Here is a 56893-nt window from a genome sequence, read left to right on the forward strand (position 1 = left end):
GCCATGTTGACCATCGGGAACGGGTTGAGGACGACGTCCTCCCCCGTCAGGCCCATCGCGTCGACGCTGGTCAGGCCCATCGGCTCCCAGTCGTTCGCGCAGCGCGGCACGCCCTTCGGGGTGGCCTCGGTCCCCGAGGTCCAGCAGATCGTGACGGCGTCGTTCGGGTCGAGGTCGACCTCGAGGCGGTCCAGCGGAGCGCGGTCCACCGGCGCGGCGAGCGCGGCCGTGAGGTCGACGTGGTCGGCCACGGCTCGCGGGCCGAAGGTCAGCACGGTGTGCACCGAGGGCAGCGCGGCGAGCGCGGCCAGCCGCTCGTCGAGCGGTGTCCCCTGGAACTCCGCGGCGCCGACGAAGGCGGTCGCGCCTGCCAGCTCGCACATCTGGGTCAGCTCGTACTCGCGGTACTGCATCGGGAAGGGCGTCGCGATCGCGCCGATCGACGAGAGCGCCACGTAGGAGACCGCGAGGTCGGCGCAGTTGGGCAGCTGCAGGCCGACGACGTCGCCCGGGCCCACGCCAGCCGCGAGCAGCAGCGAGGCGAGGTCGCGGGCACGCTCCTGCACCTGGCGCCACGTGTACCGCTGCGGGCCCAGGCCCATCAGCGAGGTGAGGTTCGGTGCGTCGACGAGGGCCGTACGATCAGGGGCCTGCGCGACGTGCTCGCTCACGCGCTCGGGCCACGTGGGAACACCCCAGACCCCCAGTGCCTCGTACTCGGCCACGCGTGCGGGCGGGTGCAGCCTCATGGTTCTCCTCCGGGATCGTCTGCTCTGTTACTACATCTAACATAGTTACCTGTCAACGACGAGGAGCGGAATCCGGCGGTGCTTGACTCGGCACTCGGCAGGTCCCACGCTGGTTACCGACAAGAAACTATGACGTCGAAAGGCTCGGGGAATGACTGCCGCGGAGACCGACGAGAACGGTGCGTCGCCCCTCGGCCGCGCCCTGATCCTGCTGGGCGACATGTGGACCCTGCGGATCGTCATGTGGGTGTTCAACGGCAAGCGCCGCTTCCAGGACCTGCGCAACGCGCTCGCGATCTCGGACCCCGTGCTGTCGCGCCGGCTGAGCTCGCTCGTGGACGACGGCATCCTCACGGCCCGCGAGTACCAGACCAATCCCCCGCGGCGCGAGTACGTGCTCACCGACGCCGGCCTCGACCTGTGGCAGGTCCTCGTCGCGATGTGGGTGTGGGACCGCCGCTGGGCGGGCCACCTGCACCGCGACGCGCAGACACGCCTGCGCCACCTCGACTGCGGTCACCTGACGCGCCCCGTCTTCGGCTGCGGCGCGTGCGGCGCCATCGGCGTCGGTGCACGCGACGTGACCGGCTCGGTCGACGACCGCCTGCTGCTCGACAGCGTGCAGCGCCGCTCGCGCCGCTCCCCCACCATGACCACGCCGATCGACGCGTCGGGCGTGCTCGGCGACCGCTGGTCGACCTTCCTGCTCTCCGACGCGTTCACCGGCACCCGCCGGTTCAACGACTTCCAGGAGAACCTGGGCATCTCCCCGGTCACGCTGACCCAGCGCCTGCACCTGTTCGTCGAGGCCGGCCTGATGTCGCGCGAGGAGGTCGCCGGCGGCAAGCGCCAGGAGTACCGCCTGACCTCCAAGGCCCTCGACTTCTTCGACGTCACCACCACGATCAACGGCTGGGCGCAGCGCTGGCTCACGCAGGACGGCCGCTCGGGCCTCAACCTCACGCACGTCCCGTGCGAGTCCGACCTCGTCCCGCAGTTCACCTGCAACGCGTGCAACGCCGTGCTGACGCGCACGAACATCCGGTTCGAGGGACCGATCGCCGAGCTGTGACCCGGTGACCGGGCCGCCCCTCTGGCTTCCGGTGCTCTACTTCCCCGTGCTCTACCTCCCCGTGAAGTGCGCGGGACGGCGCTCGAGGAAGGCCGCGACGCCCTCCGCGTGGTCCTGCGACAGCTGACACTCGGTGAGCGCCTCGATGTGGTGCTCGAGGTGCTCGTCGCGGGTGCGCGAGGTCGACCAGTTCAGCAGCGACTTGGCGCGGGCGATCGCGAACGGCGAGCCCGTGGAGACCTTCGCGGCGAGCTCGCGCGCGGCGGTCAGGAGGTCCTCGGGCTCGACGACGTCCATGACGAAGCCGATCCGTCGCGCCTCCTCGGCGTCGATGAACTCACCGGAGAACACCAGGCGCTTGGCCTGCTGCGGTCCCACGAGGTCGGGCAGCAGCCAGGTGCCGGCGCCGGTGTCGGGGATCAGTCCGCGCTGGACGAAGATCCACGAGAACCTGGCCCGCGTGGACGCGATGCGGAAGTCGGCCTGCGTGGACAGCTCGACGCCGAGGCCCGCCGCCGGGCCGTCGACGGCGACGATGACCGGCGTCGTGGCCTCCCAGAAGTACCAGTGCCGTCCGTCGGTGTGCCCGTCGCGGTCGTGCGCGCTCGTGCCCTCCTCGACCGGACGCAGCTCGGTCAGGTCGGTGCCGGCGCAGAACTGACCCGGGACGCCGGTCAGGATGATCGCCCGCACCGCCGGGTCGGCGTCCGCCTCCAGCGTGTGGTCGCGGATCGCGTCGTACATCGCGTAGTTCAGCGCGTTGCGCTTCTCCGGGCGGTCGATCGTGATGGTCGCGACGCCGTCCTCGACCTCGTAGTGGACGTGCGGGCTGGTCATGACTGCTCCTGGGGGCTCGGGGCGACGAACCGGAAGGTCACGCCGCACAGCTCGACCGCGTCGCCGACGCGCGCGGGATCCGCGGCGACCACGTCCACGGACCGGAGTCCACGGGGTCCGCCGTCGGCGGGGAGGATGGCCAGGGTCTCGCCGCGGGCCATGCGCACGACGCCGTCCTGCGGGGCCTCGCGGACCAGCAGCTGGGCCCACGTCGACGCGAGCCCGTCCGGGTCGTCGGCCACGAGGGACGCGGCGACGATGTCACGGGCCACGTCGGGCGAGCACTGCTCGAAGACCGCCGGGGCGAAGTGCCAGCTCTCGGGCGGGCTCACCTGGTCGATCTCGGCGAGGGTGCCGAGGTGCTTCGGGTGCCACTGCGTGAGCGGGGCGCCGTGGTAGTCCTCGTTCATGATCGGCCCGAAGCCCAGGCCGGCGGCGCGGTCGACCAGAGCCGGCACGTCGTCGACCTGCACGACCACCATGTAGCCGCCCGGTCCGTTCTTCTCCAGCATCCGGCCGTGCGGCGACGCGGGGTCCAGCGGCGAGACGATCTCGACGAACGTGTCGGCGAAGCTGAAGATGACGTGCTCGAAGCCGAGCTTCGCCATCTCCTCGTCGAGGCTCACGCCGCCGGTGAAGCCGAACAGCTCGCGCGCCTGCGCGGAGGCGGCGGCGAGATCGTCGGTGATCAGCACGACCTGGCGGATCCGGGGCAGGGACATCATCGACCTCCAGTCGAGTCGGACGCGCGCAGCTGCTCGCGCAGCTCGCGCTTGAGCACCTTCCCCACGGGGTTGCGGGGCAGGGCGGGGACCACTTCCAGCCGCTCGGGCCACTTGAACTTGGCGACGTCGGCGGCCTTGACGATCCCGACGACCTCGTCGAGACCGACCGGCTCGTCGGCCGAGGACGGGACCACGAACAGGCACAGCCGCTCCCCCAGGTCGGGGTCGGGCATGGCGACCGCGGCGGCCTCGGCCACGCGGGGGTCGGCCGTGACGATCGCTTCGATCTCGGCGGCCGAGATCTTGTAGCCGCCACGGACGATGAGGTCCTTCGCGCGATCGACGTGGACCAGCAGGTCCTCGTTCTCGGCGCTGATCTCGAAGACGTCGCCGGTGCAGAACCAGCCGTCCTCGTCGAAGCCCTCGCGGCCGCGGCCGAGGTAGCCCGAGAAGATCGCCGGGCCCTTGAGGCGCAGCTCGCCGGGACGGCCCGGCGCGTCGATCTCGGTGCCGTCGGACAGGTCGACGAGGCGCGCGGACATCGCCGACGCGACGCGCGTGCGGTACGCCAGGCCGGGGCGGCCGTAGCGCGGGAACAGCCGGCCGCGCTGCGCGGGATCGGGCACCGTCTCGGGCTCGGCGAACAGCATGCCGCCCTCGTTCGAGCCGAACAGGTTGAGCACCTCGACCCCGCGGCCGCTCTCCCACGCGTCGATCATCCAGCCGGCCAACGGGGCGGACCCGGACGACACGGCGCGCAGCGACGACAGGTCGCGGTCGGGGCCGCGGCCCGAGACGACGGCGTTGAGCACCGGCGGCGGCGCGCACGTGTAGGTGACGCGGTGGCGCTCGATCTGCTCGCAGAACCGCTCGAGGTCGAACGGGTGGTGCTGCACGAGCGTGCAGCCGTTCAGCAGCCACGGCACGAACATGCCGGCCAGGCCGCCGCCGTTGACCATGGGGAACGGGTTGAGCAGGACGTCGTCGGCGGTCAGCCGCGGCGACTCGGTGCACGCCGTGCCGAGCACCTCCCACTCGCCGTAGGCGCGGGGCACGCCCTTGGGGAAGCCCTCGGTGCCCGAGGTCCACACGATCGTGACGGGGTCGGCCGAGCCCAGGTCGAGGCTCGCGACGTACGCGTCGGCGGCCGCGACCTGGTCGTCGGTGGCGTCGAGTGCGGCGAGCCGGGGGTCGGAGGCGGGATCGCCGAACGCGGCGACGGCGCGCAGGCCCGGGACCCGCTCACGGAAGTCGGCGGCCTCGGCGGCGAGATCGCGGCCCAGGGCCGACGTCGTGGTGACGAAGACGCCGAGCCCCGCCATCTCGCTCATGCGGACCAGCTCGTGGCTGCGGTACTGGATGGGGAAGGGGCACGCGACCGCCCCGAGGCGGGCGATGGCGACGAGCGTCAGCGGCAGCTCGACCACGTTCGGCAGCTGGACTCCCACCACGTCGCCGCGCCGCACGCCGAGGCCGTGCAGGGCGGCGCTGACGCGGCGAACCTCGTCCGCGGTCTCGCGCCACGTGAGCGACCGGACCGGCCCGCCCATGACCGTGGCGCGGTCGAGCGGGTCGACGAGGGCGAGCCCGTCGGGCCGGGCCGCGACGGCCGCGTCGAACAGTCCCGACCAGGTGCGCCCGGTCCACCAGCCGCCGGCCGTGAAGGCGGCGCGCTGCTCCTCGTCGAACAGTTCCATGGCCGTGATCCTAGACGAGTCCCACAGAAACTACTAGATAGGAAGTCACGATAAATCGCCTATGCACTGGACTTCTAGGCGTCGTTTGGATGTAAGGTCAATTGCGAAAGCCACGTATCGGGAGGAGGGAACGATGACGGACCAGCCCGACATCGTCGTCGTGACGCGCGATCGGCCCGGCACCGCCACGGTCACCCTCAACCGTCCCGCGCGCCGCAACGCCTGGACCGTTCCGCTGCAACGGGCCTACTTCCGCGCCCTCGAGGACCTGGTCGCGGCCCCCGACGTGCGGGCGATCGTGGTGACCGGAGCGGGCGGTACGTTCTGCCCCGGGGCCGACACCGAGGCCCTCCAGACCTACAGCGACACCGGCACGACCAACCCCGCGATGGCGACGATCGAGCAGCCCGAGTGGTTCCCGCTGCTCGTCCCGAAGCCGATCGTCGCCGCGATCTCCGGGATGTGCGCCGGCGTCGGGCTGGCCCAGGCCCTCCTGTGCGACCTGCGGATCGCCGCGCCGGACACGCGACTCACCACGGCCTTCGCGAAGCGCGCCCTGCCGCCCATGCACGGCATGGGACCCCTGCTGGCCCGCGCCGCCGGCGACGCGGCCGCGGCCGACCTCCTCCTCACCGCCCGCACGTTCGACGGCACCGAGGCCCTGCGCCTCGGCGTGGTGAACGCGACCGACCCCGACCCGCTCGCTCGGGCGCTCGACCTGGCCGAGCAGCTCGCCGCGACCTGCGCGCCGTCCTCCCTGGCCACCATCAAGCACCGCCTCGTCGCACCCTGGCTCGACCGGGTGCGCGACGACGTCGAGAGCGTGGACGCCACGCTCGACGCCGTGCTGTCCTCGCCCGACTTCCGTGAGGGCCTGGCCAGCCTGCTGGAGCGGCGACCCCCACGATTCCCCCCTCTGACCCGGGACTGGTTCCCCGCAACGCGAGAAGAGTGACCCCCATGTCCGACACCGTGCTCGACCGCCTCCGCCTGCCCGTGGTGGCGGCGCCCATGTTCCTGATCTCCGGTCCCGACCTCGTGGTCGCGGCCTGCGAGGCCGGGGTCGTGGGCTCCTTCCCCAGCCCGAACTGCCGCACGGCGGCCGAGCTCGACACGTGGATGGGCACGATCCGCGACCGTCTCGCCGGCTCGCCCGGCGCCGCGCCGTGGGCGCTCAACCTCGTGACGCACCGCAGCAACGCGCGCCTGCCCGAGGACCTCGCCCTCGTCGCCGAGCACCAGCCCGACATCGTCATCACGGCGCTGGGCTCGCCGATGCCGGTCATGGAGGTCGTGAAGTCCTACGGCGGCCTCGTCATCGCCGACGTCGTGTCCATGAAGCTCGCGCGCAAGGCGATCGCGGCCGGCGTCGACGGACTGGCGTGCGTCTCGGCCGGCGCGGGCGGCCACACGGGCCACCTCTCGCCGTTCGCGTTCATCTCCGCCGTGCGCGAGGAGTTCGACGGCATCGTCACGGTCGGCGGCGGCATCACCGACGGCGCCGGCGTGGCCGGAGCCGTCGCCGCGGGCGCCGACCTCGTCTACATGGGCACGCGGTTCCTCGCGACCAGCGAGAGCCTCGCCCAGGACGAGTACAAGCAGATGGTCGTCGACCACGGCCCGGACGACCTCGTGGTCACCGCGGGCGTCACCGGCACCCCCGCCTCGTGGCTGCGGCCGAGCCTCGTCGCGAACGGCTACGACCCGGACGCGATGACCGGCCCCGCCGAGCGCGACTACGACTCCACCGGTGGCGCGGGTCGCCGCTGGAAGGACCTGTGGGCCGCGGGCCAGGGCCTGCAGACCATCCACGCGGTCGAGCCGACCGCCACGGTGGTCGACCGTCTCGAGCAGGAGTACCGCGCCGCGAGCGAGCGCTTCACCCGCCTCGCCCTCGCGACCCGCTGAGCCCGCCTCCCGCCCCTCCACTCCTGGAGCGGGATGCACCGTTCCACCCCCGAGAACGGTGCATCCCGTTCCCAAAGTGGAGTGGGTGTCGGGACGGTGAGGCCCGAGCCAGGACAGACGGAAGCCCGCCACCCTCTCGCAAGGTGGCGGGCTTCCTGGGTCCAGTCTGGCTCAGAGCCCCACGGCCGTCGCGGCGGACTCCTCCGTGCGCCAGCGGCGCAGCTCCTCACCGGCGCACCACGTGGAGTGGGTGCCGCTCGAGATGCGCTCGGGCAGCTTGAGCTTGCACACCGGACCGTCCGAGAGCCGTGCGGCGTCGAAGACCACGGCGTACGACGCGTCGTCGTTCATGTCCGAGATCAGGGTCACCAGGTAGCCGTCGTCCTCCGAGGACGAGCCCACGCGGGGCGCCATCGCGGTCTCGCTGCCGTAGACGCCGTCGCCGAAGGCGAACGTCTCCTCGGCACCCGTCCACGAGTCGTGCTTGACCAGGCCGTTGAACAGGAACCAGCCCGGCTTGTTCGTCGCCGAGTACGAGTAGCGGTGCTTCACGCCGCCGAACGAGCCGTTGATCATGCCGAACTCGGAGACGGTGTCGGTGAGCCGCTCCTCCTTCGTCTGTCCCGTCTTGAGGTTGAAGCGCCAGCGGTGCAGTCGGGTCTCCATCCGGTCCTGCGCGAGGAAGCGGAAGGCCCGCTCCCACTGCGTGCCGGTGCCGTTGTCGGCGGGCTCGGGATCGGTCTGGAAGTAGCCCTCCAGGACGACCTCGTCGCCCTCCTCGAACGCGTTCGTGAAGTGCAGGACGTAGGTCGACTCGGCCTCGAACCACTGGATGTCCGAGGTCTGCCCACGGCGCGGGATGACGGCGAAGCGCGCGGGCATGTCGCGGTGCCAGCGGGCCACGTGCGCGTTCTGCTTGAGCGCCTCGGGGTCCCAGAACAGCGGCATGTCGTTGAGGATCGCGTAGTTCTCGGTGAACGCCATGTCGTGCGGCAGGCGCGGGCCGGGCAGCGGGATGTCGACGTAGTGGACGAGGTCGTTGTTCTCGTCGACGACGCCGTACTTCATGTACGGCGCCTCCTTGCTGTAGTTGAAGAACATCATCTCGCCGGTGCGGTCGTCGACCTTCGGGTGCGCCGAGACGCCCCAGTCGAACGGGAAGTGCCCGTTCCAGCTCTCCTTGCCCAGCGTCTGGGCGGAGAACGGGTCGACCCGGTACAGGTCGCCGCACTGGTAGAAGCTGGTCAGCGCGACTCCGCGGTGGACGATCACGTCGGTGCTCGACGCGTCCTTCATCTGGCGGCGGGCACCCCAGCCGTCCTCGCGCAGCGCGATCTGCGGGCGCTCGGCCAGGCCGGCCCACAGCGCGTGCCCGGCCTCCTGCTCGGCGAGGTAGCCGTCGGTGCGGATCATCCGGTTGCGGTAGAAGGCCTTGCCGTCGCGGAAGCCCACCACGTGGATCATGCCGTCGCCGTCGAACGGGTGGTAGTTCTTCAGCGACGCGTGCACCGGGTTCTCGGTGTTGCGCAGGTAGACGCCGTCGAGGTCGGCGGGGACCTCGCCCTCGACGACCTCGAGGTCGTCGGCGACCCACTCGTTCGTCTGCGGGCGCCAGGGTCCGGTGCGGTAGGGGTGGTCGTCGTCCTCGGGCAGCGTGGAGAGCAGCTTGCCCACGAGTTCCAGATCCATGAAGAGTCCTCTCAGTCCTGCGTGGCTCAGCTGGCCGTCACGACGAAGCTGACGGTGGTGGCGGTGCTGCCGCCGAAGTTGAGCGTGCCCACGGTGTCGGCACCCTCGACCTGGTAGTCGCCGGCCGTTCCGGAGACCTGCTTGGTCGCGTCGAGCACCATGCGGATGCCCGACGCGCCCACGGGGTGGCCGCCGCCGATGAGACCGCCACTGGGGTTGATCGGCAGTCGTCCGCCGATCTCGATGTCGCCGTTCTCGATCGCCTTCCAGGACTCGCCCGGCTCGGTCAGGCCGATGTGGTCGATCGCGATGTACTCGCTCGGGGTGAAGCAGTCGTGGGTCTCGAGCGCGTCGAGGTCGTCCAGTCCGATCTGGGCGCGGTCGAACGCGTCGTGCACGGCGCGGCGCAGGTGCGGCATGACGTAGGGCTGGTCGGCGGCGCGGTCGAGCTTCTGCTGCAGGCCCAGGCCCACGGTCTGGTGACCCCAGCCGGCCATCCGCGCCAGCGGGCGCAGGTCGGGGTGGCGCACGAGGAACGCGTCGGAGACGAGCACGATGCCCGAGCCGCCGTCGGTGATCTGGCTGCAGTCGAAGCGGCGCACGCGGCCGTCGACCGGCGGGTTGAGCGCGGGGTCGCCGGCCGGACCGAGGTCGGGCACGTCCCAGCCGCGCGTCTGTGCGTTGGGGTTGAGCTTGGCGTTCGCGAAGTTGATCTCGGCGATGCGGCTCAGGTGCTGCTGGTCGATGCCGTAGCGGCGGTCGTACTCGTCGGCGACCTTGCTGAACATGTAGGGCCACATGAAGGTGGCGTCGTCGCCCTCGTGGCCGGCCCAGGCGGCGGCACCGAGGTGATGGGCGGCCTGGTCGCCGCTGACCGTCTTCTCCAGCTCGACGCCGACGACGAGCGCCGAGTCGTAGTTGCCGGCGCGCAGGTCGGCCATCGCGGCCAGGACGGCGATGCTGCCCGAGGCGCAGGCGGCCTCGTGACGCGAGGAGGGGACGCCCCACAGGCCGTCGTTGACCGTGGCCGGCATCGCGCCGAGCTGGCCCTGTCCGGCGAACAGCTGGCCGAAGGCGTTGCCCACGTGAACGACGCCGATCTCCTCGGCGTCGACGCCCGAGGCGGCCAGGGTGCCGTCGACGACCTCGGTCGCGAGATCGGCGAAGTCCTTGCCCTCGCGGGTCAGGTTGCGGGCGAAGTCGGTCTGGTACCCACCGAGGATCCAGACGTTCGACGGCTTGGACATGATCCACCTCTTCTTCCACGCGCGCTCACGCGTCGTTCACGATACTACACTTATCAGAGTTGCTGGGGAAGCGGGAAGAATCCCGTCTCGGAGGTCAGTTCGGCGCGACCGTCCCGTAATCGGCGCGCCACGGCGTCGCGATCGGCCGGATCATGACGCCCGGCTCTGCCGCCACGACGTGCGGCACCGCATTGATCACCTGGCCGGCGACGGCGTACTGCTCGGCGCCCATGCGACTGCGGTCGTCGGGGTGCTTCTCCACCTCCATCGCGATCCTCACGCCGGGATGGCCCGTGACGGTCACGCGCCACAGCGGCGGCTCGGGCTCGGGCAGGAACGCGGTCTCCACGAACCAGTGGATCGACATCGTGATCCGTCGCTCGCCGGCGACGATCCCGTGCCAGCGCCAGTTCGTGTGCCCGACGGTCCCCTGCGGGATCACGCCGGCGGCGATCTCGAGGTCGGACTGGGCCGGGTGGCAGACGTGGTCGCTGACGATCTCGTCCAGCTCCAGGCCGAGGTGGTGGGCCATCGCCCCGACGACCTCCTCGAACATCCCGTTGAGCGAGCCGACGGGCCCCCACGAGGGGTCGTTCGGGTCGTGCGCACCCAGCTCGGCGCCGAAGCCGAGCGAGCCGAAGAGGTACTCGGGGTCCTGCACCAGGCGCGCGTCGGCCATCTCGACGACCTCGACGTGGTCCACCGACGCGCACACGCCCGTGGCCAGGACCGCGACCTGCTCGCCGATGAAGCCCGGATTCAGGCCGACGCCCATGAGCGTCGCGCCGCCGCGCTCGGCGGCCTTGCGCAGCCGGTCGAGCCGCTCGCCGGCGTGGACGAGCGGGTCGGCGTAGCCGTTGATGCTCAGCACGCTCTTGCCCGACTCGAGCAGGGCGACGATGTCGTCGTCGTGCGAGCCGTAGGGCCCGATCCGGCCGGCGTGGACCACGACGTCGGCGTCGAGCGCGAGGATCTCGTCGACGTCGGAGGTCGCCAGCACGCCGGTCGCGTCACGGCGGGCGAGGTCGCCCACGTCGCGCCCGGCCTTCGCCTCGCCGTAGACGTACGTGCCCACGACGTCGATGCCCGGGTGGTCGAGCATCGTCCGCAGGATCGCCGTGCCCATCGCGCCGGTCGCCCACTGCACCACTCGGTAGGTCATGCCAGGCCCTCCACGACGAGGGCCATCGAGACGCCGAGGGCGGCGGGGATGACGAGCAGCGCGTACCCGCCGCCGCGGCGCTCGAGCAGGTCGAGCGCGTTGGCCAGCAGGATGCCGCCGCTCGCGGCGAGCGGGTGGCCCACCGAGACGGCGCCGCCCTGGACGTTGACCCGCTCGGGGTCGATGCCCAGCTCGCGGGTCAGCAGCAGGGGGGTGACCGAGAAGGACTCGTTGAACTCCGCGACCGCGACGTCCTCGACGCCGATGCCGGCACGCTCGAGGGCGAGGCGCGCGGCGGCCACGGTGCCGTCGAGGCCGGGCGAGCGCACGGCCGTGTGCGCCCACGAGGCGATGCGGCCACGGGGCGCGCGACCCAGCACGTCCTGCGCGGCGGCCGAGCCGATCACCGCGGCGGAGGCGCCGTCGCACAGCTGCGGCGCGGTGCCGACGGTGTGCAGGCCCTCGGCGGGGCGGGTGAAGCCGGGGAACCGGTCCTCGACGCGCGACCACAGCGGGTCCTCGCCGAACAGCGGCGCGAGCGCACCGAGGGACTCGGCGGTGATGTCGCTCCGCGCGCCCTCGTCGGCCTTGAGGATCGTCTCGCCGTCCACAGTGACGGGGACGATCGAGTCCCACGAGGCCGCGGCCGAGCGCTGGTGCGAGCGGACCGCCCACGCGTCGAGTTCGGCGCGGGAGAAGCCGTGCTGCGCGGCGGTGAGGTCGGCCGAGACCCCGATCGTGACGAAGCCGGTGGTCGCGCCGACGCCGGGATCGAACGCGAAGGCGGGCCGGTCGCTCATCATCGGCACGCGCGACATCGACTCGGCGCCACCGGCCACGACGACGTCGAGCATCCCCGACCGGACCTGCGCCGAGGCCGTCGCGAGCGCGTCGAGGCCCGAGCAGCACATCCGCGAGACGACGCCGGCGGGCGTGGAGTCGGGCCAGCCGGCCGCCATCACGGCGACGCGGGCGAGGTCGGCCGCCTGCTCGCCGTGGGCCGTGCTGACGCCGAGGACGACGTCCTGGACCGCGTCGGCGGGCACGCCACGGGACTCGATCTCGCGCAGCAGCTGGGCCGCCAGCTCGTGGGCGGGCACCTCGGCGAGCGTTCCGCCGTCGCGACGCACGCGGCCACGCGGCGTCCTCACCGCCTCGTAGACGAAGGCCTCGGTCATCGCACCCACCTGTCCCTGATCGTGCCGCCCGGCGCGAGCACGCTCGGGACGTTACTCCATTAACCAGAGTGACTCAAGCCACGAAGGTGCGCCATCTCGTCCGAGCGCGCCTAGGATGCCCGGGTGACCATCCGTGGCTACTCCCCCGCCGAGCCCGAGTGGACCGGTGCGCCCAACGCCCTGTCCCGCGGCTTCGGCGTGCTCGGGGACGAGTGGACCCTCTTCCTGCTGCGCTTCGCCCTCCTGGGCTGTCGCCGGTACACCGAGTTCTCGAGCCGGATGCCGATCTCGCACGCCGTGCTGAGCGGTCGCCTCGACGCGCTGGTCCGCGCCGGGCTGATGGAGCGGCACGAGTACCAGCAGCGCCCACCGCGGGCCGAGTACGTGCTGACCGACTCCGGCCGCGCGACGTGGCCGATCCTCGCGGCGATCTGGGGCTGGGAGCGCACGTGGGTCGACCAGCACTCCTACGAGACCCCGCCGATGCGGCACATCACGTGCGGGAACGAGATCACCCCCGTCCTGGCCTGCCGCGAGTGCCACCAGCCCGTCACGGTCCAGGACCTCGACACGGCGTGGGGGCCCTCGGGCGGCTGGCGCAGCTCGGTCCCCGAGGTCGCCACGCGGCGCCGCTCCTCCACCCGCGGCACCGCCGTGGGGCACACGTTCTACCCCGACACGATGGCGATCTTCGGCAACCGCTGGTCGTGGGCGCTGATGGGTGCGGCGCTGCTCGGCGTCCGCCGCTTCGGCGAGTTCGAGTCGGCCCTCGGCCTGCCGCCGTCGCTGCTCTCGGGCCGGCTCAGCACGCTGCGCGAGCACGGCATCCTCGAGCAGGTCACGGGCGACTCCGCCGAGCGTCCCGAGTACCGCCTGACGAAGAAGGGCCTGGCGTTCTTCCCCGTCATCGCCATGACGATCGGCTGGGCCGAGCGCTGGTTCGACACCGGCGAGGGCCCGGCACTCGTGCAGACCCACCGCGCGTGCGGCTCGGTCTTCCACGGCGTCCTCGTGTGCGACCACTGCGGCGAGGACCTCCGCGGCACCAGCATCGACCTGGCCGAGGTCGCCGCCGGGGAGTGACTCCCCGGCGGCGCCCAACCTCACTTCAACGTGACGCCCAGCAGCTTCGGCTTGCCCAGGAGGTTGCTCTCGAAGCCCTCGACGTTCTCGCCGAGACCCGTGAGGGAGTGCTGGAACACGATCGGGATGATCGGCATGTCCTCGACGACCGCCTCGGAGGCCTTGTCGAGCGCCTTCTTGCGGTCCTCCTGCGTCGTGGCCACGGCGTCCTCGGCGAGCGCCTCCTCGATGCCGGGCGTCGACTGCTTCGAGGTGTTGAAGTACGCCTCCTTCGTGAACATCAGCCGGTACGTCAGCGCCGGGTCGGGGCGCCCCGTCCACGCCGCGAAGAACGCCGGCGTCTTCACGTCGTTGAAGTAGTCGCTGTTGGCCTGGTTGACCTCGCGCGGGACCAGGTTGGCGGTCACGCCGATCTCGGACCACTGCTGCTTGAGGATCTCCCCGACGCGGGTCGAGGTCGAGTCGGCGTAGAGCAGCATGTCGAACGACAGTCCCTCGGCGCCGGCCTCGGCGATCAGCTTCTTCGCCTCGTCCACGTCGTAGTCGAGCTGCGCCTTCTCCGAGGGCTCGGCCCAGTAGCCGTCGGGCAGGAAGCCGCGCGGCTTGGTGCCGAGGCCGAAGTACGCGCTCTTGAGCAGCTGGTCACGGTCCATCGCCAGGCTCAGGGCACGGCGCACGCGCGGGTCGCCGAGCTCCTCGGAGGCGCGGTTCGTGTAGATCATCCAGGTCCACATCCGCGGCTGCTCGTGCAGCGTGAGCTTGTCGTCGCCCTGGATCGACTCGGCGTCCGCCGGCACGATGTCCCAGGCGATGTCCTGCTGGCCGGAGCGCAGCGAGGTCGCGCGGGTCTTGGGCTCGGGCATCACCCGGATGACGACCTTGTCGACGCGCTCCACGTCCTCGTCCCAGTAGTCGTCGAACTTCTCGTAGGTCATCGACGTGCCGCGCTTCCAGTCGACGAACTTCCAGCCGCCCGCGCCCACGGGGTTCGTGCTGAGGTCGCCGCCGGCGGCCTCGGCGGCCTGGGGCGAGACCATCATCCCGGCGCGATCGGCCAGCGTCATGACGAGCGCCGAGTTCGGCTGGGTCAGGTTGAGCTTCACCGTCAGGTCGTCGACGACCTCCACGGACTCGATCGACTCGACGTCGGCGGCGATGTTCGAGCCCTCGGCCGCGGCCCGCTCCAGGTTGTACTTGACCGCCTCGGCGTCCAGCGGCGCTCCGTCGTGGAAGGTCACGCCCTCGCGCAGCTTGAGGACCAGCGCGGTCGGCGTCTCGTACTCCCACGACTCGGCCAGCCCGGGCTGCGGCTGCAGGTCCTTGTCGAACGAGACGAGGGTGTCGTAGAGCGGGTAGAGCATCTGGTGGTCGCCGCCGGAGTTGCCGCGGATCGGGTCCATCGAGGAGATGTCCGCCTGGGTCGCGACGCGCAGCGTCCCGCCGTCTCCCCCGTCCGATCCTCCGCCTCCACAGGCACTGACCGCGACGAGCATGGCGGCCGCCAGGCCCACCCTGATCCGGGACGACATCCTCATGAGCTGGCTCCTTCTGATCGCGCGTTCAGGCTGTGTGCCGACGACCCTAGAGACGAAAATCACATTGAGCAAGGGCAGATTTCGCGATCGGACTGCTCCCGCCTCCTCCTGCCAGCCCTCAGGACTGAACGATCGTTCACTGCGTTTGCCCGGTGATTCCAAGGGACGGCCCAGCGGTTGACCGGACGTGACCTACGTCATATCGTCGAGATGAAACTTGCGTCAAGTTCAAGTGCGCAGCACGACGAGAGGTGCATGTCCCGTGACCATGTCGGAGCAGTTCCACCGGGAGATCGACGACTACCTGGACGCCCTGCGGCAGCGCCGGCGCGAGGCCTGGCCGGAGGTCGGCGAGCCGACCATCGACTACCCGTTCGGCGAGTCGACCGTCACGCACTACCTGCGCTCCTGGGCCGCGAGCCAGCCCGACCACGCGGCGATCGTCCACCACGGCCGCACCGTCACCTACGCCGAGCTGGACGCGGCCAGCGACCGGGTCGCCGCGTACCTCGTCCACCGCGGCTTCGCACCCGGCGACCGGGCCGCCGTGATGATGCCGAACTGCCCGCAGTTCATCATCGCCTTCTTCGCGATCCTGAAGTCCGGCGGCGTCCACGTGCCCGTCAACCCGATGTTCCGGCGCGAGGAGATCAACTACGAGCTGCTCGACTCCGGGGCCACGGTCGCGTTCGTCCTCGACGAGGTCGCCGACGAGTTCCGGACCGGCGCCGAGGGCAGCGCCGTCGGCGAGACCATCGCCTCGGCGCACACCGACTTCCTCCCCGACGGCGCCGCGCTCCCCCGCGGCATGGCCGCGGACGTGCCGGTCGCCGAGGGCACCACGCGGTTCACCACGATCCTCGAGCGGGACGACCTGCCGGTGCCCACCGATCCCGACGATCCGCACGCGCTCGCCGCGCTGAACTACACGGGCGGCACCACCGGCATGCCGAAGGGCTGCGAGCACACCCAGTTCGACATGCTCTACACCGCGATGAGCGGCGGGCAGCTCGGGTTCGGCGGTGGCCCCGACACCGTGAGCCTGGTCTTCGTCCCCGTGTTCTGGATCGCCGGCGAGGACGCCTTCCTGGTCTCGCTGATGACCGGTGGCACGTGCGTCCTGCACTACCGGTGGGACGCCGACGAGGTGCTGCGGTCGATCCACGAGCACCGCGTCACCGCGATGGCGGGAACCGTGGACAGCTACCTCGAGCTGCTCGACAAGGCCCGGGACTCCGAGTATTCGCTGTCCTCACTGCGGGCGCCGGTCACCATGTCGTTCGTCACGAAGCTGACGGTCGAGATCCGCGAGCGCTGGGCCCGCGAGACCGGGGCGCCCGGGGTCATCCGCGAGAGCTCCTACGGCATGACCGAGGACCACACGCTGGACACGTTCACGCTCGGGCTGCAGAAGGACGACGCCGACCTCACGGGCCGCCCGGGCTTCACCGGACTGCCCATGCCCGGCACCGACGTCGCGATCGTCGGCTTCGACACGGGCGAGCTGCTGCCCGTGGGCGAGGAGGGCCAGATCATCGTGCGCTCCCCCAGCATGATGCGCGGGTACCACCACCGGGCCGAGGCGACCGCGACCACGCTGCGCGACGGCTGGCTCCACACCGGCGACATCGGCACGATCGACGAGACCGGCGCACTGCACTACCTCGGGCGCACGAAGGAGATGCTGAAGGTCAACGGCATGAGCGTCTTCCCGTCCGAGCTCGAGCACCTCTTCAGCCGGCACCCGAAGGTCGCGGCCGCCGGCGTGATCGGCGTGCCCGACGCGAGGAAGGGCCAGGTGCCCGTGGCGTACCTCCAGCTCGTGCCGGGCGCCGAGGCGACCGCCGACGAGATGCTGGCGTGGTGCCGTGACCACATGGCCACCTACAAGATCCCGCGCGTGGAGATCATCGACCAGATGCCGCTCGCGCCCACCGGCAAGGTGTCGAAGGTCGGGCTGGAGAAGCTGGCCGCCGCGGTCCCGGCCCACTGAGCGCGATGACCACGCCCGCCGCCCTGTCGGGGATCCGCGTCCTCGAGCTCACGCACGCCATCGCCGGCCCACAGACCGGCCAGATCCTCGCCGACCACGGCGCCGACGTCATCAAGGTCGAGCCGCCCGGTGGCGAGCTGGCCCGCGACGCGATGCCGTCGGTCGACGGCGACAGCACGTACTTCGCCGCGCAGAACCGCGGGAAGCGCAGCATCGTGCTCGACCTGAAGGACCCGGACGGCCTGGCGACCTTCCTGCGGCTCGTCGAGACGTCCGACGTCGTCCTCACCAACTACAGCGCGAGGGTGCCCGAGCGACTCGGCTGGGGCTTCGAGGCGCTCAAGGCCGTCAACCCGTCGATCATCATGGTGCACATCACGGGCTTCGGGACGGCGAGCCCCGACCGTGACCTGCTCGCCTTCGACGGCATCATCCAGGGCATGAGCGGCATCCCCCAGATGACGGGTCCCGCCGACGGCGAGCCCACCTTCGTGGCGCCGTTCGTCGCCGACCACCTGGCCGCCTACCGGTCCACGATGTCGATCCTCATGGCGCTGCGGGTGCGCGACGTCCACCCCGAGGCCCAGTTCGTCGACGTCAACATGCTCTCCTCCTACATGGGCGTGCTCGCGCACGACGTGGACGAGTCGCTCGAGGGACGCCCCTACCAGCGCGACGGCAACCGGGTGCCGGTGTCGATCTCCAACACGTGGGCCGCCCGCGGCGGCCACGTCCACCTCTCCCCCGTCGGCGACGAGAAGTGGCCGCGGTTCTGTCGCGCCATCGGCCGCGCGGACTGGGCCGAGTCGCTCTCGTACGAGGACGCGGTGCTGGTCGCGCGTGACGAGGTCGACGAGGTCGTCGGAGCGTGGTGCCGCGAACGCGAGCGCGACGAGATCCTGGCGCAGATGCGCGAGCTCGGGATCCCCTGCGGGCCGGTGCGCGGACTGACCGAGGCGGTGCGCCACCTCGACGAGCGCGAGGACGAGAGCGTCGTGCGGGTCACCTCCCCCGCGGGTCGCACCGTCGCCGTGCCGGGACCGCTCACGACGGTCGGTCTCGCCGACGGGCCGCGGCGGCTGCGGGTGCCGCGCGTGGGCGAGCACGACGAGGAGGTCCTGGCCGAGCTCCGTGCCGACGCCACGCCCTCCTGAGCCGCACGCGTTTGTCACCCCGCCGAGCGGACGCCTAGCATTCCTGCACGCGTCCTCGGTCCCCGTGACGCGACCGAGACGGAGTGACGATTGACCACGCGAGCCACCGGCGACCCCACCCACGACGCGATGCGGGTGGCGGCCTTCTGGCAGCCGCGGGCGCAGGGCGCAACGCACCGGATCCTCGTCGGCGCCTGCCTGTCGTTCCACGAGCTGGGCTATCACGGTGCGTCCACCCGTGCGATCGCCCAGCGCGCTCAGCTGAGCCCCGGCACCATCTACACGCACTTCGCGAACAAGGAGGACCTGTTCTTCCGGATCGTCCTGGACAGCCACGCCGCGTCGCTGGAGTCGCTGACGCAGGCGGTCGCGCTCGGCTCCGACCCGGCCGAGCGACTGCGCCTCTTCATGGCCGCCTACGCGTCCTGGCACGCCGAGTGGAGCGTCATCGCGCGCCCGGTCCACCACGACCTGCAGGTGCTGACCGACGACCACTTCCAGAAGGTCGTCGACGTCCGGCGCGCCACGATCGCGGTGCTCGACGAGATCCTCGAGGCCGGGATCGAGCAGGGCGTCTTCTCCGTCGCCGACCTGCCCGGAACGCGGCGGCTGCTCATGTCGGCGTGCATCGACGTGTGCCGCTGGTACGTCGAGGGTGGCGAGCGGTCGCCGTCCTCGATCGGCCTGCAGTACTCCGCCCTCGCCCTGAAGTTCGTCGGGTCCTGAGTCAGCGGGTGAGGGTGAACCCGTCGAGGGTCCTCCCGACCTTGATCGCGGGGCGCGCGCCCTTCCCACGGTGGCCCACGACCGCGCGCACCTTCAGCTGCGTCGGCGACACGCTGATCACCTGGTAGGTCGAGGTCCGGTAGGCCGCCTTCACGCGCGTGGCGCCGCCGGCCCTCCAGTCCCGGATCGAGGAGTCGTAGTACTTCGGTCCGCTGACGGACGCGAGGTAGGTGACCCCGGCCTTGCGTCCGCGAGCGTAGGAGTGGTCGTGGCCGGAGAGCACGAGGTCGGCGTCGTACCGCTCCAGCGTCGGCAGGAACCACTTCCGCATCTCGGTGTTCCTCCGGTCGCCCACCGACGCGAACGGGCCCGAGTGCATGAGGACGATCGACCACGGGCGGTCGTTCGTGCGCAGCGCGTGCGCCAGGAACGACCGCTGGCGCCGCAGGTCGGACCCGAAGGTGTCCAGCACGATGATCCGCGCCGGCCCCTGGTCGAGGAAGAACCACGTGCGGCGCTGGTCGGGGAAGCCGTTCGACGGGAACTGGAAGAAGGAGCGGAAGCCGCGGCCCGCTCCGGACCGGCACGAGGACCTCACCCGACACTGCTCGTGGTTGCCGATCGACGAGACCCAGCTGCGCCACTGCCCCGCCGGGGAGAGGGCCTCGTGCAGCTCGCTCCACTCACGCCCGACCCAGGGCTTGTTCACGACGTCGCCGGCCTGGAGCAGCAGCCGCGCGTCGGGGAAGCGCTCGGTCGCGGCCTCGATGATGCGGTCGGGCGGGCCGTCGTTGTCGATCTGCGTGTCGCCGAACTGCAGCATCCGGAACGCGCGGTTCGCGGGACCCGCGGTGGTGAACGCGCGCCAGCGGGTCGCGACGCCCCGGCCGACCACCCGGTAGCGGTAGCGCGTGGACGGCTCGAGGCCCGAGAGCGCCACGACGTAGCGGTACTGGCGGCTGCCGGCCGTGCGCTCGGTCGTGCCGAGCTTGCGCCGCGCGGGCACGGTGCGCGTGATCCCGTCGGGCCCGACCGCGACCACCCGCTGGCCGCTCGCGGCGACGGGCCGGCTCCACGACACGTACTGCGATCGCGACGGGTCGGCGGTGGGGGTGAGCAGGAGCCGATGGATCCCCGAGCTCGCGGCGGAGGCCACGGGGACCGCCGGCAGCACCGACGTCGCCAGTGCGGCCGCGACGAACGCGGTCACGATGCGCACTCCTCCACGGTAGGCGCTTTCCGCCGGGACGACAGCCGGGCCGGGTGGCGGACGACGCCCCGCTACCGTGGTGGGGTGCGCATGCGGATCGACCTGGCCTACGACGGAACCGAGTTCAGGGGCTGGGCGACCCAGCCGGGGCTGCGCACGGTGCAGGGCGAGCTCGAGTCCGCGCTCGGCACGGTCCTGCGGCTGCCCGAGCCGCCGCGGCTGACCGTCGCGGGTCGCACCGACGCCGGCGTCCACGCGCGCGGCCAGGTGGCCCACGTCGACGTCGACAGCCACCCGGGCGTCCTCGAGCGGCGGCTGCGCCGCATCGTGCCCGACGACATCCGCATCCTGCGCGTCACCGAGGCGCCCGAGCACTTCGACGCCCGGTTCGCGGCGATCGAGCGCCGCTACGTCTACCGGATGACCGACCACCCCGCCGGGCCCGACCCGATGCAGCGGCGCATGGTCGCCGCGGCACCGCGCCCGCTCGACGTCGACCTCATGAACCAGGCCGCCCAGCACCTGCTCGGCGAGCACGACTTCGCCTCGTTCTGCAAGCAGCGCGAGGGCGCCACGACGATCCGCAACCTGCTCACGCTGCGCACCGTCCGCGGCGGCGAGACGATCGCCACCACGGTGCGCGCCGACGCCTTCTGCCACTCGATGGTGCGCTCGCTCATGGGCTGCCTCGTGGCCGTCGGCGAGCGCCGGTACGCGCCCGAGTTCGCGGCCGAGATCCTCGCCGCGCAGGAGCGCGACCCGCGCGTCAAGGTCATGCCGGCCCACGGCCTGGTGCTGGAGGAGGTCGTCTACCCCGCCGACGACCAGCTCGCGGCCCGCGTCGAGGAGTCGCGCCGCCGCCGGGACGAGTGATGGCCCGCCTGACCAGCGCCGGCGTGCTGCTGCACCGGGTGCGCGACGGCCGCCGCGAGGTCCTGCTCGGACACCTCGGCGGGCCGTTCTGGGCGAAGCGCCACGAGCGTGCCTGGTCGATCCCGAAGGGCGTCCTCGAGGAGGGCGAGTCGCCCGAGGAGGCCGCCCGACGCGAGTTCCTCGAGGAGCTCGGCGTCCCCGTGCCCGAGGGTCCTTGGACGGACCTCGGCAGCGTGCGGCAGTCCCGCAAGGACGTCCTCGTGTGGGCCGTCGAGGCCGACCTCGACCCCGCGACGGTCGCGCCCGGGACGTTCGACCTCGAGTGGCCGCCCGGCTCCGGCACGATGCAGGCGTTCCCCGAGCTCGACCGCGTCCAGTGGTTCGGCCTCGACGAGGCCGCCGAGCTTGTCGTCGCCGCCCAGGCCGCCTTCCTCGACCGCCTGCCCGACTGAATGCCCTCGCTCACCCGACCTTCCCCTGTCCGCCCGCGGGCGTACCGTGGCCCCATGGACTGGGACGAGGTCGAGGCGTTCCTGCTGGAGTTCCCCGACACCGAGGCGAGCCTCTCGTGGGGCATGCCCGGGGTGAAGACCGGCGGCACGCTGGTGGCGTGGTGGCGCGACCGCGACGACTCCCCCGGCGCCCTGGCGTTCAAGGTCGATCGCGACGAGCTCGAGGCGCTGGTCGAGGACGAGTCCACGCCCTACTTCACGATCGAGCACTTCCGGAAGTTCGACACGAACGCCGTGCTGGTGCGCCCCGGCGAGGCCGACCCGGCCGAGCTGCGCGAGCTGCTCACCGAGGCGTGGCGGGCCACCGCGAAGCCCACGGTCCTGAAGGCCTGGCTCGCCGAGCAGGAGGATCAGGAGTGACCCATTACTTCGACCGCGCGCCCGTCACCGACGACGAGCGGCGGACGATCTCGGTCGAGGTCTGGGGTCGCCGCCGTGACTTCGTGACCTCCACGGGCGTCTTCTCGGGCGACTCCCTCGACAAGGCCACCGCGATCCTGCTGGCCGAGAGCGATCCGCCGCCGACGGGCTCCACGGTGCTCGACCTCGGCTGCGGCTGGGGCCCGATCGCGTGCTCGCTGGCGGCCGAGGGCAGCACCGTGTGGGCCGTCGACGTGAACGAGCGGGCGCTCGCGCTCACGGCCGAGAACGCGCGCGGCCTCGAGGTGCACCCGGCCCTGCCCGAGGACGTGCCGGCCGACCTCACGTTCGACGCGATCTGGTCGAACCCGCCGATCCGCATCGGCAAGGAGGCCCTGCACGAGCTGCTGCTCACGTGGCTGCCGCGGCTGCGCCCCGGCGGCGAGGCGCGCCTCGTCGTCGGCAGGAACCTCGGCGCCGACTCGCTCCAGCGCTGGCTCACCGAGCACGGTCATCCCACCGAGCGCGTCGCCAGCAGCAAGGGCTTCCGCGTCCTGTCCGTCCGCGGCTGACGGTGCCGATCGAGACTCAGCGCACGGCGGCCGAGGTCATCCGGCTGACGATGCCGGTGTCGTGCGTCGCCTCGACGAACTCCGGCTCGGCCAGGACCCGGCGCAGGAACTCCACGTTCGAGCCCGGCCCGACGATCGTCGTGCGGTCCATCGCGTCGCGGGCCCGCGCGAGCGCCTCGTCGCGGTCGCGACCCCAGACGATGACCTTCGCCAGCAGCGGGTCGAAGAACGGTGTCACCTTCGTGCCGGGCGCGTAGCCGGAGTCCACGCGGACTCCCTCGCCCGACGGCATCTCCCACGTCTCGATCGCGCCGGGGCGCGGCAGGAAGCGCTCGGAGTCCTCGGCGTACAGCCTCACCTCGATCGCGTGGCCACGCGGCTCGGCGTGGAGCGCCGGCACCGTGGAGTCGCCCGCCGCGATGCGCAGCTGCCAGGCCACGAGGTCGACGTCGTGGACCGCCTCGGTCACGGGGTGCTCCACCTGCAGACGCGTGTTCATCTCGAGGAAGTAGGACTCGCCCGAGTCGAGGTCGTGGATGAACTCGATCGTGCCGGCGCCGACGTAGCCGACGGCCTCGGTCAGCGCAGCGGCCCGCTCCAGCAGGCTCGCGCGGGACGCCGCGTCGAGCGCCGGGGAGGGCGCCTCCTCGACCACCTTCTGGTGGCGGCGCTGCACCGAGCAGTCGCGCTCGGACAGGGCGACGGCGCGCCCGTCGGGCAGGCCCATGACCTGCACCTCGATGTGGCGCGAGCGCTCGAGGTAGCGCTCGACGATGACCCGCCGGTCGCCGAACACGGACCCGGCGCGGCTCGTCACGGTCTCGAACGCGGCGTCGAGGGCATCCGCGTCGCGCACGACGGCCATGCCGATGCCGCCGCCACCGGCGACGGCCTTGAGCATCACGGGGTATCCCGCCGCGTCGGCGGCCGCGCGGGCCTCCTCAACGGTCTCGACCGCGCCGTCCGAGCCGGGGGCGACCGACAGGCCAGCCCGCACCGCGGCGGCGCGGGCGCCGGCCTTGTCGCCCATCAGCTCGATGACGTCGGGCGACGGACCGACGAAGACCATGCCAGCGGCCTCCACGGCTCGGGCGAACGCCGCGTTCTCCGACAGGAAGCCGTAGCCCGGGTGCACCAGTTCGGCGCCGGCCGAGCGTGCTGCCGCGACCATCGCCTCGACGTCGCCGAAGTCGCGAGGCCCGGACAGCTCCACCGTGATGTCGGCAGCGCCCACGTAGGGCAGGTCGGCGTCGACCTCGGGGAACGCGACCGCGCCCCGGTGGCCCTGCTCGCGGACCGTGCGCAGGATGCGCGCGGCGATCTCGCCGCGGTTGGCGATGAACACGACGGACATGGGCTCACTTCCGCTTCGGGTCGAGGAGTCGCTGGATCTCGTCGCCGATGATGTTGAACGCGAACACCGTGGCGGCGATGGCGATGCCGGGGATGAAGATCTGCATCGGCGCCTGGTCCAGGAACGTGTAGGCACGCGACAGCACGGCGCCCCACGAGGCGGTCGGCGGCTGCACGCCCAGCTGCAGGAAGCTCAGGCTGGCCTCGGCGATCAGGGCGAAGCCCATGAGCACCGCGACCTGGACGAGGATCGGCTGGATGATGTTGGGCAGCACGTGCGGCAGCACCATGCGTCGCAGTCCGCGCGCACCGAACGACTTCGCGGCCTCGATGTAGGTCTCGGACCGGATCGCCATGGTCTGGGCTCTGGCCAGCCGCAGGATCGCCGGTGACATCACGATGCCGACCGAGATCATCGCGGTGGTGATGTCGGGCCCCATCGTCGCGGTGATGCCGATCGCCAGCACGATCGCCGGGAAGGACATGACCGCGTCGACGACGCGCATGACGATGAGGTCGGTGGCTCCGCTGAGCCAGCCGGCGGCGATGCCGAGCGGCAGGCCGATCACGACCGAGATCGCGACGGCGAGGAGCGCCGCCAGCACCGAGACGCGGGTGCCGTAGAGCATCCGGCTGAACACGTCACGGCCGAGGTCGTCGGTGCCGAGCCAGTGGTCGCCGCTCATCGGCAGCAGGATCGCGTTGAGGTCCTGCTTGTTCGGGTCGTAGGGCGCCAGGAAGTTGGCGAACAGCACGACGATCAGGACGAGCAGCAGGATCGCGTAGCTCACGCCGACCGAGAGGCGGCCGGCCTTGCGGGCCCGGCGCGTGGGCGTGGGGTTGCCCGCGGCCAGGTTGGCGGTGGTGTCGACAGCGGTCATCAGGAGATCCTCGGGTCGAGCAGACGGTACGAGACGTCGACGATGAGGTTCGTCAACAGGACGATCACGGCGGCGACGAAGACGACCGCCTGAATCACGCCGTAGTCACGCTGGTTGGTCGCCTCGACGGCGAGGGAGCCGATGCCGGACAGGCCGAACACGGCCTCGACGACGACGGCGCCACCGATGAGTCGCGACACCTGCAGGCCGATGATCGTGGCGAAGGGCAGGCTCGAGTTCTTCAGCGCGTGCTTCCACACGATGCTGCGGTTGGACAGGCCCTTCGCGCGGTGGGTGCGCACGTAGTCGGTCGAGAGGCTCTCGACCATCGCGCTGCGCACCTGGCGACAGATCTCGGCGCCACCGACCAGGCCCAGGGCGAGCGCCGGCAGCACCAGCCCCTTGAGCGCCTGGGCGGGATCGTCCTGCAGACTCACGCCGCCCGGGCCGGGGAACCACCCCAGGTTCAGCGCGAAGACGATGATGAGCATCATGCCGAGCCAGAAGTTCGGGATCGCGATGCCGAACGTGGCGCCAGTGGTGAGGAAGCGGTCGAAGGTCGTGTCGACCTTCTGCGCGGCCCAGACGCCCGACGGCAGGCCGACCGCGACGGCCACGAAGAGCGCCATCGTCGTGAGGATCAGGGTCAGCGGCAGTCGCTGCATCACGAGTGCCGAGATCGACTCGCCCGTCTGGTACGAGGTGCCGAGGTCGCCGGTGAAGGCGCCGCCGATCCACGTCAGGTACTGCGTGATGAGCGACTGGTCGAGGCCGAGGTCCTGGCGGATGCGCTCGAGGTTCTCGGGGGTCGCGTACTCGCCCGCGATCGCCACGGCGGGGTCACCGGGGATGAGCCGCTGGAGCATGAAGACGATCAGCGTCGCCAGGATGAGGGTGGGGATCGCCGAGAGGAGACAGGTGCCCACCACGCGCAGGATCCTCATGCCGACACCGTCTTCCCGATGCGCTCGCCGTAGAGCTCGTCCACGCGCAGGCAGGCCGACGAGTGACCGGGCAGCACCGGCAGCAGGTCGGGCTTGGTCTCGCGGCAGCGGTCCTGCGCGAACTGGCAGCGCGTGTTGAAGCGGCAGCCCGGCGGCGGGTTGAGCGGGCTGGGGATGTCGCCCTGCAGCGTGATGCGGCGCCCGACCGACGAGTCGTGCACGAGCGGCTGGGCCGAGAGCAGCGCCTCGCTGTAGGGGTGCAGCGCCTGGCCCACGAGCGACTCGGTCGAGGCGTTCTCGACGATGTTGCCCAGGTACATGACGTTGATGCGGTCGGCCAGGTAGCTGACCACCGACAGGTCGTGGCTGATGAACAGGACGGTGAGCTCGTACTCGGCCTTGAGGTCCTGCAGCAGGTTGAGGATCTCGGCCTGCAGGGCCACGTCGAGCGCGGCGACGGACTCGTCGCACACGAGCACCTTGGGATCGGTGACCAGGGCGCGCGCGATGTTCGCGCGCTGCTTCTGGCCACCGCTCAGCTGGTGCGGGTAGCGCTTGAGCATCTGCGACGGCAGGCCCACGTCATCGAGGGCCTTGGCGGCGACCTGCTCGCGGTCCTTCTTGTCGCCGCGGCCCATGACGTCCATCGGCTCGCGCACGCTCTGCAGGATCGTGCGGCGCGGGTCGAGCGCGCTGTGCGGGTCCTGGAAGACCATCTGCACCGACTCCGAGAACGCCCGGCGCTGCTTGGCGTTGTAGGTCGAGACGTCCTCGCCACGCCAGCGGACCGTGCCGCCGCTGATCGGCACGAGGCCCATCGCGGCGCGCGCCACGGTGGACTTGCCCGAGCCGCTCTCGCCGATGAGGCCGAGCGTCTCGCCCTCCCGCAGCTCCAGCGTCACGCCGTCGACGGCGGTGACGTGACGCCGGCGGCCCACGGGGAACCGGACCGAGACGTCCTCGAGGGACAGCAGTGGTGTGGTCATGAGGCGACTCCTTCGAAGTCGAGCTCGGGGGAACGGATGCAGCGCACCTCGCGCAGGTCGGTCAGGGGAATGAGCTCCTGCGGCTGCGTGCACTCCTCGCGGGCGTACGGGCACCGCGGCCGGAACACGCAGCCCTCGACACGCTCCCCGGGCGGAGGGACACGTCCGGGAATCGTGGCCAGGCGCCCGCCGCGCGACTCCGTCGAGGGCAGCGCGGCGAGCAGGCCCGCCGTGTAGGGGTGGCCGGGCGACTTGAGCACCTGGTCGACCGGACCGCGCTCGACGATCCGGCCGGCGTACATCGTGATCATCCGGTCGCACGTCTCGGAGACGACCCCGAGGTCGTGCGTCACGAAGAGCACGGACATGCCGCGCTCCTTCGCGAGCGACTTGATCAGGTCCAGCAGCTGGGCCTGGATCGTGACGTCGACGGCCGTGGTGGGCTCGTCGGCGATGAGCAGCTTCGGGTCGCACGCCAGCGCGATCGCGATCATCACGCGCTGGCGCATGCCGCCGGACAGCTCGTGCGGGTAGGCGCGCAGGCGCGCCTTGGGGTCCGAGATGCCCACGGCGTCGAGCAGCGAGAGCGCCTCGGCCCGGGCGGCCGACTTGGCCATCCCGCGGCGGATCCGCAGGGTCTCCATGAGCTGGCTCCCGACCGTGAAGACGGGGTCCAGCGCCGTCATGGGCTCCTGGAACACCATCGCCATGGGGACGTCGCTGCGCGGGGTGCGCCGCTTCCCGTCCTCGTCCCACAGCGGCTTGCCGTCCAGGACCGCCCGCCCCGTGATGTGGGCGGTCTTGGGGTCGAGCAGGCCCATCAGGGCCAGGGAGGTGACGGTCTTGCCACTTCCGCTCTCGCCGACCAGTCCCACGATCTCGCCCTGTTCGATCGTCAGATCGACGTCGTGCAGGGCTTGGACGCGGATGTCGTCACGACCGAAATGGACCTGGAGTCCTTCGACCTCGAGCAAGGGCATGACCGTCACCTCCTTGATGTCCTCGGCTCAGCCGAGGGTGACCCCGATGAACTTCGGCTTGCCGAGCAGGTTGCCCTCGAAGCCCTTGACGTCGTCGCTCAGACCGACGATGGAGTTGCCGAACACGAGCGGGAAGAACGACGTGTCGGCGAAGACCGCCTCGGCGGCCTCGTCGAGGCCGGGCTTGCGCTCGGCGGGCTCGGTGGACTCGTCGGCCTTCTCCAGCGCGGCCTCGAGACCCGGGGTCCACTGGTCCGACGTGTTGAAGTAGCCGTCGGCCGAGAACAGCAGGCGGTACGTCATGGCCGGGTCGGGGCGACCCGTCCACTGCGACAGGTAGGCGGGCGTCTTGCGGTCGTTGAAGTAGTCGCTCGTGCCCTGAACGACCTCGAGCGGCTGGATGTCGACGTTGACGCCGACCTCGGACCACTGCTGCTTGAGGATCTCGGCGACGCGCACGGTGGCGGAGTCGGCGTTGACGATCATCGGGAACGACAGGTCGGTCTTGCCGGCCGCGGCGAGCAGCTTCTTGGCCTCGTCCGGGTCGTACTCGGACTTCACCGACTCCGGCGGAGCCGCCCAGTAGTCGCTCGGCAGGGCGCCGTTGGCGACCGAGCCACGACCGAAGTAGGCGCTCTTGAGGAGGGCCTCACGGTCGATGGCCAGCGAGAGGGCCTTGCGGACGTTCGGGTCGCCGAGCTCCTCGGAGTCGCGGTTCAGGTACACCTGGTTGACGTTGACGCGCGGGGTGTCGCTGACCTCGACGTTGTTGGCCTTCTCGAGGCCGTCGGCGTCCGAGGGCGAGACGTCCATGACGACGTCCTGCTGGCCCGAGCGCAGCGAGGTCACACGGGTCTTGGGGTCCGGCATGATGTTGAAGTTGATCGCCGTGACGCGCTCGGCGTCCTTGTCCCAGTAGTCCTCGTAGCGCTTCACCTTGATGACGGAGCCGCGCTTCCACTCGACGAACTCCCAGCCGCCGGCACCGACGGGCTTGGTGCTGAGGTCGCCACCGGCGGCCTCGGCCGCCTTGGGCGAGACCATCATGCCGGCGCGGTCGGCCAGCACGAGCAGCAGCGAGGCGTCGGGGCCGTTGAGCTTGTAGGTGACCGTGTACTCGTCGTCCGCGGTGACCGAGTCGACCGAGGCGAGGTCGGCCTGGATGTTGGAGCCCTCGCCCTTCGCGCGCTCGAAGTTGTAGACGACGGCCTCGGCGTTGAACGGCTCGCCGTCGTGGAACGTGACGCCCTCGCGCAGCTTCAGCGTGAGCTCGGTCGGGGACTTCTGCTCCCACGACTCGGCCAGGCCGGGCTGGGCCTCGAGGCCCTTGTCGTACGAGATGAGCGTGTCGTACAGGGGGTAGATCAGCACGTGGTCCGTGCCCGCGTTGCCGCGGATCGGGTCGAGCGACGACGCGTCGGACACCGCGGCCACGCGCAGCGCGCGGTCGGAGTCGCCGGAGTCGTCGCCTCCGCCACCGCAGGCGGCGACGAAGGAGAGGAGCAGCGTCGCGACGACGGCTCCTCCGAGGGATCGAATCTTCATGATGCCTGTCCTTCCGTCCACTGCTTGCGCAGCTTGTACTTCTCGATCTTGTTGGTGGGGGTCCGGGGGATCTGTTCCACCGGGATCACGTCACGCGGCCGCATGAACTTCGGCATCGTGTCGAGACAGTGCTGCTCGATCGCGGCGCGATCGAACGTGTGGCCTTCGGCCACCTCCACGAAGGCGACGACGTCGTCCTCCTCGCCCTCGCCGCTGGGCACGGCGATGACCGCGGCCAGGGCGAGCGAGGGGTGCTTCACGAGCATCTCCTCGATGTGGAATCCCGAGATGTTCTCGCCGCGGACGCGGATGCGGTCGCCCATGCGGTCGATGTACGTGAAGACGCCGTCCTGGTCGCGCACGGCCGCGTCGCCGGTGTGGAACCACAGGTTCCGCCAGGCCTTGACGGTCGCCTCGGGCTTGGCGAGGTACTCCTCGTGGATGAGCGAGGGCAGCCGCGGACGCATCGCCAGCTGGCCGACCACGCCGTCGGCGCAGATGCGGTCGCGCTCGTCGAGGATCGCGACCTCGAGGAAGGGGGTGGGCTTGCCCATGATCCCCTTCGGCATCGGGTCGGTGCCCTGCAGGACGAGCAGGCCGTCGTCCTCGAACACCTGCCGCAGCTCGGCGTGCGTCAGCCCCCGGTAGAGGTCGTCCGGGGTGCCCTCCCCCGGGCCGGTCTGCTCGGTCAGGGTCACGAGCGGGTTGCCCGACTCGGACTGCCCGAACCCGGACGTCACGAAGTCGATGCCGAATCGCAGCGCGAAGTCGTGATGGTTGGCCGGCAGCGGCTGCATGTGCACCTTGTTGAGCGGGTTGCGACGGTCGTCGTCGCGCGGCTCGGCGTTGAGCAGCCACGGCGTCATGACGTCCAGCAGCACCGCGGTGGTGCACCCGGTCTCCTTGACGCGGCGCCAGAAGTCGTTGGGGCTGAAGCGGTCCCACAGGCTCACCGAGGCACCGGTCCACAGCGCCCGCACGACGTTGAAGTGCGCGCCGCCGACGTGGTACATCGGCAGGTCGTTGTAGACGACGTCGTCGCGGGTCAGCGTGCGGCGGCCGACCCAGCAGTACTGGTTGACCCAGCGGTGCGACTGGACGACGCCCTTCGAGGGACCCGTGGTGCCCGACGTGTAGATGACGTTGGCCGGGTCGTCGAACTCGACGTGGACGGCCGGTCGTGGTGCCGGCTTGACCAGCTCGCCCAGCTCGCCGTCGCGCAGGCCGTCGATGACGACGACCTTCGGCGCGCAGCCCAGCCGGTCGCCGAGGGACGTGACGCGCTCGTGCATCGCGCGGTCGACGAACAGCACGGCGGGCGCGGTGTCGTTGAGCTGGTACGCCAGCAGGTCGCCGGTGTACTGGAAGTTCACCGGGGCGTAGACGGCACCGGCCTTCCACAGCGCGTACATCAGCACGGCCGACACCAGGGGCTGGGTCGTCAGGATGCTGACGCGCTCCCCCGGCTGCACGCCGAGCGCGGCGAGGTTGCCGGCGGCGTGGTCGGTGATCTCGGCGAACTCGGCGTAGGTGAAGCGCTCGCCGGTCTCGCCGTACAGGACGGCGAGGCGGTCGGCGTCGTGCTCCGCGTGGTGGTCGAGGGCGTCCACGGCCGTGGCGAAGTCGAACTCCAGCCGCGACTCGAGCTCGGCGGCGGACTGGTACGGAGCCATGTCAGGGCCTCGTTCCGAAGGACGGCGGACCGACCTGCTCGGGGATCACGCGGTAGGCGTCGCGCACCCAGCGGGTGAGCACCTCGCGCGAGCGGCGCGGGTCGATGAGGTCGGCGACGCCGTAGCGCTCGGCCGTGCGGAACGGCGAGCGGGCGGCCTCGAGTCGCTGGTGGATGTCGGCCATGAGCGCCTCGGGGTCGTCCGAGGCCTCGAGATCGGCGCGGTAGGCGGCCTCGACGCCGCCCTCGACGGGCAGCGAGCCCCAGTCACCCGAGGGCCAGGCCCACTGGCGGTTGAAGCGGTGGCGGTTGATCTGGCCGGCGCCGCCGACGCCGAACACCCGGCGCACGATGATCTCGGCCATCGGCACGCGGGCCTGGTAGGCCGCGACCACGGCGCGGGCGCCGCGACGGATCGAGGCCGACTTCTCGGCCTGCAGGCCGATCATCATGCCGGCCTGGTCGGTGAGGCTGACGATCGGCAGGTGGAACGTCTCGCACAGGTCGATCAGGCGGGTCAGCGCGTCGGCGCCGTTGGGCGTCATGGTGGCGCCCTTGTACGGGTCGGTGGCGACGACGCCGACCGGGTGTCCGTCGAGCCGGGCCAGGCCCGTGTAGACCGAGGCGCCGTAGCCGGCGTACTCGAAGTTCGAGCCGCCGTCGAAGATCGCGTCGAGGATCGTGCGCAGGCGGTAGGGCTGGCGACGGTTGCGCGGCACGACGTCGGCCAGGCCCTCGGCGCCTGTCGCGGGGGCGACGGCCTCGACGACCGGCGGCAGTCCGTGCACGCTCGACGGCAGGTAGGACAGGAAGTCGCGGACGGCCTGCAGCGCGGCCTTCTCGTCGGGGACGATCCGGTCGATCGCGCCGCTGCGGCGGTGCACGTCGGCGCCGCCGAGCTCCTCCTTGGTGAGGTTCTCGCCGGTGGCGTGCTTCACGACCGGCGGGCCGGCCACGAACATCTGCGAGATGCCCTCGATGAGGACGCTGAAGTGGCTCATCGCCACACGGCCGGCGCCCAGGCCCGCGACGGGGCCCATGCACGCGGCCACGATGGGGACCAGCGAGAGGTTGTCGACCAGCGCGTCCCAGCCCGGGTTCGCGGGCACGTAGGTGTAGCCGGCGTCCTCGATCATCCGGACGCTGCCACCGCCGCCCGTGCCCTCGACAAGGCGGACCAGCGGCACGCGCAGCGCGCCCGCGAGGCGCTCGGAGTCGACCTGCTTCGCCATGATCGACGCGTCGGCGGCGCCGCCGCGGATCGTGAAGTCGTCGGCGCCGAGCGCGACGCGCCGGCCGTCGATCTCACCCAGGCCGAAGAGGAAGTTCGCGGGCATCACCGCAACGGTCGAGCCGTCCTCGGCGTACGTCGCGAAGCCGGCCATGCCGCCGATCTCCTCGAAGGAGTCGGCGTCGAGCAGATCGGTGATCCGCTCGCGCACGGTGCTGCGCCCGGCCTCGTGCTGGCGACGGATCTTGTCCTCGCCGCCGAGCAATTCGGCCAGCTGCTTCCGGCGCGAGATCTCGTCGATCTCGTCGGACCACACGTGGCTCACTGGTGCCCCTCACGTCGTCGGTGGCGGCTCGTGCCGCCTTCGTTCACGCGCGACCTAAGCACTCGCTTAGGTCGTGCAGAATGCCAACGTAGGTGATCGGCGTCACAAAGGCAATGGGTAACTTGAATTCAGTTTCACATCGCGGAACGACACTGCCCGAGCCGGACGAACCGGCTCGGGCAGGAGGGGAAGGCGGCAGGATCAGTCGGCCAGGCGCGCCACGACGGCGCCCTCCTCGACGATATCTCCCTCGGAGAACAGGAGTTCTTCGACGCGACCGGCGCGCGTGGAGATCACCGGGATCTCCATCTTCATCGACTCGAGGATCACCAGGGGCTGACCCTCCTCGACCTCATCGCCGACGGCGACCTCCACCTTGAACACCGAAGCCGTCAGCTCGGCTCGCACATCGGTCATGAAAGTACCTTTCGACAGTCCTCAGGGCTTGGATGGAAACTAAGCATACGCTTATGCTGGGATTCGGAAAGAGGCCTGACGGATCACGCCTCCCGAAGGATGGAGCGCGACGGTGACCGAGACGACCAGCCAGGGCCGGGAGCAGGCCGTGTCCCCGGCCTACCTGATCGACCGCGAGCGCGCCGAGCGGCGCATCGAGGAGTTCTGGGACGAGCGCGCCACGGGCGCCTCGCGCCGCATCCTGCGCGGTGCCACGCTGGCCTTCGCCGACCTCGGCTACCACGGCGCGTCGACCCGCGAGATCGCCAACCGCGCCGGCATGAGCCCCGCCGCGGTCTACATCCACTTCGAGTCCAAGCAGGAGCTCTTCCACCACATCGCGCTCGAGGGCCACCGGGCCTCGACCGGCTCCTTCAGCGAGCCCGCGCGCCGCGCCAGCGACCCGCTCACCCAGCTCAAGCTCGGCATCGCGTCGTTCGCGATGTGGAACGCCGAGATGAACCTGCTCTCGCGCTCGATCGAGTACGAGATCCGCCTGCACCGCGGTCCGGAGTTCGCCGACATCTGGACCCTGCGCCGCAACGTCGACGAGCACCTGCTGGAGATCATCAACACCGGCGTGGCGCAGGGTGCGTTCACCGTGGCGGATCCCGAGTGGGCCCGGATCATGATCTTCTCGGCCGCGATCGACGTCTCGCGCTGGTACCGGCACGGCTCGCGCCGCACGCCGGCCGAGATCGGGTTCCAGTACGCGGACCTGGCGATGACCCTCGTCGGCGCGACCGACGTGCCCCGCTGACCCTGCCCCTTCGGGGACCTGTTGACACGAACGTCAAACTCCGCTTCACTCGGTTGACACCGACGTCAATGAGACCGCCGTCACTCCCGCGCGGTCTCCCTCGATCCCCCGGAGGCAGCCGTCCCATGACGACCCCGCAGACCCTCGACCAGTACGTGGAGACCGTCCGCCGGCTCCAGGCCGACCTCCGTCCCGCCGGGATCCCGGCCGAGGTGCACTACCCCGCCGGCGAGATCACGATCCCGGCCCACGTCTCGCACTGGGCCGCCGAGCGTCCCGAGCAGGTCGCGCTCGCCCTGGGTGACACCCGCTTCACGTACGCCGAGCTCGACGACGCTCACCGCCGCGTGGCCACGTGGATGTCCGAGCACGGCGTCGGTCGCGGCGACCGCGTCGCGATCTACCTCGGCAACTCCACCGAGTTCGTCATCGCCTTCCTCGCCGTGCTGCGCCTGGGCGCCGTGCACGTGCCGGTGAACCCGATGTTCCAGCCCGCCGAGCTCGCCTACGAGCTGCTCGACAGCGAGCCCGTCCTCGTCGTCACGAACCAGGCACTCTCCCCCACGCTCGAGGCCTGCGCCGACCGCGTGCCCGCGATCCCCGTCCTGCTGACCGACGGCTCGGGCGAGTTCGGCTGGGAGTCCGCGATCGCGGCCGAGCCGTACGCCGGCGACGACGGCGACCTCGACTCGCTCGCGGCCCTGAACTACACCGGCGGCACCACCGGCATGCCGAAGGGCTGCCAGCACAGCCAGCGCCACATGCTCTACACCGTGGCCAGCGCCGCCACCGCCACCGCGATGCCGGCCGACAGCAGCTACGTCTCGCTGTGCTACCTGCCGATCTTCTGGATCGCCGGCGAGGACCTGGGCATCCTCATCCCGTTCGTCCTCGGCGGCACCAGCATCCTCATGGCCCGCTGGAACGCGGCCGAGGTGGTCGACACGATCGAGCGCGAGCGGGTCACGCTGATGACCGGCACGGTCGAGAACTACCTCGAGCTGATGGAGACGCAGGACCTGACGACCCGCGACCTCAGCTCGCTCGAGGACCCCCAGGCCGTCTCGTTCATCCGCAAGATGACGCCCGAGGTGCGCCGCCGCTGGGCCGAGCTCGTTCCCGGCTCCACCCTGCGCGAGTCCTCGTACGGCATGACCGAGACGCACACGATCGACTGCGTGCCCTACGGCTTCGCCGAGAACGACTTCGACCTGCTCTCCGAGCCGGTGTTCTGCGGCATCCCCGTGCCCGGCACCGACATCGCGGTCGTCGAGCTGGGCACGCAGACCCCCGTTCCACTGGGCGAGGTCGGCGAGATCATCGTCCGCAGCCCCTCGGTCACCGACGGCTACTGGCGCAACGAGGAGGCCACCCGCGACCAGCTGGTCGACGGCTGGATCCACACCGGCGACAACGGCCGCATCGACGAGCAGGGCTTCCTGCACTACCTCGGTCGTCGCAAGGAGATGATCAAGGTCAACGGCATGAGCGTCTTCCCCGCCGACGTCGAGATGCTGCTGGCACAGCACCCCGCGGTCGACTCGGTCGCGGTCGTGCCCACCGACGATCCCGACACCGGCCAGCGTCCGGTCGCCTTCGTCGTCCCGCGCGCTGACAGCGACGTCACGTCCGAGGAGCTCGTGACGTGGGCCCGCGGCAACATGGCCACCTACAAGGTGCCGCTCGTCAAGGTGCTCGGCTCGCTGCCGCTGACCGCGACGGGCAAGGTGCGCAAGAACGAGCTCGCCGACGACGCGGCCGCGCTCAACGCCAAGGTCTCGTCGTGAGCGCACTCCCCTCACTCGCCGAGGTCGATGCGCTGGGCCCGCTGTTCGTGCGCGAGGTGCCCGAGCGGTACCGCGACCTCAACGGCCACGTGAACGTGCGCGGCCACTACGACCTGCACATGGACGCGGCCGAGGAGTCCTGGGAACGCCAGGTGGGCCTCGACCAGGCCTTCCTCGACCGCACCGGGCAGAGCTCGTTCAGCATCGCCCACCACGTGCAGTTCCACCACGAGATCCTCGTGGGTCACGAGGTGTCGGCGTACCTGCGGATCCTGGGGCGCGCCCCCAAGACGGTCCACGCGGTCACGGTCGTGGCCAACCGCACCACCGGCGAGATCGCCAGCACCCTGGAGTTCGTCGAGGCCTACGTCGACCTCACGACCCGGCGCGCGACCGAGTTCGCCCCCGAGGTCGCCGAGCGCATCGACGCCCTCCTGGCCGAGCACGCGGCCCTGCCCTGGTCGCTGCCGTCGAGCCACCGGCTCGGCACCTCGCGCCCCTCCTGACTCGGGAAGGCGCGCAGCTCAGGCGGACCGGGGCGGCCAGGGCCGAACCGCACCACCGAGCGCCGGACCTGGTGGCGGAGGCCTCAGGTCCGAGACATCCTTGGAGGACTCGTAGCCTCCACGCTTCGGTCGGCTCCTGCTGACGCGCCGTGCTGCGGAATCGGAGCTCTTCTTCATCACGGTCACGCCCCCTCAGGCATCGATGAACTCAAGGTACTCGACCTCCTGGAAGCGCACGAGCAGTCCGCGACCGAGGATCGGTCGAGCCGAGGCGCCCAACTCGAACTCACCGGTGACCGGGTCGAGCTCAGCGGCTGCAGCAAGGAAGAGGTCCTCCGGCTCGGGATATCCGGAGACGTACGACTTGAGCTCCCCACTGCTGGCATACGCACCGCCCACCCACGTGCCGGACTTCAGCCTCAGTGTGACCCATCCGTTCCGCGGGCCCTGGAAGAGATGGTCCCAGGCTCGAGGGGCAGGGTCCGGCCCGGTGATCGCGAGCGCCCAACGCTGGCGCGACCGCGTCCCCCAACCGACGGCAGTTCCCGCCATCAGCGGGACGGCGACGTAGATCAGGACGGCCGGCCAGGCCCACCAGGACGGCGGGTCGTCCCGAGCCAGCGGAAGGTGGGTCGACCACAGCCACCAGGTAGCCGGGGCGAAGAGGGCGTGAAGGACTGCAGAGCCGCCGACGAACCGGAACAGGCGATCGCTGGCCCCCGAGCCCCACCGGCCCACGATCCGCTCGAAGGCCCATGAGTGGAGCGCGCCGGGGAGGAGCGCAAGAAGGACCACTCCGAGCGCGTGCATGGTGGTGGGCATCCGCACATGGTGGCGGCTTGCCGATCGCCACGCCAGAGGGTCGTGGCCGCCTGTGGACTCAGCGGCCGAGGCAGGCCATCCAGATGCGGTGCATCTCCTCGACCGCGGCGGCCACGGTGGTCTCGCCGGCGACGACGAGGGGCGCATAGCGGTCGTTCATGCCGGCGCCCATGAGGCCGAGCGCCTCGGGGTCGGCGACGGGATTCACCCGACCCGACTTGGCGTGCTGGCCGACGTAGACGGCGGTGCGGTGCACGGCCTCGCCCTGGATCTGGCTCCACAGGGCGCGCAGCTCGGGGTCGGCCACGGCCTGGTGGTTGAGCACCGTCATCAGCGCGAGGTTCTCGACGGTGGCCTCGAGCGTGGTCTCGATCGTGCGGCGCAGGACGCCGTCGACGTCGTCGCGGTCGAGGTCGGAGAGGTCCTGCGCGCGCAGGAAGCGGTCGCGGACCTGCTCGGCGAGCACCGCGAAGACCTGCTCCTTCGAGGCGAAGTAGACGTAGAAGGTGGCTCGGCTGACGCCCGCGCGGCGCGTGATCTCAGCGATCGTCGTGGCGCCGTAGCCGAGCTCCTCGAACGCCTCGCGCGCTGCGTCGAGCAGCTCGCCGTGGCGCTTGGCGTCGGCGCGGTCGTGGTCCTCGCGGACCGCCCAGCCCTGTGTCATGGCCCTTACCCTAGCGTGACCATTGACACAGGTGTCAACAGTCGCGAGGATAGGCATTGACACCCCTGTCAACGTCGGGAGACACGATGAAGGTCCTGATCGCCAACCGTGGTGAGATCGCCGCGCGGATCGAACGCGCGGTGCTCGCGCTCGGCTGGACCGCGCAGCACGTCCACACCGCCGAGGAGGCCGGCACCGCCGGTCCCGACAGCCACCCGCTCCCCCGGGCCGGCGTCGCGGGCTACCTCGACGTCGAGGCGATCGTCGCCGCCGCCGTGCTCACCGGCTCGGACCTCGTGCACCCCGGCTACGGCTTCCTCAGCGAGAGCGCCGAGCTGGCCCGGGCCTGCGAGGCCTCGGGTCTGACGTTCGTCGGTCCCGAGCCGTCGACGCTGGAGCTCTTCGGCGACAAGGGTCGCGCCCGCGAGCACGCCCTCGCCCAGGGCGTCCCCGTCCTCGACGCCACGGACCGGGACGCGAGCCTCGCCGATGTCACCGCGCTCCTCGAGCGCCACCCCGGCGGCATCATGATCAAGGCCGTCTCCGGCGGCGGCGGGCGCGGCATGCGTCCCGTCACCGACCCGGCCGACCTCGCCGAGGCCTACGACCGCTGCCGCTCCGAGGCCGAGCGCGCCTTCGGCAGCTCGGCCGTCTACGCCGAGCGGCTGCTGCCCAGCGCCAAGCACATCGAGGTCCAGGTCCTCGGCGACGGCTCGGCCGTCGTCACGCTCGGCGAGCGCGAGTGCTCGGTGCAGCGCCGTCACCAGAAGGTCATCGAGACCGCGCCGAGCCCCTCGCTCACCGACGCCCACCGCGAGCGCCTGGTCGCGTGGGCCAAGGACCTCACCGCTCCCCTCGGCTACCGCGGCCTGGCCACGGTGGAGTTCCTCGTCAACGCCGAGCTGCTGCACCGCGGCGGCCCGCTCGACGCCGTCTTCATCGAGGTCAACCCGCGCCTGCAGGTCGAGCACACCGTGACCGAGGAGGTCACCGGCGTCGACCTCGTGCGGTCGCAGCTGCTCGTCGCCTCCGGACAGTCCCTGGACCAGGTCGGCCTGTCCGGCGACGTCCGCCCGCGTCCCGGCGTGGTCGCGATCCAGTCACGCGTGAACGCTGAGGAGGTCGTCGGCGGCACGGTCGTCGCGACCACCGGCACGGTCTCCGAGTTCGCCGCGCCCGAGGGCGTCCGCGTCGACACGGGCATCGCGCCCGGCGCCGTCGTCGACGGCACGTTCGACTCCCTGCTCGCGAAGGTCATCACGGTCACCGAGGGCGACCACGCGGCCGCGTGCGCCGCCGCCGCCGAAGCCGTCGCCGCGCTGCGGGTCGAGGGCGTGCGGACGAACGTGCCGCTGCTGCGCGAGCTGTTGACCTCCGACGTCGTCCGCCGCGGCGACGTCACCACGGCATGGCTCGACGGGCTGCTCGCCGAGCGCGCCGAGTCCGAGCGCTCCACCGACGCGTCCGGCACCGTGGCCTCGGTCATGAACGGCACCGTCCTGGCGGTGTCGGTGAAGGTCGGCGACACCGTCGGCGCGCGCACCCCGCTCGCGACGCTCGAGTCGATGAAGATGGAGCACCCGGTCACGGCGGGCTTCGCCGGCACGGTCACCGAGGTCCTCGTCGCCGAGGGCGACCAGGTCGCGGCCGGCCAGACGGTGGCCGTCGTCGCGCCCGACGACTCGATCGAGCACGTCCATGACGAGGACGAGGACGTCGACCTCGACCACATCCGTCCCGACCTGGCCGAGCTGCACGACCGGATCGCCCGCACCCGCGACGACGCCCGCACCGAGGCCGTCGCGAAGCGGCACGCCCGAGGGCACCTCACCGCCCGCGAGTGGGTGGACCTGCTCGTGGACGAGGGCACGTTCACCGAGTACGGCGCGCTGACGGTCGCGGCTCAGCGGCAGCGCCGCAGCCTCGAGGACCTCATGGCGAACACGCCCGCCGACGGCATCATCACGGGCCTCGGCACGATCAACGGCGCGACGTCCGAGGCGTCCAGCCGCTGCGCCGTGCTGGCCTACGACTACACGGTGCTCGCCGGCACGCAAGGCTACTTCAACCACAAGAAGACCGACCGCCTGCTCGAGCTGGCGCGCGACCGGAAGCTGCCGGTGGTGCTGTTCGCCGAGGGCGGCGGCGGTCGTCCCGGCGACACCGACACCGCCGACCTGCTCGCCGCGGGCCTCAACGTGCGCACGTTCGCCACGATGGGCTCGCTCAGCGGCGTCGTTCCGACGGTGGGCATCGTGACCGGCCGCTGCTTCGCGGGCAACGCCGCGCTGCTCGGCTGCTGCGACGTGATCATCGGCACCGAGGACGCGAACCTCGGCATGGCCGGCCCCGCGATGATCGAGGGCGGCGGCCTGGGCGTCTTCACGCCCGAGCAGATCGGCCCGATGTCGGTGCAGGGCCCGAACGGCGTGGTGGACATCGTCGTGGCCGACGACGCCGAGGCGATCAGCGTGGCCCAGCGATACCTCTCCTACTTCCAGGGCGCGCAGCCCGAGTGGACCGCCGCCGACCAGCGCCGCCTGCGCCACGTCATCGGCGAGAACCGCAAGCAGGTCTACGACATCCGCACGGTCATCGAATCGCTCGTCGACACCGACAGCGTGCTGGAGCTGCGCCGCGAGTTCGGCACCGGCGCGATCACCGCGCTCGTCCGGATCGAGGGCCGCCCGTACGGCCTCGTCGCGAACAACCCGGCGCACCTGGGCGGCGCGATCGACGCCGACGCGGCCGACAAGATGGCGCGCTTCCTGCAGCTGTGCGACTCGCACGGCCTGCCGGTGGTCTCGCTGTGCGACACCCCGGGCTTCATGGTCGGCCCCGAGAGCGAGCAGACCGCCACGGTCCGCCACTTCAGCCGCCTGTTCGTGATCGCCGCGCACCTCAGCGTGCCGATGACGACGATCGTGCTGCGCAAGGCCTACGGGCTCGGCGCGCAGGCGATGGCGGCGGGCGGCTTCGCCGAGACCACCGCCACGATCTCGTGGCCGACGGGCGAGATCGGCGGCATGGGCCTCGAGGGCGCCGTGCGGCTCGGCTTCTCCAAGGAGCTCGCCGCGATCGAGGACGAGCAGGCCCGCGCCGAGCGCTACGAGGAGCTCGTGGCCCAGCACTACGAGGCCGGCAAGGCGATCAACGGCGCCATGAAGCTCGAGCTCGACGAGGTCATCGACCCCGCCGACACCCGCCGCTGGATCGTCGCCACCCTCGGCGACTGGCACGGCGAGGGCTCCCACCGCTTCGTCGACACCTGGTGAGGCTCAGGGCTACTGGCCGTGGGAGAACCTGAGGTCCGCGAAGAACAGGTGGTTGAGGCGAAACCGCAGGTGCCCCAGCTTGCTCTCGTCCGGCGCTTCGTCGGGTGTCAGAAGCCGAAAGGTGAGAAGGGTTTCGCCGTTTCCGGCGTCCGCGACGTCGAGCCGCACCTCGTCGCGCGGACGACTGGGCCACAGCGACGACCAGACCAGACTCTGGTCCTCGACGGACCGGACGACCGACGGCTCGACCTCGTCATCCAGCAGCCGAAGCCATGGCCTTGCACACGGCTGGTGCGGCTCGGCCAGGGATCGCCACACGACCCGCGGCGGCGCCGGCAACTTCCGCCCCCGCGCGGCCAGTTCGATCATCGGTGGAGCATACGGCGAGCAAACGCAGCCCTCTCCAGAGCGCGACATCCTGATGCACTCGCGGCGGAACGACGCAGAACGTGACGACAGCAACTCCCTTGCCGAATCCGGAACTTGTTGATGGCAGTGTTTCCTAGAATGACCGAGATCGAACCCCGGAAGTAGCACGTTCTTCGCTCCCTGGTTCGAAGGCCTAGCGTCGCCACAACACATCGTGAGGAGTTCGTATGTCATGGGTGTACGACGCCGAGATCGCAGATCATGCCCAGAACGGCTCTGGCCCCGGCTTCGTTCGCTACACGCGGAGTGAGTTCGAGAAACTTCGTAGACAGCACAACATCTTGGCGCTCGTGGGAAACGGATTCGACATACAGACTTTGGCGGACTACGAGCACCCCATCGACTCCCGCTACGAAACGTTTTATTACTACCTTCAGATGAGGGGATTCAACTCGCGAAACCTCCTTCTGATGCAGATGAACTATGAGTTGAGGCTGCACCAGCAGTTTGGTGGTCACGACAGTTGGAGTGACATCGAGGCCGCTGTCGAAAGGAATCTCAAGTATCCTCACGCACCGGGGCGCATCTTCGACGATCTCCGCGCGATGCAAGCTGAGTTTGCCCAGTTTCTTCAGGGAGTCGCGCCGAGCACACTTCTCGATCAGGTCGGAGTCGACGCTGCGAAGAACGGCTTGAGTTTGCGGAGCTTGGCTGAGTTTCTAGGCGACGTAGTCGATCGCGACGACTTCCTGACTCTTGACTTTCCGTCACGAGTGAGCCACTACGACCTCTTCAACTTTCAGTTTGTGAACTTCAACTACACGACTCTTCTGGACAACTACATCTACCTCGATCAGGTTCAATTCGACCCGCTCAAGCACAGGACCGTCGACACCAACTTCACGTTCAGGAACGATCCCCGCAGCTACCGTAAGCCCGGTGCCACTCCCGACGAGGGATACTCTGGCTACGTCGTAAGCGACGTCATTCACCCGCATGGCGTCCTGAGTACTCCGCGCTCGCTACTATTCGGCATCGATGCTCCGGACGACTACAAGCAGCAAGCCAGGAACGACGCTCGCCGTTTGGAGAAGCCGTATTGGTCTCAGGCGCACGCGCTCTATCGGAACCACTTTCTCCAAGCGGATCTCTTTGTGATCTTCGGATGCTCACTGGGGCAAAGTGATGGGTGGTGGTGGCGGAACATCGTTCGAGGGCTACGGAACACCAAGAGTCAGACACCCACTCGAGGCGCCAACAAGGGCCAAACTCTCGAGGAGTTCTCGGAACTGATCATCTACCGGCGGCAGGAGGACGGGCGTCACAGTGTCGATTCGGTTCGGGACCGGTTCCTCGATGTTGCCGGTGTATCAGCTGTAGATCCCGATCGGCAGTGGCTGGCGGACCGGATTCACGTCGTCATCTACGACGACTCCACCGACCGCGCCTTCTTGAACACACGTCGCCAGCGAGATCCAGGCTAGGTCAGTTGCTTGCGCTGACTTGGCGAAGGACGCTGGTCTGGCTATGTCTGCGCGTGGTACTCGTCTCGAGTTGGCCAGTCATTCGGGATAAGCGCGACTCCATTCCGCCAGTTATCTACCACGGCATCCTGAAACCAGTCATCCGCAAGGTTTGCGTGATCGCAAACAATGATTTGTAGCTCCCCCGAAAGGGTCTCAACGACATCGCGAAGCAGTTCAAACTGACGGCGCACGGCGGCCCAGTCGGCATCTTCGTCCTCCGCAGCGTCAACTACCTCTTCCGGGAAGAACGCCTGAGTCGGTTGATCCAGCATCAAGAACCGCGGCGTGGGACGCTCGTGAGTTACCAACCAGTGATGAAGTGCAAGGTGAGTCGCCAAGTGGTACCCGACCCAGTTTTCCGCACTCCCCATCCGTGACAGTGGCACACGGCCGCCTGGGCGAAGATAAGAGACTGTGAGTTCGACGGGGTCGAGCCGCGCTGGGAACTCCGACCCTTCTAGATGGAGAGCGCGCGCGTAGAGGGTGATGAGTTCCCCAACTCCGTCCATCGTTCGCTTCATGTTTTCCGTCGGGTCGTCGGCCTCGAACAGTTCTTCGAGGCGGGCGACTTGGCCACGGATCCGACGTTCAGCTGAGCGCAGCTCCTCCACGCCCCCCTCGACCTGAACCCCGCGTTCCAGTTCTTGGCTTGCACGTCCCTGCAGGAATGCGATCTGCTCGCGCTGCGCTCGACCGTTTGCTAGGTCCTGGTTCTGGGCCGCTGTTGCATTCAGATCGGCTACGTTCTCTCGCAGCGATTCACGAAGTCTGTCTCGGGATTCGGTCAGTGACTCAACTAGTGATTCGCGCCGTGCTCGTGAGCCTCGTGAAGCCACGAGCCTTTCGTCCAACTCCAACAACAACTGCTGTAGTGATTGCACGGACTCGTCCGGGTGTGGAAGCTCCTGCTCGCAGAGCGGGCAGGAGCTGGCAGCGACGTCCTCGCTCACCCGTCGTGGAAGTAGAACACTGATCGCGCTCAGGCGATCTCTCTGAATCGCAAGTTCCGACGTAGCGTCAGAGTGCTCCGCCTCGAGCTGGCGCATCAAGCCGATTTGGTCATCAAGTTCTTGAAGTCGCCGCCGCAGGGCGGTGCCCTCGTCGAGCAACGCGGCCTGTCGTGCCCCGGCTTCGGTGGTGACGTCGCTGTCCGGCGCCGCCTGGTACCCGCGGATCCGTTCCAGTAGTGGTCGAGCTTGGCTCGGGTCAGTGATTGAGTCGTCTTGGCTATCGAGGACGCCAAGAGCGAGTGCAGATCGAAGGATCTGGAACGTGCGACCGGCCTGCTGTCCAAGATCAGCTTCGGTCGTCCTCAATTCCAACAGAATCCGCCGGAGGTTGCGTCGGGCTTGGAGTAACTGCCTTTGGATTGCCGACTGCTCAGGGGTGGATGCGCCTAGGAAGTAAGGCAGCACACCACGAATTGTCGGCCTGATGTCTGGCTCGTTCTGTCGATGGAAAAGTACCGCTCGGTTTGCGATCTCATTCTGATTCTGGAAGCTGAAGAAGATGGCTTGCTTGCTTGAGACCTCAAAAGGAATCCGCAGGCTTCCGTGCTCTGGCTCGACCGTAAATCTATCGATTCGGAGGTGCTCGGTCAGCACGTCTTTCACGACGTCCGTGTCTGCGTTTACCTCGAGGCCTTTACTGGTCGCAGGTGCGACGAGCGTGTGATCCCCGAGCATGACTACTGCGCGATTCGTCGACGCGGACTCCGGGTTCGGCCGGAGGATTAGAACTCGCTTGTCCTCAAACTGAAGAAGTGTGGTGTACCAAGCAGCCTTATCACTGATCACGCCAGTAGGAATCGTGACGGTGTCTCGACCGAGGCAGAACTCTACGATATCGAGTAAGGCTGACTTTCCCGTCTTGGACTTCCCTGTCAGGATGTTCAATCCGATCGGATTGAAGTCGACTTTCCTGAGTATGCCGTGGTGTCCGTAGACCCCGACTGAAACGATGTGCATTTAGCCTCCGATGCCGAGAAGATTGAAAGCCGTGACGACATCAGTCGCGCGAAACCAACGGCCAGCTACTCTGGCCGCTCTGACCGTGTTGACCAGCTCGTCCGGCCAAGACTGTGGGTTGGGACTCCTTGGTCGATGCCCGGCTACAACCTCTGTGCCACTTAGAGTGAGCCTCCCGGTACGCATGCCGAAGCGAATCGCCCGGCGTGTGGCGGGTGCAAGCGTTGCTACTCGCGCGTCGACTCCCCGTGAAAGTGCTGGGTTACGAACTGCCCATGCTGCGAGCGTGACGCTGGGTGACCTAGGAAGGGATTCGCGCGTAGGCGGATGCAGTACCAACGGAAGGATGACGAAACAGGCGGGCCAACTCAGGCCGGAACCGCTGTCTTGCTCCTTCGCCCACGAAGCGTTCACGATCAGCTCGGAGGTGAACGCCTCATTGAAGAGCGCAATCGCCTCGGGAGCTCGCCTACGCGATGGGGGTACTGAGTCATGTTGTGACATCGGACAACAACCCTTCCAATTGCACTTGGAAGTCGGGGTGCCACCCAACTTGCTGACCTAGTTCCCCATCCGCCAACGCGTGGAACATGCCTCTGTTGAACCAAGCCTCGTCAAAGCGATCTCGCAGCCGCGAGCGACACTCGCGAGCGACTCGACTGAGCACGTCCTGACCTACCTTGCCGGCTTCGCGATCGTCGGTGGCCATGCGTGCTACCTCGTCGTCGAATACTTGCTCCCACTCGTCGTACAGCTTGAAAGCGAAACGGTCGAGTTCCTCCTCGCCAATTAGCTGATAGCGAAGCCAAAACGACCTTTGGGTATAGGCGCGGTGGTAGTCGCGAATCGCCTTCCATAATCGCTCGTGATCCAGTGCGATCCATGCGAGTTGGTGGACAAAGATGCGGTCTTGGTAGCCGGCCGTTATCGACTCGTCGAACCGCTGACGAACGTCCGGATCCACCGGGAGGCTGTCAGCTCGAAGTTGGTCAACGATGTCCGCGACCTGGATAGCGAGGTCGGAGCCGGTGATCGCATCAAGACTGCCATCGAGCAGCCTTACAGCGATCCCGGCCCACCATCCCTTGAGGAGCGCAATGAATGCCTTCTCTTTCCCTGGGGTGATCGCGTATCGGAAGACTTGCACGAGCTCGGAGTCGAGCCCACCGGCAGACGGCGTCGCGTCGTCGATAACTACCCGTTCAATCAGCGCGATCCTCTGGTCTTCGTCGAGACCGAGAAATCGCCGTCGCCACGCCCGGGACGTAGCGTTGCCTTTCCCGGCCGCTGCCTCGACCAACAGATCGACAGCTTGACTGACATCCCTTCCAGCGCCGTTCCTCAATAGAGCAAGGTTCGCGTCGGTGTTTTGCGTTGTGACCATGCGAAGCGCCGGATTCTCGTCGATGTCGAGATCCATCCAGACGTTCAAGCTCCGCCAGAGATCGATGCTTTTCATCGTGACAGTTCCGGGACCGATGTGATGCTTCACTTGCAGGAGTTCCGTGGGCGACCCGCTATCGCTGAAGTCGATGTCGTCGAGCATCTCGATCCGCATCTCGACGGAGGGCTCGGTAGCGCCGCGGCGGCCAAGCTCAGCGAGAGCTCGCATGCACTGCTGGAAGTAGCCGAGGGCCTGGCCAGCCGCCGAGTGGCTACTGCTGTCTGGCACCGAGCGCACCTCCGAGAGCGAACGTGGCGCGGGTCGCGCCCAACCTGTTTGCTGACGCTATACCGAGATCAGTCGGTTCAGTTGCGTTCGGAACATTTCCCATACGGCGAGATGAGACGAGGTGCGATGGCGCTGGGGATACGGGCCTATCACGCTGGGCGGAAAGACGCGAGTCTGAACCGAGCAGGCGAGGCAATGGGGCGACTTGAGAGCCCGGCTAGGTCGAGACTGTGCGAACTACTCATTGGCCTCCGCGCCGTCTCGGAAGGCTAGGTGAGCCGCTCGATCGTGGTCACGACGCTGGTGACCGAGGGGCGGGTCGGGGTGCTGGAGAAGCCGAAGCGGCAGGGTGGGTCCACCGGGCGAAGGACTCCGAGGTCCTCCCCGCGCCACGTTCCGGTGACCGCGTCCACAGAGACGACGGACGTCGCGCCGTACCACTCGCGGCGGTCGTTGCCGGCGGTGCCGCGGGTGCGCACGCCCTTCATGACGACGCGCGCGATGGGGTCGATGGCTCCGCACCAGGCGGGCGCGGTCGCGAGGCGGGAGGGCACCACGCCGAGCAGCGCGCCCAGCGGCGTGCGGCCTCCAATCACGAGCCGCAGCGAGAGGGAGGGAGTCGAGACCTCCCACCCGTCGGCGGTGTCGTCAACGGACACGGGCTCGATGACGACCTCGTCGAACGAGTAGGTCGCCGCGACGAAGTCCCGCACCCGTTCAGAAGGTGCGAGCAGGACCCGGTGCCCCGCGGCGTCCTCGATCATCACGTCCGCGAACGCGCCCCACGGCGAGGCGTCCCAGCGGCCCACGACCACGCGGACCCCGCTCGTGCTGCCGACGCCGGCGATCCGGCCCTCGAAGCGCTCCCTGATCCGTCCGGCCCTCACGTGACCATCCTGCCCGCTCGGGACACGAGCGCCTGTCGGTGGCGAGCGGCAGGATGGGCTCATGCTGCTCGCCGAGCTCGTCGCCACCTCCGAGGAGGTCGCCGCCACCCGCTCCCGCAAGGCGAAGGTCGCGCTGCTCGCCGGCCTGCTCGCGCGCGTCGAGCCCGAGGAGCTCGAGGTCGTCGTGTCCTACCTCGGCGGTGCGCTGCGTCAGCGCCGCACTGGCCTGGGCTGGCGAGGCGTGAGCGCCCCGGCGCCGCCTGCGACCGAGCCCTCGTTGAGCGTTCTCGAGGTCGATGCGGCGTTCGCGGCCATGGCAGTGCTCTCCGGCTCGGGCTCGCAGGGCGCGCGCCGCGAGGCCGTCACCGACCTGTTCGGGCGTGCCACCGCCGCCGAGCAGGCGTGGCTGCGCGCGATCGTCACCGGCAACCTGCGCCAGGGCGCGCTCGACGCCGTCACGCAGGAGGCGGTCGCGCGGGTCGCCGACGTGCCGGTCACCGCCGTCCGCCGCGCCGCGATGCTCGCCGGCAGCACCGTGGCCGCCGCGCGCGCCGCCTTCGAGGGCGAGGAGGCGCTGGCCGCGATCGGCCTCGAGGTCGGTCGTCCGGTCATGCCGATGCTCGCGTCCAGCGCACCCGACGTCACCGCCGCCATGGCCGGCCTCTCCCCCGACGGCACCACCGAGGTCGCGGTCGACGCGAAGCTCGACGGCATCCGCATCCAGGTCCACCGCGACGGCGACGACGTCCTCGTGGTCACCCGCAGCCTCGACGACATCACCACGCGGCTGCCCGAGGTGGTCGCGGTCGCGCGGTCGCTGCCCGCCTCGCGGTTCGTGCTCGACGGCGAGGCGCTCGCGCTCACCGACGACGGCCGACCGATGGCCTTCCAGGACACCGCCAGCCGCACCGCCCAAGCCGAAGGCGTCGCGATCACGCCCCACTTCTTCGACGTGCTGCACGTCGACGGGCGCGACCTGCTCGACGCTCCCGGACATGAGCGGCTGGACGCGCTCGACGCGCTCGTGCCCGAGCGGCATCGTGTCCGACGACTCGTCACGTCCGACGCAGACGCGGCCGACGCTTTCGCCTCCGAGACTGTCGCCGCCGGGCACGAGGGAGTCGTCCTCAAGGACCTGTCGGCTCCCTACGCGGCTGGCCGTCGTGGCGCGGCGTGGGTCAAGGTCAAGCCGGTCCACACACTCGACCTCGTCGTCCTCGCCGTCGAATGGGGCTCTGGCCGACGGCAGGGCTGGCTCTCCAACATCCACCTCGGTGCGCGCGACGAGTCGTCCCCCACCGGCTTCGTGATGCTGGGCAAGACGTTCAAGGGGATGACCGACGAGATGCTCGCCTGGCAGACCGAGCGCTTCCTCTCACTGGAGACGCATCGAGAGGGTCACGTCGTGCATGTGCGGCCCGAGCAGGTCGTGGAGATCGCCTTCGACGGACTGCAGCGGTCCACGCGGTATGCCGGTGGGCTGGCGCTGCGCTTCGCTCGAGTGGTTCGGTATCGGGACGACAAGTCAGTCGCTGAGGCCGACACGATTGGGACGGTGCGGGACCTCGTTACGGGGTGAGCTGACGTGGTCTCGATACACCCGTCTCGCTTCGCTCGCCGGGCACTCGACCACCGGGAGGCGCGACGCGGTGATCGAGTGGCGGCGAGCGCAGCGAGACGCTGTATCGAGATCACCTCTGGCTCGCGACAGCGCGAAGCCCTCGCCAGATCATGTCCAGCGAGGGCCTCGGCTCCGCTCAGCCGGCGTTGCGGATGCTGCGGAGGTTCACGACGCGGTAGCCGGCCTGGAAGGTCAGGCCGTTCGTGAAGTAGTTGGCCACGGGGGTCATGAGCGGGACGAAGTCGGCCCGCTCGAGGAGCGCGGCCTCGGCCTCGCCCCAGCGCTGGCAGCGCTCGTCGCCCTCGAGGCTCGACACGCTGTTCTTGATCAGGTCGTCGAAGGCCTCGTTGTCGACGCGGCCCCAGTTCATGGCGCCGCCCTCGCCGAAGACCGAACTCATCTTCGTCGCCATCGGGTAGGGCGTGCGGATCGCGGTCTGGTACGGGTAGACGAAGATGTCCCAGCCCGAGCCGTCGCCGTAGATGATGCCCGCGCCCTGCGCGAGGGTGCCGTTCGTGACCTCCACCTTGATGCCCAGCTGGCGCAGCGTGTCGGCGATGTAGTCCGGGCCCGAGTTCTGCACGTCGTAGCCGAGCAGCTCGACCGTCAGCTTCTTGCCGCCCTCGCCGTAGCCCGCGGCCTCCAGCTCGGCCTTCGCCTTGTCCATGCTCAGCTCGGGCACGAACTTCTCGTTCTCGGGCGTGTAGCAGTTCATGTTGTCGGTGATCACCGTGCGCGCGGGCTCGGCGACGCCGAACGAGGCCGCCTTGGCGTACCCCGCCGGATCCAGCGCGTGCGCGACCACGCGGCGCAGGCGCTCGTCCGCGAACGGGCGGCCCTCGCGCTCGTTGAACGACACCGAGTCGGCGCCGAACGCCTTGCCCTGAATGGGCTTGTGCTCCCGCTCGAGGCGCTCGGAGTCACGGCCCAGGACGGCCGCGATGTCGGTGGCGCCGGTCTCGAAGAGGTTGGCACGAGTCGAGTCCGCGGTGACCACGCGCATCGTGATCTTCTCCGGGATCTCCTCGTCGTCGGCCAGGCCGGGCGAGTCCCACGCCTCCAGCACGTACTCCTCGCCGCGCTTGAGCGTCGTGATCTTGTACGGGCCTGAGCCCTGCGGCGCGGTGGCGAGGCCCTCGACGTCCTCCAGGCCCTTCGGGCACACGATGAACGCGTTGGTCATCGACTCGAGCATGTCGGTGTGCGGCTCGTTGACCTCGATGGTCAGGGTGTCGGCCTCGTCGTCGCCGACGATCGACTTGGCGCCGCCCGAGCCGAACAGGCGGCCGCGGAACGGCGAGCCCGACTCGGGGTCGGCCAGGCGCTCCATGTTCTTCGCGACGTCCGACGGCAGCAGGTCGGAGCCGTCGCTGCACTTCAGGTCGGGACGCAGGTGGAAGACGACCTTCGTGGGGGTGACCTCCCACTTCTCGGCCATCGCCGGGGCGACGCCGCCGGTCTGGTGGTCCTGGCGCACCGGGGTGTCGTAGACGGCCTCGAACATCTGCATCGCACCCTGGTCTGAGGCGGAGATCGCGGGGTCGAAGGTGTCCACGTCGTTGCGCAGGTCCATCACGATGCTGTCGGGAACCTCCCCCGCCTTGCCCTCGGAGCCTCCGGACTCACCGCCGCACGCCGCGAGCGTGAGCGCCGCGACGGCCACGAGTGCCGATGCCTGAATACGTCTCGACATGAACAGCCTTCCCTCCGATGAGCGTGTGATCGTCCTCACAACGTTCCCGTCATCCTGATGGGCTCGGCGAGCAAAGTCAATGTTGAATTCAGGTTTAACTACATGCTGGACACGAGGACATGAAAGGGGCCGCGCGGATGCTCCGCGCGGCCCCTCCCTGTACCCATCTCGACTCAGCGAGCGTGCGTCACGCCCCCGTCGACGGTGATGGTCGAGCCCACCACGTAGTCGCCCGAACGGGCGGCCAGGTAGATCGCCGCGGCGGCCATGTCCTCCGGCGTGCCGATGCGGCCCGAGGGGATCGAGCCCTTGATCTCGTCGCCGTGATCGCGGGCGTCCTTGTTCATGTTCGAGGCGAACGCGCCCGGCGCGATGCCGCTGACGGCGATGTCGTCCTGGATCAGGCGGATCGCCATGCGACGCGTCAGCTGGATGACCCCGGCCTTGCTCGCGTGGTAGGAGTACGTCTCCTGCGGGTTCAGGCTGATGCCGTCGATCGAGGCGATGTTGATGACCTTCGCGAGGTGGTCGCCCGTGGCCGCGACGAGGTCGGACTTCAGCGCCTGCGTCAGGAAGAACAGGGACTTCACGTTGAGGTCCATGACCTTGTCCCAGCCCGACTCGGGGAACTCGTCGAACGGGGCGCCCCAGGCGGCACCGGCGTTGTTGACCAGGATGTCCAGGCTCGACTCGTGCTCGCGGTAGCGGGCGACGAGGTCGTTGATGCCGTCGAGCGTCGAGACGTCGGCCGGCAGCGACACGCACGTGCCGAACTCCGAGAGCTCCTTCGCGGTGGCGTCGCACGCCTCGGCCTTGCGGGCCGAGATGTAGACGCGGGCGCCCTGCTTGAGGAAGCCCTCGGCGATCATGCGGCCGATGCCGCGCGAGCCGCCGGTGACGAGGGCCGTGCGGCCCTCGAGGCTGAACAGCGAGGTGGTGTCCATGGATGAAACCTCCGGGTGGTTGGACGGTTGGTCAGTGCTGCGGAAGGTCGACGAGTGCGGCCAGGTCGCTCCGGTGCGCCGCGGGCGTGCCGAGCGCGAGCTGGTCGGACTTGGCGCGCTTCAGGTACAGGTGAATCGCATGCTCCCACGTCATGCCGATGCCGCCGTGCAGCTGCAGCGCCTCCTCGGCCGCGTGCACCGCGACGTCGGAGCAGTACGACTGGGCCACCGCCTGCGCCACGGGGGCGTCGGCGTCGTCCGTCGCGAGCGTGTCGGCGGCGTAGCGTGCCGCGGCCTGCGCCTGGGCGACCTCGAGGTAGAGGTCGGCCAGACGGTGCTTGATCGCCTGGAACGAGCCGATCGGCCGGGCGAACTGGACGCGCGTCTTGGCGTACTCGACGGTCGTCTCCAGGCACCACTGCGCCAGGCCCACCTGCTCGGAGGCGAGCAGGGCGGCACCGGCAGCCAGCGCGGCGTCGATCGCCGCCACGGCCGCATCGCCCTCGGCGAGCACACGGCCCTCCCCCGTCGGCGTGACCGACGCGAGCGGGCGGCTCATGTCGAGCGACGTGAGCGGCTCGACCTCGGCCGACTCGTGCAGCGCGAGCCGCACGGTGCCGTCGACGAGCGTCGGGACCAGGAACAGGTCGGCGCCCCACGCCCCCGCCACAGGGGCGACCGCACCACGCTCGGGCGCCGACCAGGATCCGGACCGTGCCGACCACGGCAGCACCAGCACCGCGCGGCGCTCGCCGGCGGCCAGCTGCGGCAGGACGTCCTCGGCTCCGAGGGCGACCAGCGCGGTGGTGGCCACGACGGCGCTCTCGAGGAACGGGACCGGGGCGACGGTCCGCCCCAGCTCCTCCAGGACCACGGCGGCCTCGCGCGCACCCGCGCCGACGCCGCCCCACTCCTCGGGGACCAGCAGACCGGCCAGGCCGAGGTCGCCCGCGAGCGCCGACCACACGCCGGACACGTCGGTGTCGGGCGCATCGTAGAGCGCCGCCACGCGATCGGAGTCCGTCGTGCGACCCAGCGCGCCGCGCACGCTCGACCGCAGCGACTCCTCGACGTCGGTGTACAGAAGATCCGTCATCGGGGCACCTCGTTGAAGGGGACGCCCTTGTCGGGGCGGTGGTCGGCGGGCAGGCCCAGGACGCGCTCGGACACGACGTTGCGCATGATCTCGGACGTGCCGCCCTCGATCGAGTTGCCCTTGGCGCGCAGGTAGCGGAAGCCCGGGCCGCGGCCCAGGAAGCTCGCCGACGCGGTGCGCACCATCGTCCAGTCGTCGTACTGCAGGCCGGCGTCGGGATCGAGCTCGAGCGCGAAGCCCGAGATCTGCTGGGCCTGCTTGGCGAAGGCCAGCTTCATGGCGGAGCTCTCCGGACCGGGCTGGCCGACGGCCAGCTGCTGACGCAGGCGCTCGCCCGCGAGGCGGGTCACCTCGGTCTCGACCCACCACGACATGAGGCGGTCGTGCTCGGCGGCCGAGCGGACCGACGGGTCGCTGCGCCACCGCTCGGTGACGATGCCGATCTGGCCGGCCTCGCGGTCGGCACCGCTGCCGATCGCGACGCGCTCGTTGTTGAGCGTGGTCGTCGCGACGCGCCAGCCCTGGCCCACCTCGCCGACGCGGTCGGTGTCGGGCACGCGGACGTCGGTCAGGAAGACCTCGTTGAACTCGGCCTCGCCGGTGATCTGGCGCAGCGGGCGCACGTCCACGCCGGGGTCGCTCATGTCGACCACGAAGTACGACAGGCCCGCGTGCTTGACGACCGTCGGGTCGGTGCGGGCGACGAGGATCGCGCGCTGCGCGTTCTGCGCGCCCGAGGTCCAGACCTTCTGGCCGTTCACCGTCCAGGTGTCACCGTCGAGGACGGCCTTGGTGGTCACGCCCGCGAGGTCGGAGCCGGCGCCGGGCTCGCTGAAGAGCTGGCACCAGACCTCCTCGCACGTGAACAGCGGGCGCAGGTAGCGCTCCTGCTGCTCGGGGGTGCCGAACGCGATGAGCGTCGGCGCCGCCATGCCCAGGCCGATGCTGTTGAGCCCGAGGTCGGGCGCCGGGGCGCCCGCCTCGGCCAGCAGCTGCTCGACGACCTGCTGCTCCTCGCGCGGACGGTCCAGGCCGCCGCGCCCGACCGGGAAGTGCACCCAGGCCAGGCCGGCGTCGAACCGGGCGCCGAGGAACTCGACGGGGTCGACCGTGGCGAGGTCGAAGCGGCCGACCAGCTCGGCGACCGCGGCGCGGACATCAGTCACGCTGGGCCTGCTTGCGCAGCTCGTGACGCGCGAGGGCGTTCTTGTGCACCTCGTCCGGGCCATCGGCGAACCGCAGCGTGCGCACCTGGGCGAACCACTCGGCGATCGGGAAGTCCTGGCTCAGGCCGCCACCGCCGTGGACCTGGATGGCCTTGTCGACGATCCACTCCACCGTGCGCGGAGCGGCGATCTTGATCGCCTGGATCTCGGTGTGCGCGCCCTTGTTGCCCACGGTGTCCATGAGCCAGGCGGCCTTGAGGGTCAGCAGACGGATCTGCTCGATCTTCACGCGCGACTCGGCGATCCAGTCGCGGACGACGCCCTGCTCGCTCAGCGGCTTGCCGAAGGCGACGCGCTCGTTGGCGCGGGCGATCATCAGCTCGAGGCTGCGCTCGGCGATGCCGATGAGGCGCATGCAGTGGTGGATGCGGCCGGGCCCGAGGCGGGCCTGGGCGATGGCGAAGCCCTCGCCCTCGCCGGCGATGAGGTTCGAGGCCGGGACGCGCACGTCGGTGAAGATGACCTCGGCGTGGCCGCCGTGGTCGCGGTCGTCGTAGCCGAAGACGCGCATGCCGCGCTTGATCTCGATGCCGGGGGTGTCGCGGGGGACGAGGATCTGCGACTGCTGGCGGTGACGCGACGCGTTGGGGTCGGTCTTGCCCATCACGATCATGATCTTGGCGTTCGGGTTCATGGCGCCCGAGATGAACCACTTCCGGCCGTTGATGACGTACTCGTCGCCGTCACGCTCGATGCGCGTCTCGATGTTGGTGGCGTCCGAGCTGGCCACGGCCGGCTCGGTCATCGCGAAGGCGGAGCGGATCTCGCCCTCGAGGAGCGGCTCGAGCCACTCCTTCTTCTGCTGCTCGGTGCCGAACATGCTCAGCACCTCCATGTTGCCCGTGTCGGGCGCGGCGCAGTTCGTCACGGTGGGCGCGATGTGGAGGCTGCGGCCCATGATCTCGCACAGCGGCGCGTACTGGAGGTTGGTCAGGCCCGCGCCCTCGGCGCCGGGGTGGAAGAGGTTCCACAGGCCGCGCTTCTTCGCCTCGGCCTTGAGCGGCTCGATGACCGGCGGCGGCGACCAGACGTCCGGAGCGGACTCGAGCTGCTCCCAGAACGTCGCCTCGGCGGGGTACACGAACTCCTCCATGAACGCGTTGAGGCGCTCGATGAGGTCTTGGGTGGTCGAGTCGTATGCGAATTCCACGGCAATTCTCCAAACTTGAATTCAGATTCAACTCAGAGTAGCGCGTGAGGGGTCGCTCTGGCAATGGTCTCCGGGGTCGTCAGACACCGGCGGGCTGCGGCAGCGTCATGCCCAGCGCGTTGAACCACAGCCTCGTCGACGTCTCGACCATCGCGTCGACGTCCCAGCTCTCCCCCAGCGCGATGGAGTAGTACGCCAGCCGGCTCACCATGCTGGCCAGGGCGCGCGCCGTCATCAGCGGATCGAGCGTCGGGTCGGCCAGGCCGGACTCCTGCGCGGACTCGATCCAGCGCGCGACGCGATCGGTGAACAGCTGCGAGCGGCGGACGCGCAGCGCCCGGAACTCGGGGTTGATCGTGGCGACCTGCTCGAGCAGCACCATGAGCTTGGCGTTGCGCCCGTACGCCTCGAAGTACGCGCGGTTGCTGGCCTCCAGGACCGCGGCGATGTTCTCGGGATCCTCCTCGACGCGCGGCAGGCCCGGATGCATCATGTCGTCCTGCGCGACCTGCAGGACGGCCGTGAAGATCTCGTCCTTGCTGTCGAAATACGTGTAGAAGGTGCCGATCGACGTGTTCGCCTCGCGGGCGATGTCGGTCAGCCGGGAGTTGATGAACCCGTCGCGCTCGAAGACCCGACGGGCGGCACTGACGAGGGACTCACGGGTGCGCAGGCCCCGGGCCGTCACCGGGAGAGACCGCAGGCGGCTCTCGTCGACGAGGGACCCGGGGACCGCGTCACCCTGGGGACTACTTGGCTTGCTCACCGACAGGCCTGAGGACCGAGATGACGGGAGCACCCGCGACCAGGTCCTTCAGGACCGCGCCGAACGCCTCGAACTCGGGCGCCGCGGCGTGACGCTTCAGCGCCTCGCCGTCGGCGTACTCCTCGAGGAGCACGTAGTCCACCTGGCTCCCGCTGACGCGCTGCAGGTCCCAGCGGGTGCAGCCCTCGTCCGCGAGCATGCCCGGACGGGCGGCCGCGACGGCCTTCTCGAACTCCTCGGCGGCGCCCTCACGTACGGTCACGGCGGCGGTCACGTTGATCATCGGTCTCCTCCGGTCTCGGCGATGCGACGACGGCCGAAGACGGGCGTCCGCTTCTCGACGAACGCGCGCACGGCACCGATGTGGTCATCGGTCAGGCCCGTCGCCTTGTGCAGCGGAACCTCGGCGTCCATGCTCTCCTCGAGGCTCTCACGCGGAGCGCGGTCGAGGTTGTCGAGCATGCTCGCGTAGGCCTGCGCCGGACCGTTCGCCAGCTGCTCGGCCAGCTCGCGCACCCGCGCCTCGAACTGCTCCTCGGGGACGACCTCGTTGAGCAGGCCCAGCTCGCGCGCCTCCTCCGCGCGGACGCGCGGGTTCAGCAGCATGAGCTCGCGGGCCTTGACGGGGCCGACGATGTCGTTGAGCAGCCAGGCCACGCCGAAGTCACCCGACAGGCCGACCGCGCCGAACGCCGTCGCGAAGACCGCGCGCTCGCTGCCGATGCGGAAGTCCGCCGCCAGGGCCAGGCCCAGGCCGGCGCCGGCCGCGGCGCCCGGGATCGCGGCGATCACTGGCTTGCGGCTGCGGTAGAGCTTGCCGACGGTGGCGCGCTGCGCCTTCCGCTGGGCCTCGACCGCGTCGGCGTCGATCTCGTCGGCGCCGCCGCCCTCACCGCCCTTGGCGTCGAAGTCCTGGACGTCGCCGCCGGAGCAGAACGCCTTGCCGGCGCCCGTGATGACGATGACGCCGACCTCGTCGGAGTCCTGCATCGCGTCCACCAGCGACTCGATGCCCGCGACCATCGCGTCGGACAGCGCGTTGCGGCGGTCCGGACGGTTCAGGGTGATCGTGCCGATGCCGTCCTCGACGTCTCCGTAGACGTCGTCCTCGGTGCTCGTGCCGTTGATCAGCATGGCGCTCCTCAGGCGACTTCGAACAGGCCGGCGGCACCCATGCCGCCGCCGATGCACATGGAGATCACGACGTACTGCACGCCGCGACGCTTGCCCTCGATGAGGGAGTGGCCGACGAGGCGGGCGCCGGTCATGCCGTACGGGTGGCCGACCGAGATCGCGCCGCCGTTGACGTTGTAGCGCTCGGGATCGATCTTGAGCTCCTCGCGGCAGTACAGCGCCTGCGACGCGAAGGCCTCGTTGAGCTCCCACAGGCCGATGTCGTCGACGCTGAGGCCGTGCTGCTTGAGCAGCTTCGGGATGGCGAAGACCGGGCCGATGCCCATCTCGTCCGGGTCGCATCCCGCGACGGCCATGCCGCGGTAGACGCCCA

The 56893-nt window shown here is 69.9% G+C and carries 52 protein-coding genes (2 of these 52 cut by a window edge); 17 read left to right on the forward strand and 35 right to left on the reverse strand.

The window, feature by feature from the left end; translation table 11 throughout:
• Positions 1–749, reverse strand: partial view of a class I adenylate-forming enzyme family protein gene (locus O3S82_RS13890; RefSeq protein WP_269303588.1) — the 5' portion only. The gene continues 943 nt to the left of window position 1, outside the view; only the first 749 of its 1692 coding nucleotides appear in the window; its start codon is at positions 747–749; its stop codon lies beyond the left edge, outside the window.
• Between the two features lie 151 nt (positions 750–900).
• Here O3S82_RS13890 and O3S82_RS13895 point away from each other — a divergent pair, with 151 nt between their 5' ends.
• Positions 901–1821, forward strand: coding sequence for a winged helix-turn-helix transcriptional regulator (locus O3S82_RS13895; RefSeq protein WP_179422925.1), 921 nt, complete (start codon positions 901–903; stop codon positions 1819–1821).
• A 51-nt stretch (positions 1822–1872) separates the two neighbouring features.
• Here O3S82_RS13895 and O3S82_RS13900 read toward each other — a convergent pair whose 3' ends face one another.
• The 3 genes from O3S82_RS13900 to O3S82_RS13910 are packed head-to-tail and all read right to left on the reverse strand — an operon-like array spanning position 1873 to position 5080.
• Positions 1873–2658 (reverse strand): enoyl-CoA hydratase/isomerase family protein, encoded by a 786-nt coding sequence (locus tag O3S82_RS13900; protein WP_269303590.1) that lies wholly within the window; start codon positions 2656–2658, stop codon positions 1873–1875.
• A complete protein-coding gene (locus tag O3S82_RS13905; protein WP_269303592.1) occupies positions 2655–3380 on the reverse strand; it encodes a VOC family protein in 726 nt (241 codons plus the stop codon). Before O3S82_RS13905 ends, O3S82_RS13900 begins: the two co-directional genes overlap by 4 nt.
• Positions 3380–5080: a class I adenylate-forming enzyme family protein gene (locus O3S82_RS13910; protein WP_269303594.1), complete on the reverse strand. Its 1701-nt coding sequence runs from the start codon at positions 5078–5080 to the stop codon at positions 3380–3382. The genes O3S82_RS13905 and O3S82_RS13910 overlap by 1 nt, the downstream gene beginning before the upstream one ends.
• 133 nt (positions 5081–5213) lie before the next feature.
• On the opposite strand from O3S82_RS13910, the gene O3S82_RS13915 reads away from it, so the two are divergent.
• Both O3S82_RS13915 and O3S82_RS13920 read left to right on the forward strand, forming a co-directional pair.
• Positions 5214–6035 carry an enoyl-CoA hydratase-related protein gene (locus tag O3S82_RS13915; RefSeq protein WP_269303596.1) on the forward strand — a complete coding sequence of 274 codons (822 nt, stop codon included), beginning with the start codon at positions 5214–5216 and terminating at the stop codon, positions 6033–6035.
• A gap of 5 nt (positions 6036–6040) precedes the next feature.
• Positions 6041–6988: an NAD(P)H-dependent flavin oxidoreductase gene (locus O3S82_RS13920; RefSeq protein ID WP_179422915.1), complete on the forward strand. Its 948-nt coding sequence runs from the start codon at positions 6041–6043 to the stop codon at positions 6986–6988.
• 171 nt (positions 6989–7159) lie between these two features.
• On the opposite strand, the gene O3S82_RS13925 is transcribed toward O3S82_RS13920, so the two are convergent.
• From O3S82_RS13925 to O3S82_RS13940, 4 genes are all read right to left on the reverse strand, one after another.
• On the reverse strand, positions 7160–8677 hold the full coding sequence (locus tag O3S82_RS13925; RefSeq protein ID WP_179422913.1) for a carotenoid oxygenase family protein: 1518 nt from the start codon (positions 8675–8677) through the stop codon (positions 7160–7162).
• A gap of 26 nt (positions 8678–8703) precedes the next feature.
• Complete coding sequence (locus tag O3S82_RS13930) at positions 8704–9924, reverse strand: acetyl-CoA acetyltransferase (protein WP_179422911.1); 1221 nt, start codon at positions 9922–9924, stop codon at positions 8704–8706.
• 94 nt (positions 9925–10018) lie between these two features.
• Entirely contained in the window at positions 10019–11086 is a 1068-nt protein-coding gene (locus O3S82_RS13935; protein ID WP_269303616.1) for an NAD(P)H-dependent amine dehydrogenase family protein, read from the reverse strand.
• Entirely contained in the window at positions 11083–12264 is a 1182-nt protein-coding gene (locus tag O3S82_RS13940) for a thiolase family protein (RefSeq protein WP_269303618.1), read from the reverse strand. Before O3S82_RS13940 ends, O3S82_RS13935 begins: the two co-directional genes overlap by 4 nt.
• A gap of 123 nt (positions 12265–12387) precedes the next feature.
• Here O3S82_RS13940 and O3S82_RS13945 point away from each other — a divergent pair, with 123 nt between their 5' ends.
• Positions 12388–13347, forward strand: a complete 960-nt coding sequence (locus tag O3S82_RS13945) for a winged helix-turn-helix transcriptional regulator (RefSeq protein ID WP_269303619.1) — start codon at positions 12388–12390, stop codon at positions 13345–13347.
• 20 nt (positions 13348–13367) lie between these two features.
• Here O3S82_RS13945 and O3S82_RS13950 read toward each other — a convergent pair whose 3' ends face one another.
• Complete coding sequence (locus O3S82_RS13950) at positions 13368–14882, reverse strand: ABC transporter substrate-binding protein (protein ID WP_269303621.1); 1515 nt, start codon at positions 14880–14882, stop codon at positions 13368–13370.
• Between the two features lie 268 nt (positions 14883–15150).
• On the opposite strand from O3S82_RS13950, the gene O3S82_RS13955 reads away from it, so the two are divergent.
• From O3S82_RS13955 to O3S82_RS13965, 3 genes are all read left to right on the forward strand, one after another.
• Positions 15151–16875 (forward strand): AMP-binding protein, encoded by a 1725-nt coding sequence (locus O3S82_RS13955; protein ID WP_269307068.1) that lies wholly within the window; start codon positions 15151–15153, stop codon positions 16873–16875.
• A gap of 5 nt (positions 16876–16880) precedes the next feature.
• Positions 16881–18029, forward strand: coding sequence for a CaiB/BaiF CoA transferase family protein (locus O3S82_RS13960; RefSeq protein ID WP_269303623.1), 1149 nt, complete (start codon positions 16881–16883; stop codon positions 18027–18029).
• Positions 18030–18119: 90 nt separating this feature from the next.
• Positions 18120–18755: a TetR/AcrR family transcriptional regulator gene (locus O3S82_RS13965; protein WP_269303625.1), complete on the forward strand. Its 636-nt coding sequence runs from the start codon at positions 18120–18122 to the stop codon at positions 18753–18755.
• 1 nt (position 18756) lies between these two features.
• On the opposite strand, the gene O3S82_RS13970 is transcribed toward O3S82_RS13965, so the two are convergent.
• Positions 18757–19974, reverse strand: coding sequence for a purple acid phosphatase family protein (locus O3S82_RS13970; protein WP_269303628.1), 1218 nt, complete (start codon positions 19972–19974; stop codon positions 18757–18759).
• Between the two features lie 81 nt (positions 19975–20055).
• Here O3S82_RS13970 and truA point away from each other — a divergent pair, with 81 nt between their 5' ends.
• From truA to O3S82_RS13990, 4 genes are read left to right on the forward strand one after another with little or no spacing between them, the layout of a single operon-like run.
• On the forward strand, positions 20056–20838 hold the full coding sequence (gene truA / locus O3S82_RS13975; RefSeq protein ID WP_179427927.1) for a tRNA pseudouridine(38-40) synthase TruA: 783 nt from the start codon (positions 20056–20058) through the stop codon (positions 20836–20838).
• A complete protein-coding gene (locus O3S82_RS13980) occupies positions 20838–21290 on the forward strand; it encodes an NUDIX domain-containing protein (RefSeq protein WP_269303632.1) in 453 nt (150 codons plus the stop codon). The genes truA and O3S82_RS13980 overlap by 1 nt, the downstream gene beginning before the upstream one ends.
• Positions 21291–21344: 54 nt before the next feature.
• A complete protein-coding gene (locus tag O3S82_RS13985) occupies positions 21345–21710 on the forward strand; it encodes an MmcQ/YjbR family DNA-binding protein (protein ID WP_269303634.1) in 366 nt (121 codons plus the stop codon).
• Positions 21707–22282, forward strand: a complete 576-nt coding sequence (locus O3S82_RS13990; protein WP_442864647.1) for a class I SAM-dependent methyltransferase — start codon at positions 21707–21709, stop codon at positions 22280–22282. The genes O3S82_RS13985 and O3S82_RS13990 overlap by 4 nt, the downstream gene beginning before the upstream one ends.
• Positions 22283–22298: 16 nt before the next feature.
• Here O3S82_RS13990 and O3S82_RS13995 read toward each other — a convergent pair whose 3' ends face one another.
• The 9 genes from O3S82_RS13995 to O3S82_RS14035 form a co-directional block, all read right to left on the reverse strand.
• Complete coding sequence (locus O3S82_RS13995; RefSeq protein ID WP_269303637.1) at positions 22299–23636, reverse strand: acetyl-CoA carboxylase biotin carboxylase subunit; 1338 nt, start codon at positions 23634–23636, stop codon at positions 22299–22301.
• Positions 23637–23640: 4 nt separating this feature from the next.
• Positions 23641–24516 carry an ABC transporter permease gene (locus tag O3S82_RS14000; RefSeq protein ID WP_179422890.1) on the reverse strand — a complete coding sequence of 292 codons (876 nt, stop codon included), beginning with the start codon at positions 24514–24516 and terminating at the stop codon, positions 23641–23643.
• Positions 24516–25460, reverse strand: a complete 945-nt coding sequence (locus O3S82_RS14005; RefSeq protein WP_179422888.1) for an ABC transporter permease — start codon at positions 25458–25460, stop codon at positions 24516–24518. Before O3S82_RS14005 ends, O3S82_RS14000 begins: the two co-directional genes overlap by 1 nt.
• Positions 25457–26446, reverse strand: coding sequence for an ABC transporter ATP-binding protein (locus O3S82_RS14010; protein ID WP_179422886.1), 990 nt, complete (start codon positions 26444–26446; stop codon positions 25457–25459). Before O3S82_RS14010 ends, O3S82_RS14005 begins: the two co-directional genes overlap by 4 nt.
• On the reverse strand, positions 26443–27426 hold the full coding sequence (locus tag O3S82_RS14015; protein WP_179422884.1) for an ABC transporter ATP-binding protein: 984 nt from the start codon (positions 27424–27426) through the stop codon (positions 26443–26445). The genes O3S82_RS14010 and O3S82_RS14015 overlap by 4 nt, the downstream gene beginning before the upstream one ends.
• A 27-nt stretch (positions 27427–27453) precedes the next feature.
• A complete protein-coding gene (locus O3S82_RS14020; RefSeq protein ID WP_269303641.1) occupies positions 27454–28971 on the reverse strand; it encodes an ABC transporter substrate-binding protein in 1518 nt (505 codons plus the stop codon).
• Positions 28968–30644 (reverse strand): class I adenylate-forming enzyme family protein, encoded by a 1677-nt coding sequence (locus O3S82_RS14025; protein WP_179422880.1) that lies wholly within the window; start codon positions 30642–30644, stop codon positions 28968–28970. Before O3S82_RS14025 ends, O3S82_RS14020 begins: the two co-directional genes overlap by 4 nt.
• Before the next feature lies 1 nt (position 30645).
• The gene (locus O3S82_RS14030; protein WP_269303644.1) at positions 30646–32199 is read right to left on the reverse strand and encodes an acyl-CoA carboxylase subunit beta; all 1554 of its coding nucleotides are present in this window, start codon (positions 32197–32199) and stop codon (positions 30646–30648) included.
• A gap of 201 nt (positions 32200–32400) precedes the next feature.
• On the reverse strand, positions 32401–32616 hold the full coding sequence (locus O3S82_RS14035) for a biotin/lipoyl-binding carrier protein (protein WP_179422876.1): 216 nt from the start codon (positions 32614–32616) through the stop codon (positions 32401–32403).
• A 112-nt stretch (positions 32617–32728) separates the two neighbouring features.
• Between O3S82_RS14035 and O3S82_RS14040 the strand changes: the two genes are divergently transcribed.
• From O3S82_RS14040 to O3S82_RS14050, 3 genes are all read left to right on the forward strand, one after another.
• The gene (locus O3S82_RS14040) at positions 32729–33415 is read left to right on the forward strand and encodes a TetR/AcrR family transcriptional regulator (protein WP_269303647.1); all 687 of its coding nucleotides are present in this window, start codon (positions 32729–32731) and stop codon (positions 33413–33415) included.
• Between the two features lie 125 nt (positions 33416–33540).
• Positions 33541–35202, forward strand: coding sequence for an AMP-binding protein (locus O3S82_RS14045; RefSeq protein WP_269303650.1), 1662 nt, complete (start codon positions 33541–33543; stop codon positions 35200–35202).
• Positions 35199–35708: an acyl-CoA thioesterase gene (locus O3S82_RS14050; RefSeq protein ID WP_269303652.1), complete on the forward strand. Its 510-nt coding sequence runs from the start codon at positions 35199–35201 to the stop codon at positions 35706–35708. Before O3S82_RS14045 ends, O3S82_RS14050 begins: the two co-directional genes overlap by 4 nt.
• Before the next feature lie 192 nt (positions 35709–35900).
• Here the strand turns inward: O3S82_RS14050 and O3S82_RS14055 are convergent, their stop codons facing one another.
• Positions 35901–36530 (reverse strand): DUF6338 family protein, encoded by a 630-nt coding sequence (locus O3S82_RS14055; protein WP_269303654.1) that lies wholly within the window; start codon positions 36528–36530, stop codon positions 35901–35903.
• A gap of 58 nt (positions 36531–36588) precedes the next feature.
• Complete coding sequence (locus O3S82_RS14060; RefSeq protein ID WP_269303656.1) at positions 36589–37194, reverse strand: TetR/AcrR family transcriptional regulator; 606 nt, start codon at positions 37192–37194, stop codon at positions 36589–36591.
• Between the two features lie 86 nt (positions 37195–37280).
• On the opposite strand from O3S82_RS14060, the gene O3S82_RS14065 reads away from it, so the two are divergent.
• Positions 37281–40469 (forward strand): acetyl-CoA carboxylase family protein, encoded by a 3189-nt coding sequence (locus tag O3S82_RS14065; RefSeq protein WP_269303658.1) that lies wholly within the window; start codon positions 37281–37283, stop codon positions 40467–40469.
• Between the two features lie 9 nt (positions 40470–40478).
• Here the strand turns inward: O3S82_RS14065 and O3S82_RS14070 are convergent, their stop codons facing one another.
• Positions 40479–40838 (reverse strand): hypothetical protein, encoded by a 360-nt coding sequence (locus O3S82_RS14070; RefSeq protein ID WP_269303660.1) that lies wholly within the window; start codon positions 40836–40838, stop codon positions 40479–40481.
• 236 nt (positions 40839–41074) lie between these two features.
• On the opposite strand from O3S82_RS14070, the gene O3S82_RS14075 reads away from it, so the two are divergent.
• Positions 41075–42322, forward strand: a complete 1248-nt coding sequence (locus O3S82_RS14075) for an AbiH family protein (protein WP_269303662.1) — start codon at positions 41075–41077, stop codon at positions 42320–42322.
• A gap of 41 nt (positions 42323–42363) precedes the next feature.
• On the opposite strand, the gene O3S82_RS14080 is transcribed toward O3S82_RS14075, so the two are convergent.
• The 4 genes from O3S82_RS14080 to O3S82_RS14090 form a co-directional block, all read right to left on the reverse strand.
• Entirely contained in the window at positions 42364–44331 is a 1968-nt protein-coding gene (locus O3S82_RS14080) for a DUF3732 domain-containing protein (RefSeq protein ID WP_269303663.1), read from the reverse strand.
• Positions 44332–44835 carry a three component ABC system middle component gene (locus O3S82_RS17375; protein WP_442864648.1) on the reverse strand — a complete coding sequence of 168 codons (504 nt, stop codon included), beginning with the start codon at positions 44833–44835 and terminating at the stop codon, positions 44332–44334.
• Complete coding sequence (locus O3S82_RS14085) at positions 44822–46003, reverse strand: ABC-three component system protein (RefSeq protein ID WP_269303665.1); 1182 nt, start codon at positions 46001–46003, stop codon at positions 44822–44824. Before O3S82_RS14085 ends, O3S82_RS17375 begins: the two co-directional genes overlap by 14 nt.
• A 269-nt stretch (positions 46004–46272) precedes the next feature.
• Entirely contained in the window at positions 46273–46890 is a 618-nt protein-coding gene (locus O3S82_RS14090; RefSeq protein ID WP_269303667.1) for a hypothetical protein, read from the reverse strand.
• A 61-nt stretch (positions 46891–46951) separates the two neighbouring features.
• Here O3S82_RS14090 and O3S82_RS14095 point away from each other — a divergent pair, with 61 nt between their 5' ends.
• Positions 46952–48469: an ATP-dependent DNA ligase gene (locus tag O3S82_RS14095; RefSeq protein WP_269303669.1), complete on the forward strand. Its 1518-nt coding sequence runs from the start codon at positions 46952–46954 to the stop codon at positions 48467–48469.
• Between the two features lie 178 nt (positions 48470–48647).
• Here O3S82_RS14095 and O3S82_RS14100 read toward each other — a convergent pair whose 3' ends face one another.
• From O3S82_RS14100 to O3S82_RS14140, 9 genes are all read right to left on the reverse strand, one after another.
• On the reverse strand, positions 48648–50204 hold the full coding sequence (locus O3S82_RS14100) for an ABC transporter substrate-binding protein (RefSeq protein ID WP_269303671.1): 1557 nt from the start codon (positions 50202–50204) through the stop codon (positions 48648–48650).
• 173 nt (positions 50205–50377) lie between these two features.
• The gene (locus tag O3S82_RS14105) at positions 50378–51148 is read right to left on the reverse strand and encodes an SDR family oxidoreductase (protein ID WP_179422842.1); all 771 of its coding nucleotides are present in this window, start codon (positions 51146–51148) and stop codon (positions 50378–50380) included.
• Between the two features lie 31 nt (positions 51149–51179).
• A complete protein-coding gene (locus O3S82_RS14110) occupies positions 51180–52244 on the reverse strand; it encodes an acyl-CoA dehydrogenase family protein (RefSeq protein WP_269303674.1) in 1065 nt (354 codons plus the stop codon).
• Complete coding sequence (locus O3S82_RS14115; protein WP_179422838.1) at positions 52241–53410, reverse strand: acyl-CoA dehydrogenase family protein; 1170 nt, start codon at positions 53408–53410, stop codon at positions 52241–52243. Before O3S82_RS14115 ends, O3S82_RS14110 begins: the two co-directional genes overlap by 4 nt.
• Positions 53403–54620: an acyl-CoA dehydrogenase family protein gene (locus tag O3S82_RS14120; protein ID WP_179422836.1), complete on the reverse strand. Its 1218-nt coding sequence runs from the start codon at positions 54618–54620 to the stop codon at positions 53403–53405. The genes O3S82_RS14115 and O3S82_RS14120 overlap by 8 nt, the downstream gene beginning before the upstream one ends.
• A 79-nt stretch (positions 54621–54699) precedes the next feature.
• Complete coding sequence (locus O3S82_RS14125) at positions 54700–55308, reverse strand: TetR/AcrR family transcriptional regulator (protein WP_269303678.1); 609 nt, start codon at positions 55306–55308, stop codon at positions 54700–54702.
• A gap of 61 nt (positions 55309–55369) precedes the next feature.
• A complete protein-coding gene (locus O3S82_RS14130) occupies positions 55370–55669 on the reverse strand; it encodes a putative quinol monooxygenase (protein WP_179422832.1) in 300 nt (99 codons plus the stop codon).
• The gene (locus tag O3S82_RS14135; RefSeq protein WP_179422830.1) at positions 55666–56520 is read right to left on the reverse strand and encodes an enoyl-CoA hydratase-related protein; all 855 of its coding nucleotides are present in this window, start codon (positions 56518–56520) and stop codon (positions 55666–55668) included. Before O3S82_RS14135 ends, O3S82_RS14130 begins: the two co-directional genes overlap by 4 nt.
• 8 nt (positions 56521–56528) lie before the next feature.
• Positions 56529–56893, reverse strand: partial view of an acetyl-CoA C-acyltransferase gene (locus tag O3S82_RS14140; protein ID WP_179422828.1) — the end only. The gene runs 835 nt beyond the window's last position; 365 of the gene's 1200 nt are visible here — the last part of the coding sequence; its start codon lies beyond the right edge, outside the window — the gene reads right to left on this strand; it ends in the stop codon at positions 56529–56531.

It is taken from the genome of Aeromicrobium sp. HA, assembly GCF_027171405.1.
Lineage (GTDB): Bacteria > Actinomycetota > Actinomycetes > Propionibacteriales > Nocardioidaceae > Aeromicrobium > Aeromicrobium tamlense.

Coding starts and splice junctions, on each gene's coding strand:
- O3S82_RS13895 (WP_179422925.1), top strand. CDS start 901: ATGACTGCCGCGGAGACCGACGAGAACGGTGCGTCGCCCCTCGGCCGC.
- O3S82_RS13900 (WP_269303590.1), bottom strand. CDS start 2,658: ATGACCAGCCCGCACGTCCACTACGAGGTCGAGGACGGCGTCGCGACC.
- O3S82_RS13905 (WP_269303592.1), bottom strand. CDS start 3,380: ATGTCCCTGCCCCGGATCCGCCAGGTCGTGCTGATCACCGACGATCTC.
- O3S82_RS13910 (WP_269303594.1), bottom strand. CDS start 5,080: ATGGAACTGTTCGACGAGGAGCAGCGCGCCGCCTTCACGGCCGGCGGC.
- O3S82_RS13915 (WP_269303596.1), top strand. CDS start 5,214: ATGACGGACCAGCCCGACATCGTCGTCGTGACGCGCGATCGGCCCGGC.
- O3S82_RS13920 (WP_179422915.1), top strand. CDS start 6,041: ATGTCCGACACCGTGCTCGACCGCCTCCGCCTGCCCGTGGTGGCGGCG.
- O3S82_RS13925 (WP_179422913.1), bottom strand. CDS start 8,677: ATGGATCTGGAACTCGTGGGCAAGCTGCTCTCCACGCTGCCCGAGGAC.
- O3S82_RS13930 (WP_179422911.1), bottom strand. CDS start 9,924: ATGTCCAAGCCGTCGAACGTCTGGATCCTCGGTGGGTACCAGACCGAC.
- O3S82_RS13935 (WP_269303616.1), bottom strand. CDS start 11,086: ATGACCTACCGAGTGGTGCAGTGGGCGACCGGCGCGATGGGCACGGCG.
- O3S82_RS13940 (WP_269303618.1), bottom strand. CDS start 12,264: ATGACCGAGGCCTTCGTCTACGAGGCGGTGAGGACGCCGCGTGGCCGC.
- O3S82_RS13950 (WP_269303621.1), bottom strand. CDS start 14,882: ATGAGGATGTCGTCCCGGATCAGGGTGGGCCTGGCGGCCGCCATGCTC.
- O3S82_RS13955 (WP_269307068.1), top strand. CDS start 15,151: ATGTCGGAGCAGTTCCACCGGGAGATCGACGACTACCTGGACGCCCTG.
- O3S82_RS13960 (WP_269303623.1), top strand. CDS start 16,881: ATGACCACGCCCGCCGCCCTGTCGGGGATCCGCGTCCTCGAGCTCACG.
- truA (WP_179427927.1), top strand. CDS start 20,056: ATGCGGATCGACCTGGCCTACGACGGAACCGAGTTCAGGGGCTGGGCG.
- O3S82_RS13980 (WP_269303632.1), top strand. CDS start 20,838: ATGGCCCGCCTGACCAGCGCCGGCGTGCTGCTGCACCGGGTGCGCGAC.
- O3S82_RS13985 (WP_269303634.1), top strand. CDS start 21,345: ATGGACTGGGACGAGGTCGAGGCGTTCCTGCTGGAGTTCCCCGACACC.
- O3S82_RS13995 (WP_269303637.1), bottom strand. CDS start 23,636: ATGTCCGTCGTGTTCATCGCCAACCGCGGCGAGATCGCCGCGCGCATC.
- O3S82_RS14000 (WP_179422890.1), bottom strand. CDS start 24,516: ATGACCGCTGTCGACACCACCGCCAACCTGGCCGCGGGCAACCCCACG.
- O3S82_RS14005 (WP_179422888.1), bottom strand. CDS start 25,460: ATGAGGATCCTGCGCGTGGTGGGCACCTGTCTCCTCTCGGCGATCCCC.
- O3S82_RS14010 (WP_179422886.1), bottom strand. CDS start 26,446: ATGACCACACCACTGCTGTCCCTCGAGGACGTCTCGGTCCGGTTCCCC.
- O3S82_RS14015 (WP_179422884.1), bottom strand. CDS start 27,426: ATGCCCTTGCTCGAGGTCGAAGGACTCCAGGTCCATTTCGGTCGTGAC.
- O3S82_RS14020 (WP_269303641.1), bottom strand. CDS start 28,971: ATGAAGATTCGATCCCTCGGAGGAGCCGTCGTCGCGACGCTGCTCCTC.
- O3S82_RS14025 (WP_179422880.1), bottom strand. CDS start 30,644: ATGGCTCCGTACCAGTCCGCCGCCGAGCTCGAGTCGCGGCTGGAGTTC.
- O3S82_RS14035 (WP_179422876.1), bottom strand. CDS start 32,616: ATGACCGATGTGCGAGCCGAGCTGACGGCTTCGGTGTTCAAGGTGGAG.
- O3S82_RS14045 (WP_269303650.1), top strand. CDS start 33,541: ATGACGACCCCGCAGACCCTCGACCAGTACGTGGAGACCGTCCGCCGG.
- O3S82_RS14055 (WP_269303654.1), bottom strand. CDS start 36,530: ATGCCCACCACCATGCACGCGCTCGGAGTGGTCCTTCTTGCGCTCCTC.
- O3S82_RS14060 (WP_269303656.1), bottom strand. CDS start 37,194: ATGACACAGGGCTGGGCGGTCCGCGAGGACCACGACCGCGCCGACGCC.
- O3S82_RS14065 (WP_269303658.1), top strand. CDS start 37,281: ATGAAGGTCCTGATCGCCAACCGTGGTGAGATCGCCGCGCGGATCGAA.
- O3S82_RS14070 (WP_269303660.1), bottom strand. CDS start 40,838: ATGATCGAACTGGCCGCGCGGGGGCGGAAGTTGCCGGCGCCGCCGCGG.
- O3S82_RS14080 (WP_269303663.1), bottom strand. CDS start 44,331: ATGCACATCGTTTCAGTCGGGGTCTACGGACACCACGGCATACTCAGG.
- O3S82_RS17375 (WP_442864648.1), bottom strand. CDS start 44,835: ATGTCACAACATGACTCAGTACCCCCATCGCGTAGGCGAGCTCCCGAG.
- O3S82_RS14095 (WP_269303669.1), top strand. CDS start 46,952: ATGCTGCTCGCCGAGCTCGTCGCCACCTCCGAGGAGGTCGCCGCCACC.
- O3S82_RS14100 (WP_269303671.1), bottom strand. CDS start 50,204: ATGTCGAGACGTATTCAGGCATCGGCACTCGTGGCCGTCGCGGCGCTC.
- O3S82_RS14105 (WP_179422842.1), bottom strand. CDS start 51,148: ATGGACACCACCTCGCTGTTCAGCCTCGAGGGCCGCACGGCCCTCGTC.
- O3S82_RS14110 (WP_269303674.1), bottom strand. CDS start 52,244: ATGACGGATCTTCTGTACACCGACGTCGAGGAGTCGCTGCGGTCGAGC.
- O3S82_RS14130 (WP_179422832.1), bottom strand. CDS start 55,669: ATGATCAACGTGACCGCCGCCGTGACCGTACGTGAGGGCGCCGCCGAG.
- O3S82_RS14135 (WP_179422830.1), bottom strand. CDS start 56,520: ATGCTGATCAACGGCACGAGCACCGAGGACGACGTCTACGGAGACGTC.